The sequence below is a fragment of the Anaerotignum propionicum genome, assembly GCF_024461735.1.
In the GTDB taxonomy this organism is placed as follows: domain Bacteria; phylum Bacillota; class Clostridia; order Lachnospirales; family Anaerotignaceae; genus Chakrabartyella.
This window is the reverse complement of the sequence record NZ_JANGAD010000012.1, coordinates 1-57671: the sequence shown is the minus strand read 5'-3', so window position 1 is coordinate 57671 and position 57671 is coordinate 1. Positions and strand designations below refer to the sequence as shown.

At 38.7% G+C, this 57671-nt stretch carries 61 protein-coding genes (1 of these 61 running past the window's edge); 26 read left to right on the top strand and 35 right to left on the bottom strand.

All coding sequences use genetic code 11. The features are described 5' to 3' along the window. From rnr to NE558_RS13400, 9 genes are all read right to left on the bottom strand, one after another. Nucleotides 1–873, bottom strand: the beginning of a protein-coding gene (rnr, locus tag NE558_RS13440; RefSeq protein WP_256150658.1) for a ribonuclease R. It extends 1272 nt beyond the left edge of the window; only the first 873 of its 2145 coding nucleotides appear in the window; the start codon lies at nucleotides 871–873; its stop codon lies off the left edge, out of view. 70 nt (nucleotides 874–943) lie between these two features. Then, nucleotides 944–1186: a preprotein translocase subunit SecG gene (gene secG, locus NE558_RS13435; protein WP_256150656.1), complete on the bottom strand. Its 243-nt coding sequence runs from the start codon at nucleotides 1184–1186 to the stop codon at nucleotides 944–946. Nucleotides 1187–1493: 307 nt separating this feature from the next. After that, nucleotides 1494–2675: a LysM peptidoglycan-binding domain-containing protein gene (locus tag NE558_RS13430; RefSeq protein WP_256150655.1), complete on the bottom strand. Its 1182-nt coding sequence runs from the start codon at nucleotides 2673–2675 to the stop codon at nucleotides 1494–1496. Between the two features lie 19 nt (nucleotides 2676–2694). Further along, complete coding sequence (locus NE558_RS13425; protein ID WP_256150653.1) at nucleotides 2695–2823, bottom strand: hypothetical protein; 129 nt, start codon at nucleotides 2821–2823, stop codon at nucleotides 2695–2697. A gap of 267 nt (nucleotides 2824–3090) precedes the next feature. Then, complete coding sequence (locus NE558_RS13420; RefSeq protein WP_420314601.1) at nucleotides 3091–3762, bottom strand: GTP pyrophosphokinase; 672 nt, start codon at nucleotides 3760–3762, stop codon at nucleotides 3091–3093. Between the two features lie 562 nt (nucleotides 3763–4324). Beyond that, a complete protein-coding gene (locus tag NE558_RS13415; protein WP_256150651.1) occupies nucleotides 4325–5377 on the bottom strand; it encodes an electron transfer flavoprotein subunit alpha/FixB family protein in 1053 nt (350 codons plus the stop codon). 70 nt (nucleotides 5378–5447) lie between these two features. After that, nucleotides 5448–6239: an electron transfer flavoprotein subunit beta/FixA family protein gene (locus NE558_RS13410; RefSeq protein ID WP_256150650.1), complete on the bottom strand. Its 792-nt coding sequence runs from the start codon at nucleotides 6237–6239 to the stop codon at nucleotides 5448–5450. Between the two features lie 65 nt (nucleotides 6240–6304). Continuing rightward, on the bottom strand, nucleotides 6305–7444 hold the full coding sequence (locus NE558_RS13405) for an acyl-CoA dehydrogenase family protein (protein WP_256150649.1): 1140 nt from the start codon (nucleotides 7442–7444) through the stop codon (nucleotides 6305–6307). 1057 nt (nucleotides 7445–8501) lie between these two features. After that, nucleotides 8502–8951 (bottom strand): hypothetical protein, encoded by a 450-nt coding sequence (locus tag NE558_RS13400; protein ID WP_256150648.1) that lies wholly within the window; start codon nucleotides 8949–8951, stop codon nucleotides 8502–8504. A gap of 165 nt (nucleotides 8952–9116) precedes the next feature. Between NE558_RS13400 and NE558_RS13395 the strand changes: the two genes are divergently transcribed. From NE558_RS13395 to NE558_RS14640, 4 genes are all read left to right on the top strand, one after another. Continuing rightward, nucleotides 9117–9644 (top strand): biotin transporter BioY, encoded by a 528-nt coding sequence (locus NE558_RS13395; RefSeq protein WP_256150647.1) that lies wholly within the window; start codon nucleotides 9117–9119, stop codon nucleotides 9642–9644. 182 nt (nucleotides 9645–9826) lie between these two features. Then, on the top strand, nucleotides 9827–10078 hold the full coding sequence (locus NE558_RS13390) for a spore coat associated protein CotJA (RefSeq protein WP_256150646.1): 252 nt from the start codon (nucleotides 9827–9829) through the stop codon (nucleotides 10076–10078). Between the two features lie 3 nt (nucleotides 10079–10081). After that, nucleotides 10082–10366: a spore coat protein CotJB gene (locus tag NE558_RS13385; protein ID WP_256150645.1), complete on the top strand. Its 285-nt coding sequence runs from the start codon at nucleotides 10082–10084 to the stop codon at nucleotides 10364–10366. After that, nucleotides 10367–10573 (top strand): manganese catalase family protein, encoded by a 207-nt coding sequence (locus NE558_RS14640; protein ID WP_330643493.1) that lies wholly within the window; start codon nucleotides 10367–10369, stop codon nucleotides 10571–10573. A 16-nt stretch (nucleotides 10574–10589) separates the two neighbouring features. On the opposite strand, the gene NE558_RS13375 is transcribed toward NE558_RS14640, so the two are convergent. Then, a complete protein-coding gene (locus tag NE558_RS13375) occupies nucleotides 10590–11282 on the bottom strand; it encodes a cysteine hydrolase family protein (RefSeq protein WP_256150644.1) in 693 nt (230 codons plus the stop codon). Between the two features lie 138 nt (nucleotides 11283–11420). Next, a complete protein-coding gene (locus NE558_RS13370; RefSeq protein WP_256150643.1) occupies nucleotides 11421–11675 on the bottom strand; it encodes a hypothetical protein in 255 nt (84 codons plus the stop codon). A 303-nt stretch (nucleotides 11676–11978) separates the two neighbouring features. Here NE558_RS13370 and NE558_RS13365 point away from each other — a divergent pair, with 303 nt between their 5' ends. From NE558_RS13365 to NE558_RS13355, 3 genes are all read left to right on the top strand, one after another. Continuing rightward, complete coding sequence (locus tag NE558_RS13365) at nucleotides 11979–12140, top strand: DUF6774 domain-containing protein (RefSeq protein WP_256150642.1); 162 nt, start codon at nucleotides 11979–11981, stop codon at nucleotides 12138–12140. Between the two features lie 141 nt (nucleotides 12141–12281). Then, complete coding sequence (locus NE558_RS13360; protein ID WP_256150641.1) at nucleotides 12282–12422, top strand: hypothetical protein; 141 nt, start codon at nucleotides 12282–12284, stop codon at nucleotides 12420–12422. Nucleotides 12423–12443: 21 nt separating this feature from the next. Next, on the top strand, nucleotides 12444–12617 hold the full coding sequence (locus tag NE558_RS13355; RefSeq protein WP_256150640.1) for a hypothetical protein: 174 nt from the start codon (nucleotides 12444–12446) through the stop codon (nucleotides 12615–12617). 151 nt (nucleotides 12618–12768) lie between these two features. Here the strand turns inward: NE558_RS13355 and NE558_RS13350 are convergent, their stop codons facing one another. After that, complete coding sequence (locus NE558_RS13350) at nucleotides 12769–12987, bottom strand: hypothetical protein (RefSeq protein WP_256150638.1); 219 nt, start codon at nucleotides 12985–12987, stop codon at nucleotides 12769–12771. 325 nt (nucleotides 12988–13312) lie between these two features. Between NE558_RS13350 and NE558_RS13345 the strand changes: the two genes are divergently transcribed. The 3 genes from NE558_RS13345 to NE558_RS13335 all read left to right on the top strand — a co-directional run bounded on the left by NE558_RS13345 (nucleotide 13313) and on the right by NE558_RS13335 (nucleotide 16048). Then, entirely contained in the window at nucleotides 13313–13912 is a 600-nt protein-coding gene (locus NE558_RS13345; protein ID WP_256150637.1) for a hypothetical protein, read from the top strand. Between the two features lie 140 nt (nucleotides 13913–14052). Further along, on the top strand, nucleotides 14053–15519 hold the full coding sequence (locus tag NE558_RS13340) for a recombinase family protein (protein WP_256150636.1): 1467 nt from the start codon (nucleotides 14053–14055) through the stop codon (nucleotides 15517–15519). Next, nucleotides 15470–16048 carry a manganese catalase family protein gene (locus tag NE558_RS13335; RefSeq protein ID WP_256150635.1) on the top strand — a complete coding sequence of 193 codons (579 nt, stop codon included), beginning with the start codon at nucleotides 15470–15472 and terminating at the stop codon, nucleotides 16046–16048. The genes NE558_RS13340 and NE558_RS13335 overlap by 50 nt, the downstream gene beginning before the upstream one ends. A gap of 121 nt (nucleotides 16049–16169) precedes the next feature. Here NE558_RS13335 and NE558_RS13330 read toward each other — a convergent pair whose 3' ends face one another. The 3 genes from NE558_RS13330 to NE558_RS13320 all read right to left on the bottom strand — a co-directional run bounded on the left by NE558_RS13330 (nucleotide 16170) and on the right by NE558_RS13320 (nucleotide 19027). After that, on the bottom strand, nucleotides 16170–17396 hold the full coding sequence (locus NE558_RS13330) for an aspartate kinase (RefSeq protein WP_256150634.1): 1227 nt from the start codon (nucleotides 17394–17396) through the stop codon (nucleotides 16170–16172). Between the two features lie 15 nt (nucleotides 17397–17411). Then, nucleotides 17412–18314 carry a homoserine kinase gene (thrB, locus tag NE558_RS13325; RefSeq protein ID WP_256150633.1) on the bottom strand — a complete coding sequence of 301 codons (903 nt, stop codon included), beginning with the start codon at nucleotides 18312–18314 and terminating at the stop codon, nucleotides 17412–17414. A 269-nt stretch (nucleotides 18315–18583) separates the two neighbouring features. Next, nucleotides 18584–19027, bottom strand: coding sequence for an ACT domain-containing protein (locus NE558_RS13320; RefSeq protein WP_256150632.1), 444 nt, complete (start codon nucleotides 19025–19027; stop codon nucleotides 18584–18586). A gap of 645 nt (nucleotides 19028–19672) precedes the next feature. Here NE558_RS13320 and NE558_RS13315 point away from each other — a divergent pair. The 5 genes from NE558_RS13315 to NE558_RS13295 all read left to right on the top strand — a co-directional run bounded on the left by NE558_RS13315 (nucleotide 19673) and on the right by NE558_RS13295 (nucleotide 24423). Next, complete coding sequence (locus NE558_RS13315) at nucleotides 19673–21232, top strand: hypothetical protein (protein ID WP_256150631.1); 1560 nt, start codon at nucleotides 19673–19675, stop codon at nucleotides 21230–21232. A gap of 14 nt (nucleotides 21233–21246) precedes the next feature. Further along, nucleotides 21247–22341, top strand: coding sequence for a pyridoxal phosphate-dependent aminotransferase (locus NE558_RS13310; RefSeq protein ID WP_256150630.1), 1095 nt, complete (start codon nucleotides 21247–21249; stop codon nucleotides 22339–22341). Nucleotides 22342–22413: 72 nt separating this feature from the next. Beyond that, the gene (locus NE558_RS13305; RefSeq protein WP_256150629.1) at nucleotides 22414–22809 is read left to right on the top strand and encodes a hypothetical protein; all 396 of its coding nucleotides are present in this window, start codon (nucleotides 22414–22416) and stop codon (nucleotides 22807–22809) included. 23 nt (nucleotides 22810–22832) lie between these two features. Further along, complete coding sequence (locus tag NE558_RS13300) at nucleotides 22833–23747, top strand: TIGR01212 family radical SAM protein (RefSeq protein WP_256150627.1); 915 nt, start codon at nucleotides 22833–22835, stop codon at nucleotides 23745–23747. 70 nt (nucleotides 23748–23817) lie between these two features. Continuing rightward, nucleotides 23818–24423: a DUF4364 family protein gene (locus tag NE558_RS13295; protein WP_256150626.1), complete on the top strand. Its 606-nt coding sequence runs from the start codon at nucleotides 23818–23820 to the stop codon at nucleotides 24421–24423. A 199-nt stretch (nucleotides 24424–24622) separates the two neighbouring features. Here the strand turns inward: NE558_RS13295 and trmB are convergent, their stop codons facing one another. The 3 genes from trmB to NE558_RS13280 all read right to left on the bottom strand — a co-directional run bounded on the left by trmB (nucleotide 24623) and on the right by NE558_RS13280 (nucleotide 27605). Further along, entirely contained in the window at nucleotides 24623–25258 is a 636-nt protein-coding gene (gene trmB, locus NE558_RS13290) for a tRNA (guanosine(46)-N7)-methyltransferase TrmB (protein ID WP_256150624.1), read from the bottom strand. A 68-nt stretch (nucleotides 25259–25326) separates the two neighbouring features. Further along, the gene (locus NE558_RS13285; RefSeq protein WP_256150623.1) at nucleotides 25327–26820 is read right to left on the bottom strand and encodes a hypothetical protein; all 1494 of its coding nucleotides are present in this window, start codon (nucleotides 26818–26820) and stop codon (nucleotides 25327–25329) included. Nucleotides 26821–27140: 320 nt separating this feature from the next. Next, on the bottom strand, nucleotides 27141–27605 hold the full coding sequence (locus tag NE558_RS13280; RefSeq protein WP_256150622.1) for a CYTH domain-containing protein: 465 nt from the start codon (nucleotides 27603–27605) through the stop codon (nucleotides 27141–27143). A 138-nt stretch (nucleotides 27606–27743) separates the two neighbouring features. Between NE558_RS13280 and NE558_RS13275 the strand changes: the two genes are divergently transcribed. Continuing rightward, nucleotides 27744–28295: a DJ-1 family glyoxalase III gene (locus NE558_RS13275; protein WP_256150620.1), complete on the top strand. Its 552-nt coding sequence runs from the start codon at nucleotides 27744–27746 to the stop codon at nucleotides 28293–28295. Here the strand turns inward: NE558_RS13275 and NE558_RS13270 are convergent. Further along, complete coding sequence (locus tag NE558_RS13270) at nucleotides 28267–28686, bottom strand: hypothetical protein (RefSeq protein ID WP_256150619.1); 420 nt, start codon at nucleotides 28684–28686, stop codon at nucleotides 28267–28269. The genes NE558_RS13275 and NE558_RS13270 overlap by 29 nt on opposite strands. Nucleotides 28687–28774: 88 nt before the next feature. Between NE558_RS13270 and NE558_RS13265 the strand changes: the two genes are divergently transcribed. Further along, the gene (locus tag NE558_RS13265) at nucleotides 28775–29296 is read left to right on the top strand and encodes a DUF6648 family protein (protein WP_256150618.1); all 522 of its coding nucleotides are present in this window, start codon (nucleotides 28775–28777) and stop codon (nucleotides 29294–29296) included. A gap of 120 nt (nucleotides 29297–29416) precedes the next feature. On the opposite strand, the gene NE558_RS13260 is transcribed toward NE558_RS13265, so the two are convergent. After that, nucleotides 29417–30280 (bottom strand): MurR/RpiR family transcriptional regulator, encoded by an 864-nt coding sequence (locus NE558_RS13260; RefSeq protein WP_305145074.1) that lies wholly within the window; start codon nucleotides 30278–30280, stop codon nucleotides 29417–29419. Nucleotides 30281–30567: 287 nt separating this feature from the next. Here NE558_RS13260 and NE558_RS13255 point away from each other — a divergent pair, with 287 nt between their 5' ends. From NE558_RS13255 to spo0A, 3 genes are all read left to right on the top strand, one after another. Beyond that, nucleotides 30568–31074, top strand: a complete 507-nt coding sequence (locus NE558_RS13255) for a COG2426 family protein (RefSeq protein WP_256150615.1) — start codon at nucleotides 30568–30570, stop codon at nucleotides 31072–31074. Between the two features lie 11 nt (nucleotides 31075–31085). Further along, complete coding sequence (gene rsmA, locus NE558_RS13250) at nucleotides 31086–31961, top strand: 16S rRNA (adenine(1518)-N(6)/adenine(1519)-N(6))-dimethyltransferase RsmA (RefSeq protein ID WP_256150614.1); 876 nt, start codon at nucleotides 31086–31088, stop codon at nucleotides 31959–31961. A 609-nt stretch (nucleotides 31962–32570) separates the two neighbouring features. After that, nucleotides 32571–33362, top strand: coding sequence for a sporulation transcription factor Spo0A (spo0A, locus tag NE558_RS13245; RefSeq protein ID WP_256150613.1), 792 nt, complete (start codon nucleotides 32571–32573; stop codon nucleotides 33360–33362). A 188-nt stretch (nucleotides 33363–33550) separates the two neighbouring features. Here spo0A and lepA read toward each other — a convergent pair whose 3' ends face one another. From lepA to NE558_RS13200, 9 genes are all read right to left on the bottom strand, one after another. Continuing rightward, complete coding sequence (gene lepA, locus NE558_RS13240; protein ID WP_256150612.1) at nucleotides 33551–35362, bottom strand: translation elongation factor 4; 1812 nt, start codon at nucleotides 35360–35362, stop codon at nucleotides 33551–33553. A 252-nt stretch (nucleotides 35363–35614) separates the two neighbouring features. Beyond that, the gene (locus NE558_RS13235; protein WP_256150610.1) at nucleotides 35615–35833 is read right to left on the bottom strand and encodes a hypothetical protein; all 219 of its coding nucleotides are present in this window, start codon (nucleotides 35831–35833) and stop codon (nucleotides 35615–35617) included. A 484-nt stretch (nucleotides 35834–36317) separates the two neighbouring features. Beyond that, nucleotides 36318–37769 (bottom strand): TrkH family potassium uptake protein, encoded by a 1452-nt coding sequence (locus tag NE558_RS13230; protein ID WP_256150609.1) that lies wholly within the window; start codon nucleotides 37767–37769, stop codon nucleotides 36318–36320. Between the two features lie 14 nt (nucleotides 37770–37783). Next, complete coding sequence (gene trkA / locus NE558_RS13225) at nucleotides 37784–39142, bottom strand: Trk system potassium transporter TrkA (RefSeq protein ID WP_256150608.1); 1359 nt, start codon at nucleotides 39140–39142, stop codon at nucleotides 37784–37786. A 253-nt stretch (nucleotides 39143–39395) separates the two neighbouring features. Continuing rightward, nucleotides 39396–40643 carry a histidine--tRNA ligase gene (hisS, locus tag NE558_RS13220; RefSeq protein ID WP_256150607.1) on the bottom strand — a complete coding sequence of 416 codons (1248 nt, stop codon included), beginning with the start codon at nucleotides 40641–40643 and terminating at the stop codon, nucleotides 39396–39398. Continuing rightward, nucleotides 40640–42088, bottom strand: a complete 1449-nt coding sequence (hemZ, locus tag NE558_RS13215) for a coproporphyrinogen dehydrogenase HemZ (RefSeq protein WP_256150606.1) — start codon at nucleotides 42086–42088, stop codon at nucleotides 40640–40642. Before hemZ ends, hisS begins: the two co-directional genes overlap by 4 nt. 17 nt (nucleotides 42089–42105) lie before the next feature. After that, nucleotides 42106–42558 carry a D-aminoacyl-tRNA deacylase gene (gene dtd, locus NE558_RS13210; RefSeq protein ID WP_256150605.1) on the bottom strand — a complete coding sequence of 151 codons (453 nt, stop codon included), beginning with the start codon at nucleotides 42556–42558 and terminating at the stop codon, nucleotides 42106–42108. Between the two features lie 15 nt (nucleotides 42559–42573). Then, on the bottom strand, nucleotides 42574–44811 hold the full coding sequence (locus tag NE558_RS13205; RefSeq protein ID WP_420314600.1) for a RelA/SpoT family protein: 2238 nt from the start codon (nucleotides 44809–44811) through the stop codon (nucleotides 42574–42576). Nucleotides 44812–44919: 108 nt separating this feature from the next. After that, nucleotides 44920–46068: a glycoside hydrolase family 3 protein gene (locus NE558_RS13200; protein ID WP_256150604.1), complete on the bottom strand. Its 1149-nt coding sequence runs from the start codon at nucleotides 46066–46068 to the stop codon at nucleotides 44920–44922. Nucleotides 46069–46286: 218 nt separating this feature from the next. Between NE558_RS13200 and recJ the strand changes: the two genes are divergently transcribed. Together recJ and NE558_RS13190 are read left to right on the top strand one after the other, a co-directional pair. Then, nucleotides 46287–48062 carry a single-stranded-DNA-specific exonuclease RecJ gene (recJ, locus tag NE558_RS13195; protein ID WP_256150603.1) on the top strand — a complete coding sequence of 592 codons (1776 nt, stop codon included), beginning with the start codon at nucleotides 46287–46289 and terminating at the stop codon, nucleotides 48060–48062. Between the two features lie 13 nt (nucleotides 48063–48075). Beyond that, entirely contained in the window at nucleotides 48076–48588 is a 513-nt protein-coding gene (locus tag NE558_RS13190) for an adenine phosphoribosyltransferase (protein WP_256150602.1), read from the top strand. 200 nt (nucleotides 48589–48788) lie between these two features. Here the strand turns inward: NE558_RS13190 and NE558_RS13185 are convergent, their stop codons facing one another. From NE558_RS13185 to NE558_RS13175, 3 genes are all read right to left on the bottom strand, one after another. Further along, complete coding sequence (locus tag NE558_RS13185; RefSeq protein WP_256150601.1) at nucleotides 48789–50222, bottom strand: radical SAM protein; 1434 nt, start codon at nucleotides 50220–50222, stop codon at nucleotides 48789–48791. A gap of 67 nt (nucleotides 50223–50289) precedes the next feature. Next, on the bottom strand, nucleotides 50290–50844 hold the full coding sequence (locus NE558_RS13180) for a DUF308 domain-containing protein (protein WP_256150659.1): 555 nt from the start codon (nucleotides 50842–50844) through the stop codon (nucleotides 50290–50292). 142 nt (nucleotides 50845–50986) lie between these two features. Further along, nucleotides 50987–51568, bottom strand: a complete 582-nt coding sequence (locus NE558_RS13175) for a TetR-like C-terminal domain-containing protein (protein ID WP_256150599.1) — start codon at nucleotides 51566–51568, stop codon at nucleotides 50987–50989. A gap of 331 nt (nucleotides 51569–51899) precedes the next feature. Between NE558_RS13175 and NE558_RS13170 the strand changes: the two genes are divergently transcribed. From NE558_RS13170 to ylqF, 4 genes are all read left to right on the top strand, one after another. Next, complete coding sequence (locus NE558_RS13170; protein ID WP_256150598.1) at nucleotides 51900–52838, top strand: AEC family transporter; 939 nt, start codon at nucleotides 51900–51902, stop codon at nucleotides 52836–52838. Nucleotides 52839–52994: 156 nt separating this feature from the next. Continuing rightward, complete coding sequence (gene rplS / locus NE558_RS13165; RefSeq protein ID WP_066047339.1) at nucleotides 52995–53339, top strand: 50S ribosomal protein L19; 345 nt, start codon at nucleotides 52995–52997, stop codon at nucleotides 53337–53339. Between the two features lie 157 nt (nucleotides 53340–53496). After that, nucleotides 53497–54096, top strand: a complete 600-nt coding sequence (gene lepB, locus NE558_RS13160) for a signal peptidase I (protein ID WP_256150597.1) — start codon at nucleotides 53497–53499, stop codon at nucleotides 54094–54096. 18 nt (nucleotides 54097–54114) lie between these two features. After that, nucleotides 54115–55062 (top strand): ribosome biogenesis GTPase YlqF, encoded by a 948-nt coding sequence (gene ylqF, locus NE558_RS13155; protein WP_256150595.1) that lies wholly within the window; start codon nucleotides 54115–54117, stop codon nucleotides 55060–55062. A gap of 77 nt (nucleotides 55063–55139) precedes the next feature. On the opposite strand, the gene NE558_RS13150 is transcribed toward ylqF, so the two are convergent. From NE558_RS13150 to NE558_RS13140, 3 genes are read right to left on the bottom strand one after another with little or no spacing between them, the layout of a single operon-like run. Continuing rightward, nucleotides 55140–55769 (bottom strand): NUDIX hydrolase, encoded by a 630-nt coding sequence (locus tag NE558_RS13150; RefSeq protein ID WP_256150594.1) that lies wholly within the window; start codon nucleotides 55767–55769, stop codon nucleotides 55140–55142. Nucleotides 55770–55773: 4 nt separating this feature from the next. Continuing rightward, on the bottom strand, nucleotides 55774–56835 hold the full coding sequence (locus NE558_RS13145) for a tyrosine-type recombinase/integrase (protein WP_256150593.1): 1062 nt from the start codon (nucleotides 56833–56835) through the stop codon (nucleotides 55774–55776). Between the two features lie 3 nt (nucleotides 56836–56838). Then, a complete protein-coding gene (locus tag NE558_RS13140) occupies nucleotides 56839–57561 on the bottom strand; it encodes a tRNA lysidine(34) synthetase (protein ID WP_256150592.1) in 723 nt (240 codons plus the stop codon). Nucleotides 57562–57671 lie beyond the last annotated feature (110 nt).

Below are 57671 nucleotides of genomic sequence, written 5' to 3'. Positions count from 1 at the left end.
GGCAATATGCACCCCTAGCCAATAGTTCCCATTCTCCATTTTTGATAGAGAAACAGCATCGTCTAAGTCCTTGGCATCCTCTCCATCAATGGTAATGGTAAGAAGGTCTCGAAAATCTTCTCTGCCCTCTTTATCTTTTTCCAGAACTTCTGTTGCTTGCTTTTCAATTTCCTGATAAACTTTTTCAGGGAATTCAATTGCCAAATCAAAGCGGCGAATGACAGATAGAATATCAACCCCTGGATCGTTCACGTGACCTAATATTTCTACAATCTTTCCTTCCGGATTTCTTCTTTCCTCTCCATAGCTTAAGATTTCAACAACAACCTTATGACCGCTTACCGCACCCTTGGCATTCTCCTTAGCGATAAAAATATCCTTGGCGAATTTCTTGTCATCTGCAATCACAAAGCCAAAGCCTTTGCTTTGTTCATATAGACCGACAACGCGAACAATGCCCCGTTCCAGAACCTTTATGATTACGCCATCTGCTTTTTTGTCTCCCTCTGCTTGGTTTATTACCTTATATAATACCCTGTCCTTTTGCATAGCACTGCCAGTTTCATTGGCAGGAATAAATATATCTGCTCCGCCTTCATCAGGGGTCACAAATCCAAAGCCCTTGGCATGACCTGTAAAAACCCCTGTGGACATATTTAAGGCTTTAGGCGCCATAAGCTTTCCTTTTTTGGTTTCCACAACCTTGCCCTCAGCGATGAGCTCGCCAAGCAATCCATCAAAAATCTCTCTATCGCTGTCCGGCACAGAAAGCATCTGACGAATTTCTTTGCGCTTTAAGGGAATATACTCTTCACTTGTTATATAACCGAGAATTTTCTCTTTTCTTTCTTCCAATATATGATTCAATTCCATATATACCTCCTATTTTTATCCAAATCATTTGTTTGCAAAAAAAGAGATGCACTTCTGCATCTCCCATCGTTTAGCCAACCAAATTAATCACAAAAGCAATTATCATAAAAAGGGCGCCGCCAATTTTTGTGTACTTCTCCAACGTGCCTTCTACTGAATGACCTTTGTTCTTACTCCAGTAAGTATCACTGCTGCCACCGCCGCTAATCGCGCCCAAGCCTGCAGAACGCTTAGACTGCATCAAAATAATTACGCTCAATACTACTGCCAAAACAGCTAAAATGCCTGTTAACACCATACCAATTGTTGTCATTTCAAATCCTCCTATATATTTTGCTCATTATTCTGAGTCTTATCCACTTTAAACAGCATTAGTATTGTATCACATTATTTTTGATATCGCAACATTTTTTTATAATATCCGATCTTTTCGGTGTATAGTTATTTCTCAATCTGGAGCAGACTAAAATAGGCTTTGCATGTTAATGAAAAGAATCAATAAATCCCTTGGGTATATTATTCGGCTAATACCAAAAGAAAAATCCAATCTAATCTCTTTCAAACCTAGGTAAAAGTAACTCCCCAATACCTTTCATAAAAATCACTATGTAAAGCTTTGATTACGGTATCAATAGAGACTGCCCTGCAAAAATCATATCTGCATTATCCAGATCATTTGCCTTGATGATTTTATTCACACCACTATTATCACCATAGTATTTTCTGCTGATATAGCCTAAGCTGTCGCCGGCTTCTACAGTGTACCAAGTTTCAACCACTTCCTTTTTGGCTTCAGCCTTCGGTTCTGCCTTTGGTTCTTCCTGAACCTTTGGCTCTGCCGCAAATGCCGCCTGCACCTTAACGCCTTCAATGCTCTCCTCCAGCTTTTGGTAGGAGCTTTGCACCATTACAATTTCGCCTTCTAAGCTTCTCAAGCGGGTCATATTACTCATTAAGGCAAAGCCCATACATAAACAAACAACGCAGAGGGCGCCGCTTATTCCTGCCAGCATGGTATACTTTCCTTTTTGTACTTCTTCAGCCTCTTTTGCACGGTTTTGTAAAACTCGTCGTATTTCCTTTGCCGCATCCATTCGTTCTTCCGGTCTTGGCCTGCGCTTTTTACGCTCTAAGCCGTTCTCCATTTCCTCTTCCGGATAATATTCCTCTGCGGCCATGGCAGATAAATCCTCTTTTGGATATACTGTGCTGTTGTCCAGCATATATTCCTGCATTTCTTTATTTTTGTCGTAGTAAACAAAATAACCCCTTGACTGCCTTAATCCTCTTCCTTCCTCGTTGTATATATAAAATGTATCCATTTTATCCAAGCTGTCGATGACAAATAAAACTTGCCAGCTTTCCTTGAAAAATTCCTCATGAAATAGCTCGTCCTTTGCCATCAGAAAAGAACCAAACCCAGGCTGCAAATGGGCCCAACCTACCAAGCTCATTCCTTTAAAATAGGTTTCCATCTGACTGCCAATATATTCCCATGTTTCTTCGCTAAAACCTTCTGCACCATTTTTCTGTGGTGTGCCCTTACCCTGAATTGCGCCTGAAATAATTACGGATTCCTCACCGTTAATCTCCAAGTGACGCCCCACTAAGGCCGCTGTTTTTTCTTTACCCCCGCCGCTTTTGCCATATTGATATAAATATGTATGCACGTAATCTTCAATGTAGATTCGTATTCGATTTTCCAGTGCACCCATCTGCTTTGTTTTTTCTGGCAAAATTGAGGCTCCTTCATCTACGCCATAGTCATACAAATTCATATCTCCGTCATAATACTGCCGCATTGTGTATCCTCCCTTTTATTCAAAATCCGCTGGCATGTTTCTTTGGCTTTCCTCCAAAGACTTTCTGCTTGTCCAAAATATACCACGCTCGCCCTGCACTTTCTGTCAAACGCTGTCGTGCTATTCCATTTTTCTTCCGCAAAAACATCAGCTTCTCCCCAAAATTCGCAAAATAAAAAACAGATATATAAATATATCTGTTTCAATTGTACCTATGTTGTTTTTTTAGAATTAAGCATGCAACACGCTTAGGAAGGAACACTAAATCTATTTTGTAAGTAAAAACATCACTTTTTGAGTTTTTCTTAACATACTTTAGAAATACACGGTCTCTCCCTCATTTAATCTAAAATGTCCATCTGAGAAAGCTTATAAAATTTGACTAAGATGGTTTGATTAAACACTGATTTAAAGATTATGCATTTGTATCCTCTTTTTCTTCAATTCGGTTTCGAATCTCTTGCATTCTTAAATCCATATTACTAATAATATCAGCACACTCCTGCAATTCCTCAAAGATCTCTTTTGCATCAGAAATATCTTTCTTATATTTTAGTTTATGCTCTAAACTCGCCCAAAAATCCATGGCAATGGTGCGAAACTGCACTTCCACTTTCATGGGTTTTTTCTTTTCTGCCAAGAAAACAGGTACCTCTAGAATAAGGTGCAAACTACGATATCCGTTCTCCTTGGGGCTCTTTATATAATCCTTTGCTTCCAATAATGTAATATCGTCTTGTTGCACCAATAATGCGGCGATGGCATAAATATCATCTACAAAAGAGCAAATTACTCGTATTCCAGCAATATCAAATAGGTTTCTCTCCATACTTTCTACAGTAAGGGGATAGCCCTTTCTTTTCAACTTTTCAACAATACTCATGGGGCTTTTGATTCTTGATTTAATGGACTCAAAAGGATTTCTATTGTATTTTAAAGCAAACTCAGCGTTCAGAACATTTAGCTTTGTCTCCACTTCCATCAGAGCACATTTGCACTCCATCATCAATTCCATAAAAGGCTTTGCTTCCCTTATAATTATATCCGGTTGTATGGATAACATTTTCGCATCATAATCAAGCTCCATTAAATTCATTCCCGCTCAATCCTCTCCTTCAGATTATCTTTAGTATAACATAAGTAAAGAAATATGTCTATTTTTGCGGGATTATACCTACGTTAATTAAAAATTTTTAAGATTGCATGACTTTTTTTTCTTTCTTTTAACCATTAAACTTTAAATAATGACTTAAAATATGTGTTATTTTGTACAATATTGTAATTTTATTATTTTGTCTACTTTTCTGTAATCAGATGATGCCTTAAACCACAAATTACAGCAACTAATTTGGATGACAAATAAGAAAACCTACATCTAATCGTATTGTTTCTATAATCTTCATTAGTCTTTTATCAGGACAGGAGTTAATCGATTATTCCCATAAAGCACTTATATTTTGAAACAAATCTTATTAACCTTATTTATTATTGCTTTAAATGCTTTCTTAGGTAAAACCCTTTCAAGATTAAAAAGAGCAACTAACAGGAAATTTCTTCCTGACTACCGGAAATCTGTTTCTATCAAACTGTAACGAAAAAAAGAGCTTCCTTTGGAAACCAAAGGAAGCTCTTGAACATACATTATTAAATTAGTTGTTAGCTTTTGCTACTTTGTACTTTCTGATTGCATCAGCCAATTTAGGCAGGATAACCTTAACGTCACCAACGATACCCAAGTCAGAAACTTCGAAAATGGGAGCTGTGTCGTTTTTGTTGATGGAAATAACCAATTCGGAGTTTTCCATACCTGCAACGTGCTGAATTGCACCGGAAATACCACAAGCCATGTACAGGTCAGGGCGTACTGTCTTACCTGTCTGACCAACCTGACGATCTTTTTCAATCCAACCAGCGTCAACACATGCTCTGGAAGAACCAACTTCTGCGCCCAATGCATCTGCTACGTCTCTGATTAAATCAAAGCCCTGTGCACCGCCAATACCACGGCCACCGGATACGATCAATTTTGCTTCTGTCAAGTCAACAGCCTTCTTGTCAGCCTTAACAACTTCAAGAATTTCAACGTTCATATCAGCGTCTGTAAAATCAACGTTGAATTTGATTAATTCGCCTGTTCTTGTTGTGTCTTTTGCAATTCTCTTCATAACACCAGGACGTACTGTTGCCATCTGAGGTTTTGTTCTAGGGCACATCAATGTTGCCATGATGTTACCGCCGAATGCAGGACGAGTCATAAGAAGTGCTCTTGTAGGATCTTCACAGCCCATAGCTGCTTCCTTAGCATATTCTTCTTCTGTCTTTGCCATTCTCAAGCCTGTTGTATCTGCAACCAAACCTGTTTTTACACGGCTAGCTACACGAGGAGCCACGTCACGGCCGATGGAAGATGCACCAAACAGCATGATTTCGGGATCATATTCCTTAACGATAGCTGTGATAGCTTTTGTATAAGGCTCTGTTACATACTCTTTCAAATAAGGGCTGTCAACAAGGATAACCTTGTCTGCACCATAGTGGAAAAGTTTGTCAACCTGACCTTCAATTTCATGACCCAACAGGACTGCAACTACTTCATCCTTGAGGTCTTCTTTCAATCTGGTGGATTCGCCAACAAGTTCCAGACCTACGTTCTGAACTTTACCGCTTCTCTGTTCAATTACTACAAAAATACCTTTACTCATTGTAGGGTTTCCTCCTTATATTCCAAATTTAGTATATAGTTCTTTCTGCTCGATTAAAGTTGTTTGCAAATTAGATGATAAACTTAGCTTCCAACTTGTCGATAATAGCCTGAACTGCCTCTTCTGCGGACAGATCTTTCAGAATTGTACCAGCGCCCTTAACTTCTTTTGTGAAGGACTGATATACGTTTGTAGGGGAACCCTTTAAACCGATCATGTCAAGTTCAAGTTCAGCTTTCAAATCTTCAAAACCTAAAGTTTTAACTTCTTTTTCGTAAGCTTCAACGATACCCTTTACGGACATGTATCTAGGTGTAGCCAATTCAGCGATTGCTGTCAATAAGCAAGGTGTTTTGATTTTGATGATGTGGTATCCATCTTCAAACTGTCTCTTAACAACAACATATTCTTCTGTAGCTTCCTGAACTTCTTCAACATAAGAAACCTGAGGAACCTGCAATTTTTCACCAATCTGAGGACCAACCTGAGCTGTGTCACCATCGATAGCCTGACGACCTGTGATAATCAAGTCATAGCCAATTTTCTTCAAAGCTGCAGCCAAAATACCGGATGTAGCATATGTATCGGAGCCACCAAATTCTCTAGCGGAAACAAGGTAAGCTTCGTCGCAACCCATAGCCAAAGCTTCTCTCAAAGCAATGTCTGCCTGAGGAGGTCCCATGGATACAACTGTTACAGTGCCACCCAATTGTTCTTTCAACTGAAGAGCAGCCTCGATACCTGTTTTGTCATCATGGTTAATGATAGAAGGTACACCATCACGAATCAGGGTGCCTGTTTTAGGATCGATTTTAACTTCAACTGTGTCTGGTACTTGTTTAATACATACAACGATTTTCATTATAGTTGTTCTCCTTCCAAAATATAGTAGTATCTCGCTTCGTATCTAGATTCAGAAACTATTTATCAAACCTTCATTGCGCCGGAGATGATCATCTTCATTGCTTCGGATGTACCTTCGTAAATTTCTGTAATCTTAGCGTCACGCATAGCTCTTTCTACAGGGTATTCGCGGCAGTAACCGTAGCCACCAAGCAGCTGAACACATACTCTAGTTACTTCGTTAGCTACTTCAGAGCCAAACAGCTTGCACATAGCTGCCAAAGGAGCAAAATTTTCATGATTGTCTTTTGCTGTTGCTGCTCTCCAAACCATCAATCTAGCAGCATCAACCTTTGTCTGGCATTCAGCAAGTTTGAACTGTGTGTTCTGGAACTTGTTGATTGTTTTGCCAAACTGCTTTCTTTCTTTAACGTACTTCATTGCTTCGTCGATAGCGCCCTGAGCGATACCTACAGACTGAGCGCCGATACCGATACGACCGCCAGCAAGTGCCTGCATAGCAATCTTATAGCCCTGTCCTTCTTTACCAAGCAATCTGCTTGCGGGTACTCTTACGTTTTCATAAGCAACTTCACAGTTGGAAGCAGCTCTGATACCCATACGTTCAATATTTTCACCTACTGTAATGCCAGGCATTGTCTTATCCAAAATAAATGCGGACATACCTTTAGGTCCCAAAGTCTTATCTGTCAAAGCAAATACAATGAATGTATCAGCAAAGCCGGAGTTTGTTGTAAAGATCTTTGTACCATTGATGATGTAGTCATCACCATCTTTGATAGCTTCTGTACGAACACCGGAAGCATCTGTACCAGCGCCGGGCTCTGTTAAACCAAAGCAACCAACTTTATGGCCATCAACCAATGGTCTTAAGAATTCCTGCTTCTGAGCTTCGGTGCCGAATTCATTGATACAAGGGCAGCAAAGAGATGTATGAACGGAAAGAGTGATACCTGTGGATGCGTCAACTTTAGATACTTCTTCCATAGCCAATGTATATGTAAGAACATCTGCGCCCTGGCCGCCGTATTCTCTGGAGTAAGGAATACCGAACATACCAGCCTTCTGCAGCTTTGCAACGAGGCCCTGATCATATTCTTCAGACTCGTCCATATCCTTTGCTATGGGTTTGATTTCTGTTTCAGCAAATTTTCTGAACAACTCTTGCTGAAGCACTTGAGTTTTTGTTAATTTGAAATCCATTTAATATTCCTCCTATTTTTAAAAAATTTTAAAATAATCGATGCGGGCCATCAATCATTTTATTTAATAACCTACAACTTCACTTGCTACTTCTTAACGTTGCCGCAGGAACGTTCAATTACATTTCAATATCGCTTGCACAATAAGAAAATGCCTTTCGCACGTCCATCATGAATATAACATTTTTGTTTAAAAATTGTCAACTCATTTGTTAATAAATATTCCATAAAAAACGGCCACGTTTTATGGTAATACCGCCGTATTTTTTAGCGAAATTATCATAAAAAAAACCACAAAAAGCCATTTTGCAAATTGTACTTCTATAAGCACATATACCTTGTTTTCTTCCTTGTTGCCGATATTCTCTCATATTTATTTGCCCAAATAAACATAATAAAATGAAAACTGACTAATATTTAGTATGCAAGATATATACTTTAAAAAAGTACACAATACCCCAAAGGTATGTGCAACTCTAGCTTTTTTGTCCTTCTTTACTTTACACTATTGTCTTTTCTATGTCAATATATTTCGCATGGAAGCAAAATGTTTTCCCTTCTTATTGTCATACAACTCATAGTCAATACTACTAAAAAGATTTGCATCCGAAATAATAGTTTTTTTCCTATAAAACTTATTTTCATTTAGCTATTTCTCTTTTAAAGCATTCATTATTTTTTAACCCTTTTTTACCTTATCTAATTATCCAGTCTCCAATTTATAAAAAAGAAGAGTACATCTTGAGTAAAAATTTAACAGCTTTAAAAATAACTTATCTTTTCCTTTTCGCAGTTTTGATTGTAGGTATATAGAAAAAAAATCGTACCTTTTTTCCTGCCGAAATTCATTCACACTAAAACTTCTATCTTCCTTAACATGCATCTCTCTGTAAAAATAATATAAGTTGTTTTTCCTTCATTATAATAATGTAATAAAAATCATCTGATTCATTTTTTCGTTTTCGTCTCTTCTTTTACACCCGAAGTATCTTTGTCTCATAATTACATAAACACCAAAATTGAATTATTTTTCGGGAAATATGCAAAAAAATTTCCACTTAGGTCTCCTTTGCGTCAAAGGGGAGCTGGGTCCATTCGTCGAAATCAGGGAATTCTCTATCGTATTCATAGTATCTATCATCAGGATAATACTCTTGATCCAACTGCACCGCACGAAACATACCAACCCCCAAAATGGTAAGTAAAACAACGCAGATACCCAAATAAATCAGCCCTGCCTTGGCCAAATTCCTTCGATTCACATTACTATATCTATCAAAAGCCCAAATCAAAAATACAATGATATTAATCACTGGTATCATTAATATGAAACCGATAAACAAATAATCTCCCACTGAAAGGGGGGCATAAATGTCATTCTTCATAATCTTTTGGGTTTGAGGGGTTTCACTTTTATTTTCAGTTCTGTTTAATTTATTTCCGCAGTTTATGCAATAAACATCTTCTTCTCCCACATTTTGACCACAATGTATACATTTTCTGCTCATCAAATCATCCTTTCACAAAAAGCTTATATCAAGTTTATCATAGATTTTTGTATTCGTCATAAACTTTTTCTTAAATTTAAATTGTAAACCTTTTTATTCGTTTGAGTTGACAAACCTTTCTTTTTCAGTTTACAATCCTTTTAAAAAACTGAAAAGGAGTTTACAATGAGAACAAAAGAATTAACAACAATCTCACTCATGACCGCAATCATTTGTATTTTAGCACCCATTAGCATTCCAATCCCTTCTAGCCCAGTGGCGTTAACACTATGCACCTTTGCCCTTTATTTGTCTGCCTATGTTTTAAAACCAAAGCAGGCAATTGCGGCAACTGCCTTGTATTTATTTATTGGATTTGTTGGCATTCCGGTTTTTTCCGGATATACTGCTGGTTTCGCTAAATTTGCAGGTCCTGGCGGCGGCTATTTGGTGGGATATCTTTTTTTAGTCGCCATCAGCGCTTATTTTGTAAGAAAGTTTCCCGATTCCCCAATGTTGCAAATGGCAGGGGCTTTGCTAGGCACACTGGTTACCTATACCATAGGGACTCTTTGGCTAGCTAAAGTTACAAATGCCTCTTTCCTTTCCACCCTACCCATGGGAGCCCTAGTTTTCATCCCTTTAGATATTATAAAAATTTGCCTCTCCTGTGCTTTGGGACGGAAAATTCAAAACTATCTTAATTCATATTAAGGTTTTTTTCCCTACATATCAAAAGCTGCTCCTGATGAGAAACAATTCATCAGGAGTTTTTTCATTTGGAAACCTTCTGATTTTTCCCAGAAGCTAAGGTAATTTCGTCTTTTTAGTCCTTGCACTATATCAATATTCCCCCATATCATAATATTGTAAATTGAAGAAGGAGGCATTTCATTATGAAGGAAATGTGTAAAAATTTCGTTCCCAGCGACTGTACCTCTGTTGGTCAAAAACCCAATAACATGGTTTCCGATTATAGTGTTATCATTGAAGAAGAGATGGAATTGGCACAGGCATATGTACCTTTTCAGCCTTATATGGAGCCCATGGATCAAGCCCAAAGCCTTGTATGCGGAACAGCTTTCTATGATTTAGTAGTACCTTATTGTTCAGGTTGGCATCTATATCGCTTTGCAAAGGAGGTTTAAACAATGACACAAGATGATATGTTGACAAAATTAATGGAGTTAGATTTTATCTCTCTCGACTTAGGTCTATTTTTAAACACCCACCCAGATAATACTGAAGCAATTGATACGTATAATCAGGTCATTACGGCTGCAGATGTCCTTCGCCTAAAATATGAAGAAAATTTCGGCCCGCTTTGTTCCTTCCGCAGCTATGCCGCTGATACAAAAAACTGGCAATGGAAAGATAACCCTTGGCCTTGGCAGAAAGAAGCGAATGTTTCTTTTGCAGGAAAGGAGTGTATGTAAATGTGGATTTATGAAAAGAAATTGGAATTCCCCATTAAAATTAAAAAGCCAGATGGCCGTTTAGCTAAAATCATGTTGGAACAGTATGGTGGCCCATACTCCATTGGGATATATGTCCACCGCAAAAAAATCATTCCACCTTTTTCTTTCCAATCACTTGAATTCATTGTTCCTACATTTCATAAAAACTATCTATTTTCACAGTAATATCGTTTGAAGTATATCACCATAAATCTGTCCATGAATGATTTTCTTTGAAAGGCTCCGGCGCATGATTATCCTGCATCATCTCTGCATGTACCTGTTTTTGTAGATTAGGAGCGTTCCCCGCATCATACTTCTCAAACTCTGTACATCCCATAATCACAGCACCCATTCGCCGAAGATCATCTATATTAGCTCTTTGAATTTCCTCCGTCTGAGATGAACAGCAATCCTCTAAAATAACTACATTGTACTCCAAGGAATCTGCATCAAAGGCAGTGGTTCGAATACAATTTGGCGTGGTTGTGCCTATCAAAATTACAGTCTTTATATCCAAACGCCGCAGAATTAAATCTAGCTCTGTATGAAAAAAAGCACTCCAGCGGGGTTTGATGATGGTATAGTCCCCTGCTCTGGGCTTCAGTCCCTCAGGAGCCTGAGCACTATTCAATCCTTGTGATCCGGGTGTCATTGCACGCCCCCCTTCCTTCCATTTTTCATAACGTGACAATTCCACGTCGCTGCCATCTGCGCGGTAAATTCGTTTTACAAAAAATATTGGAATACCAATGCTTCGAGCAATAGAAATTGCTTTTACACAGTTAGGAATTGTTTCCTGTGCACCATGTATACAGTGGGCACTTTGGGCTTCTATGAAACCATTTTCCATATCTATAACAATAAGTGCAGAGTGTGTTGGATTTTCCTTCAATTCTCTTCCTCCCAATTCTTTTTAAAATATTGTTGTGGTAAAATAAAACCACCATTATGAGTCATTATATACGAGCCTTTTTCATTTTTCCACCTATATATATTTTGCATGAAGCAGTTTCAAGATATCATTCTGGCTCTATTCAATTCCGTAATTGTTGATCAGGGAATCTCCCTCCTTTACCCACTTCTCCGGTAGAATTCCATTTTTGCAATGAGGGCACCTAAGAAGAAAGATTCTAATTCCAATGAAAACAAGGTACAAAATGATAATTGTATATAGGTAATACAGTCTCAAATCTAAATCAGTGGTAAAAATAAATGCTATGGGAAATGCAACTGCAACAATAGGATTTAATATAATACTTATCCCGATAAACATCTTTTTCTTCATGAAATCCCCTCCTATCTGTAATCCAGTATAACATACCATATTTTTACATATAGTGCAATGTAAGTCTAAACGGAGTGATATTGCTTCCATTCTATCTAATGGCTTTCCTCTGAAACCTTAGTGGCTACTCTTTCGGCTTGTACATATAGATGCTTCTCTTTCCAAACAACAACTTGTTGCACCATATTCAGCTTGATTAAAATCTAATAACCTTTTTAATAAATGATACCTTGCATTAAACAGTTTTTCAATTTTTGTTTTAATTCACTCCTCATTCTCATATATTGCATTGAGGTGATAACCATGGAAAACTGTCCTGATATTGTGGCAATTTCATTATTGGCATGCCAAATATCCGAATGCCTTTCCGATGACGAATTGGAAATTCTAAGTGCTGATTTATCTTTATTAAGTGATGCCATCACTGCTATTTTGGTACGCAGAACACAAACTGACGTTGTTTAATACAGCTGTTCAGATAAGGAAATTTTTAAAGTCACTCTTCGGAGTGGTTTTTTATTGAAATGATAAATCCTTAAAGTTTTTCATCATAGAAATCAACATAAAAGTCTCTTTTTTGGTTAACCTAAAGCAGAGGTGAAATACATGGATGAAAAGAAAAGAAAACTTCCCGTAGATGGTGAAGTTGAAACACCCATCTCCAAATCATACCCAATCATTGATACGGATTTAGCTAGAGATAACATCGAAAATAATATGCCTGCTGCAGATTTACAAGATTTATAAAAATAAATATGAGGTGAAAAAATGCAGAAATATAGTGATATGTATGATCTTTTCCAAAATGATAAAAATGCGAAACAATACTTTGATAAGCTCCCTGATTATGTTCGCGAACAAATCAGCACAAGAGCCAATGGTGTTCGTACCATGGAAAACTTAAAGGATTACGCAGAGAATTTACTCCGCGGAGATGACTAAAGAAACTAACCTAGGGGCTTCGGCTCCTTTTTTTTGCAACGATACTTTCTAAATTACCTCGGAAATTTTTCTTGGGGTAAGTCAAAACTTCCACCTATTCTTATCTTCACGTTTTGTAATTGTTTCAATCCCCGCTAACCTAACCATATAACTACCCCAAAATTGTGCCTTCCTTCTTATCAACATCACGCTCCAGCTTTGGTGGATTAAAAAATTCCAATTCATAACCCTCTGCCCTTGCGGCAGCCTGCATTCCCCTTCGGTTTAATTGAATTCCTAATGCTATTTTTTCATCATGGCTTAATGTTTCATAAGGAATCACCTTATCTTTCATTCGGACATATATATCAACTTTCAGTGGTTCTTGCATATCCTACACCTCCTGTTTCAAGGTATGTTCCCCAAGTATTGTCCTATGCTTTGCGTTGAGCAGCCAGATCTTGTTCCTTTTCTTTCTAAATCTTCTATGCGTATTGGGAGGATCATATACGATATATTTCACCATGGAATATTTTGTAATATTATGATACACTATTTAGAATAAGGAGGTATTTTGTCATTGACTTCATAGGAGATTCCTAAAATAAAAGTCATCCAGACTGAATTTTCATATTCAAGAAAAAAGCATAAAAAAGATTTACAGTACTACTATATTTAAAGAGACAAAAATTATTTAACTTATTCGGAGGGAAACTATGTTCAAAAAATCTTTAGCAGTACTTTTTACTTTCATCATGGCTTTTAGCTGTATTAGTTGTGGAGAAAAAATCGATCCACCAGAAAAAGTAGTAGCCAGTTACTTAGATGCCCTTAAAAATGGAGATCTTACATCCGCAAAAGCCTATGTAAATGAAGAAAATGATGAAATTCTTTCAGAGACAGAGGATGAGTCAACCAATACTCTGATCAATTCCATTTTAAAAAACCTTACCTATAAAGTAGTCTCTACAGAGGTAAAAGATTCAACAGCGACTGTGAAAACTACCATTAAAAATATTGATATGAAAACTGTTATGGGAGAAGTGTTCAGCGAATTGCTTTCTTTGGCATTCTCCGGATTAGATGCAGAAGCATTAGAGACAAAACAAAATGAAGCTTTTGCAAAAGCCCTTGAAGCAAATAAAGACACATTAAAAGAAACTGAAGTGACTATCCAATTAGAAAAAAAGGAAACAGGCTGGATAATCATTCCTACGGAGGATCTTGCTGATGGCATTACCGGAGGACTTCTATCCTATGCTGATGATCTGAACAGTTCCTTTGGTGGGGCTCCCGAAGAAGAAAGTGCAAACTAATTAGTAGAATCAATACATCCCATTGAGCCATCCAAAAGTGTAGTGTTTCATATTACATAGCATTTTCATGTATTTAGGTAACTCAATTTAAGCATAAGACCCTCTTTCTTACCATACAAAAAAAGAAAGGGGGTCTTTTTATGATTCTTGCTGCTGCTTACATACGTGTTTCCACAGATGAACAATTGGATTATTCACCTGCTGTACAGCTGGATGAAATCCTTTCTTATGCTGAAAAAAATGGTTTATATATACCAAAGGAGTTTATTTTTAAAGACGAAGGCATTTCAGGAAGAAGTGCAGAAAAAAGACCCGGTTTTCAAGAAATGATTCGCCATGCACGAAAGAAACAAAATAAAATTAAGTATATTATTGTTCATAAATACGACCGTTTTGCCCGAAATAAAGAGGATGCAGTTCTATATAAAGCATTGCTAAAAAAAGACGGTATAAAAGTAATTTCTGTAAAAGAACCCATCCCCCAGGATGATAAATTTGCAGTTATTTATGAATCGATGCTAGAGGCTATGGCTGAATATTATTCACTGAATTTGTCGGAAGAGGTCAAAAAAACTATGGTAAAAAAAGCACATCAGGGAGAATATCAAGCACCTCCACCCTTCGGATATACCATGGAGAATAAAGTCCTAACCCCAATTCCAGAAGAGGCGGCTATGATTCGTTTTCTATTTGAAACTTACGCTTTGGGAAAAGAAAGTATGTATTCTCTCAGCCGTCATCTGAACCAAATGGGCTTTCGCACCCACCGTGGCGGCCTTTTTGAAAATAGAACAGTGCAATATATTTTAAACAATCCTGTTTATAAAGGGTATTCCCGTTGGACACCAACAGGGCGAATCTGCAGAGATTTTAGTAATCCCCATAGCGTAATTGCAAAAGGGTCTTGGCAACCATTGGTTTCAGAAGAACTTTGGGAGGCCGCCGCAATGCGTATAGCAAAAGAAAAAAGAACCCATTATTCTCATAAGCGTCCGGAAACAGAAGGAAAGCATTGGATTAGTAGTATGGTCAAATGTTCTGCCTGCGGCCGTAGTTTAGCAATATCGGGAAATTATAAAAAAAAAGACGCATTCCATTTGCAATGTGGTGGTTATAACCATGGTCAATGCCATATTTCCCACTCCTTATCTTCAAATCGTCTTTTACCGGCACTTTTTGAATCAATAGAAAAAGTAATTATGGGAAACGAAGGTAGAGAGCTTTATCATGTCTCTAGACATAATATAGCAATTGATGAAACAAAAGCAATCGATCACTTGGTTTGTAAAGCAAAAAAAAGAATGATAAAAGCAAAAGAGGCATACTTGGCAGGCATCGATACCTTAGAAGAATACAAAAAAACTAAGCTGGAGACTGACACTGAGCTAGAACAACTAATAGAGAAAAGAAAGTCTTTCATGGAAAAACAACAACAATCCTTTGGAAACACTTCTCCATATGATAAACCTCAAGATATACTCACCTTGCTACAGAATGAAGGGGTGAGTATGGAAGCAAAAAGAGCGGCGTTTAAAGAGATTGTAGAAAAAATGGTCTATGATAAAACCAACAATAGCTTATCCCTGTTTCTCATTGGTGAAGAATGATACCCTATTGGAGTATGGTGGACCCGATGGTGAACTAGGGGCTTCCTTACGTTATCTTAGCCAGAAATTCACCATGGTCACTCCCGAAGCAAAAGCTACTTTAAACGACATTGCTACGGAAGAATTCGCTCATGCAGAAATGATGGCAACCATCTTCCATCAATTAACCCAAGGCTTAACTAAGGAACAAATTATCGATTCCGGGCTTGATGCTTACTATGTAAATCATGGTTTAGGCGTTTACCCTGCATCCGCAGCTGGTATTCCCTTTAGTGCCTGCGCATTGCAATCAAAAGGAGATCCTATCACAGATTTGTATGAAGATATGGCTGCTGAACAAAAAGCCCGCAGCACCTATGAATATCTTATTGATTTAACCGATGACCCTGACGTACTGGCACCCCTTCGCTTCCTTCGTGAACGTGAAGTTGTTCACTTCCAGCGTTTTGGTGAAGCTTTGGATATTGCCCGTGATTATCTCAATCAGCAACACTATTTCTTTATGAATAAATATGGCTGTGATGATTAATCTTCCTTAAATTTGGATGAACTTAGAACAAAAATTTTGTATCCCTGAAAAAACCTCATATTAAAAAGTCAGATAAAAAGGTACCCTTAATCATACTTAAGGATACCTTTTTATAATGGAATCAGTTCTTTCTCATATTTACAGAAGCATTCTTAAACTTATCATGAACTGCTATCATTGCAGTATCAATGTCTTTTTCAGAAATTAATACAGTTATTTTGATTTCTGAAGTAGAAATCATCTGTATGTTTACGCCTGCGTCATACATTGCTTCAAAGAACATTGCCGCTACGCCGGGGTTAGTCGCCATACCTGCACCAACAATGGATAACTTTGCAACACTATCATCATGAAGAATCGTTTCAGCTGTTAATCTTTCTTTGTTTTCTTCCAATGCTTTTAAAGCAATATCTAAATCATCCTTGCCTATTGTAAAGGATATATCCTGCTTTCCGTCATGACCTGTTGACTGCAAAATAATATCAACACTCACCTTTTCTCTCGCCATCAAAGCAAAAATCTCAAACGCCTTGCCCGGCTCATCTTTGATACCCATAATCGAAATTCGGGATACGTTTTTATCAGCCGCCACACCACTAACCAGCATTCTTTCCATCTTACATTCCTCCTTCACTTCTGTACCTTCTGCATCAGTCATACTGGAAAGCACCGATAACTTTACATTGTATTTCTTTGCCACTTCAACCGAACGGCAATGCAGAACTTTTGCTCCTAAAGATGCCAATTCCAGCATCTCGTCATAGCTGATTTCATCAAGCTTCTGCGCATCCTTCACCACTCTGGGATCCGCAGTATATACACCATCAACATCTGTATAAATCTCGCAAACATCTGCATGCAACGCCGCTGCTAGGGCAACAGCAGAAGTGTCAGAGCCGCCTCTACCTAAAGTTGTCATATCACCCTGGGTACTTACACCCTGAAAGCCCGTAACAAGAACAATATTTCCTCTTTCCAGCTCGTTTTCAATACGCTCTGTTTGAATCTTACGAATTCTTGCGTTGCTGTATGTATTGGTTGTTTCAATCCCAACCTGAACACCATTTAAAGATACTGCTCTTCCACCCAAAGCACTGATTGCCATTGCCATTAAAGCTACAGATTGCTGCTCACCTGTAACCAAAAGCATATCCATTTCTCTTCTGCTTGCTTTGGGATTGATTTCCTTTGCTTTAGCAATCAACCCATCTGTAGTTTTTCCCTGTGCAGACAAAACAACAACTATATCGTTTCCTGCTTCCTTGGCCTTTAAAATTCTTTTGGCAACATTAAAGACTCTCTCTGCATTGGCAACAGAACTGCCGCCATACTTTTGCACAATTAACATCGTTCTTTCCTCCTGTTATTCTGTCTCAACCTTTGCACCCTCTAAATCCGCCTTTAAAAGCGTCAATTGCCAATGGTCGGGAAGGGTATTTAAATAGGCAGACATATGTTTTTGGAACTGCTCTGACTGCTCTTTTTTCACCATAGCCATAAGCGTAGAACCTGCACCACTTAAATAGGATGCCAGCGCGCCAAACGTCTTTGCCTTTTGAAAAATTTCATCCATGTTTGGAATCAGTTGACTTCTATAGGGTTGATGGATTTTATCCTCCATAGCCATAGACAAGTTTTCAAGCTTACCACTCATAATAGATGCTACCAATAAAGCACCTCTTGATACATTAAAAACAACTTCACCACGAGTATACCCGTCAGGCAAAACCCCTCTGGCTTTCGCTGTAGAAACAGGGAAAGAAGGAACCATGGTGGCAAAAACCAAATCCTCCGGCAAAGCCAGACGTACATGCATCATTTTTTCTTCATCCAACGCCCCCACCACCATACTGCCAAAAATTGCAGGGTTGGAATTGTCAGGGTGTCCCTCAAGCTTTGCAGCCATCTGCGCAAGCTCTTCTTTATCGCAAGGTCTGCCTGCCAATTCGTTGGCTGCAATCAAGCCACCTACGATACAAGCCGCACTGCTGCCCAATCCTCTCACCATGGGGATATAATCCTCCTGAATCAAGTGTACACCAGGCATTTCAAGACCCTTTTGATCATAAAAGTACTTCATGGTCTGGTAAATTAAGTTGCTTTCGTCCACAGGAATTTCGATTTCCTGCTTACGCTTTACTTCAATTTTCAGCCCTTGGGGAATCGCTTCCACCCAAAGGTGGTTATACAATTCCAGCGCAACACCGATTGAGTCAAAACCAGGGCCCATATTTGCCGATGTAGCAGGAATCTTAATATGTATCATAATACTATCCTCCACTTCTTACAACATGAAAATATATGTTTTTTCAATAAATTACTTTTTCACAGGAGTAATTTGGACAAAACAAAGCTCCTACAAGAGGAGCCAGTCATATCATGAATGTTGACACAAAACTACAGTTGTAACACCAATCCTGAAAGCCTGTTTATAAACCCAGTTATCTTCCTTAATCCCATTAAGACCAAGGCCTCTTTAAATGATTCTTCACAGCCTGCTAAAAATGTCCCCTCTAAAAACAAGCTTTTAGAAGTTTATTCTCTGCCGATAATCCGCAAAGACTGCACCCCCTGCAGCCCCTCTATACGATTAATCAGACGACTGAAATCTCCTTGCATCACATTGGTTTCAATGGTTATGGTGACATTAGCAATTCCGTTAATGGGAATTGTTTGGTTAATGGTCAAAATATTTGCCCCCTCTGTTGCAATACTGTTTAACACTGCCGATAAAAGACCGGGTGTATTATCTAAGTTTGCAGAAAGGGTAACTGTTTTTCCCCTTGTGTTCTCGTAAAGAGGATGCACTGCATCCCGATATTTATAAAAAGCACTGCGGCTGATACCCACCTTACTCACCGCATCCTGAACCGTTTTTTCTTTCTTGCTTTCTAAAAGATTCTTCACTTCCATTACTTTTAAAAATATTTCAGGCAGCACACTTTTATCCACAATAAAAAAATTTTTATCTTCCTTCACTTTTTCTCCTCCTGTTTTTTTACCGAAAACATTTGTTTTCAATACAAGGAATATACCATATTTTATATCCCGTTTCAACATCTTCAATTACATTTCTTCATAACTTTCTGGAAATCTGTCTTTTGCACAAAAACAAAACCTTCTCTGTATCCATACAGTGCAAATTGCTTAAGTATTTTACCCTTTTTCGTATTTCAATTTGCTCTTTTTTCTGTTACAATGAAAATCTAAAGATTCGCTAATTTCATATCAGTGGGCAAATAATCAAAGAACTTTTTCCATTCTTTCGTTATATACCGGCTAAAAACCGGAAATTTCCCTTTGCATTTGCACACGGTTTGAAGTAGCATTATAGATGTCTTTCTTGATTATATTTACAGTGAAACGGAAAAACAATACTAAAAAGAAAGATTTTTCAGGTAATTGTTGTTGATTCCCAAATTTAATAGGGAATTTATTTTTTGTCAATAGTCAATGTAGTCTCAGTTATTGGGTGTTTTGCAAATTTTAGTATAAAAAGAAGAGATTTCTTCTATGATTTGAATTCAAACTTTCCCTAGCAGACTCATCCCCGTGGATGAAAACGACGCAGAAGCAAAACCTGCAGTCTTTGCATTAAAACATATCCCCAAAAGGAGCTTTTTCATGAAATATGAACAAACCACCCAGACTCGGCACAAGCAAATGCTGAACCTGTTTTTAAACGGCTACACCGATATGGTTGCCCATATGGATGCTTACTGCCAAAAAGGTTTAAAAGAAGCAGCCCCTTTGGCTTTCACGAAATGGTATTATACCGCCGTTGCAGCGGATACCCTTTTATCCCCCGCTAACATTGTGGGACAAGATTTAAATAGCCAAGATGAGGGCAAGGAATATATATATACCCTTCGTTTAACCCCAGAGGGACAAGAACTAAAAGAATCTGAATTTACCCTTCTTACCTATTCTTTAGCGGAGCACCCTTTCGTGGAAGATTTGCGTAGAATTACAGATTTTTGTATTCCTGATTGTAAGATGGATGAAAATCTATTTTTTTTGGAAGAAGATAGGCCCATCATTTTAAAAGAGCTTGCCCATGAAAGCGAGTTTTATCTGGAATATTTAACACGCCTTGCGTGGAGATTAGGGCTTTTTGTTTATATGCCCGCAATTCATACAAAAAAGGTACAGCGTGCACCCTATTGTGATACCTTTTTTGACCAAACCAACGAAGAAATTTTAAAAATAGCGGCGGAAGCAGCTTGCGAACTGGCATCCGAACGTTTTTCCATTTCAATGGACTTGGATCATGGCATCGCTACACCTTCTTTTTTTAAGGATTGCCTGAGTTCACCCACTGAAACAGATCAAATTTTTATACAATTTTATAAACAGGTGGATATTGATATTGAGGAAATTTGGAAAGCCCAGCCCGCTGATTTAACGGAAGATGACAAAGCAATTATTTCTTCTTTCCTTTTCACGGGTATCATGATAGATAAGTGGTTTATTTTTCCTATGAGCGCCTTTTTTGGCATGCTTCGCCCAATCTCTTTTACCCCTATTCATTATTTTAATTTGGTTAATAATTTGTCTGCTTTGCTGATAATGGAGCATAATATTGGTGCAGAACTATTCACACCACCCAGCTATTATTCTCTGACTCCTCTAGGAAAAGCCATTTGGGGCGATCCTGGTGACGAAGACGAGAAATATAATATGCCCGAAAAGCTTCCTTATGAAGAAATTCTGGAAGCTTTAGAGCGGGAGACAGAAATCAATCATTTTGAACAGGTTTTTTACATGGGTCCTGATAAGGATATTCTTACAATACAGGTTTCTATGAGAGAGGATCCTGATTTTTGGAAAACCATAGAAATTGCCACAACGACCCCTTTGGATGAATTCTGCCACGACCTAGCAGCTGCTTTTGCCGTGGATGAGGTTACGGATTTTATTCTTTCCGTCCCTGATGAAAATCAATTTCCTCTGGATTACTCCCCTCATGGTTCAAAACGAAGCGTAAATAAAACCACAGAGAAAACCCTTGAGGATTTATATTTGGATAAAGGGACGGTTTTTTCATTAACCTTTGAAAAAACAAACCAAATTATACTGGAAGTAACAGATATCTTCCCAGGAGACCCTTTTATTCTCTATCCTCGCATTAAGAGACAAAGTTCTAAAGTAACTGAAATAGAAAAAATAGATGAGATTTTTTAACAAAGGAGCGTAGGATGATGCAACTGATTCATCAGCATGGCGGGGATTTAGACGCCATTGAAAGAAAATACGGTATTTCGAAAAGTGAAATTATTGACTTTAGCGGGAATATTAATCCTCTTGGTTTTCCTAAAACTGCGGAAAAAGCTTTAGCGGAAAACTTAAGTATTATCTCTACTTATCCCGATAAAAAATATACAACTTTAAGGCAAGCCATTGCGAAATATACAGGGGCAAGCACAGAGCATATTGTTGTTGGAAATGGCTCTACCGAGCTGATTTCTACTTTTATACAAACTGTTCATGCAAAAAAAAGCATCATCATTGGTCCCTCCTATTCCGAATATGAAAGAGAAGTAACCCTTTGTGGGGGCTCTTTCACCTATTTTCCTTTGGAGGAAAGAAATAATTTTTTTATCGATTTGCCCCCATTGCTGCGAGCATTAACACCGGAAATCGGTATGCTGGTTATTTGTAATCCAAATAATCCAACCGGTTCTGCCTTCACCACCAATCAGCTTGAAGAGGTACTAAAGCACTGTAAACAAATTGGTGCATCCGTTATGATAGACGAAACTTATATAGAGTTTTCCGATAATTTAGATGAAATTTGTGCCATTCCCTTGGTAGAAAAATTTGATAATCTATTTGTGGTTCGTGGTACATCAAAATTCTTTGCCGCTCCCGGCATTCGCTTGGGCTATGGTGTTTCTTCCAGCCAAAGCTTTTTGGATCGGTTAAAAACGAACCAAGACCCATGGAGTGTGAATAGTCTGGCGGCATTTGCAGGGGAAAAAATATTCCAAGATACCTTGTTCCATGAGACCACACAAAAATTAATTTCCGATGAAAGAAAAAAGGCATTTGCAGAACTTGCCACTTGGAAAAATGTGAAAGCATTCCCTTCTGCGGCAAACTTCATTTTGGTGAAGCTTCTAACAAATAAAATCACTGTTGCTGAGCTTTTTGAAAAATTAATTCAAAAGAAAATGCTTATCCGTGATGCTTCTTCATTCACTTTCTTGGACGAGTCTTATCTGCGCTTTTGTATACTCTCTCCAGAAAACAACGCTGCATTATTACAAGAATTAAAGCTTTGGATAGAGTAAAAAACTGACATCATTATTTTTCTCAATCAAGCACATATTACTTTAAAACCCAAAGGTTTTGAGGTGATTATTTTGAAGCAATCAATCAGCCATAAAGAACTCCATGGCTATTTAGATCTACTACGTGATACTATGACAGACGGGAGAAACTTCCCGCCTGCCCATGTACTTTTTTTTGATAGCCGCAGCTTTTATTACTATTTTGCCAAGTGTCCCTGCGGCAATAAAACAGTTGAGGAAATCCTTTTGCAAATGGAAAGTTGTATTCCTTTGGCAATTACCGAGGAAAGTCTTCAGCTTTTTTTATCTGCCTATAAGGAGAAGGATACTAATTATTTTACCCATTCCTTTTTAGAAAGCAGTAAGGCAGATTTTCTTCTTTTAATTCGCCATACTGCAGAGGATGAGGGCAAATGGCATGCCGTCATCAACCTATGTGACGGATTGCGGCAAAAAAATCTTTGCTAGACCCATGAGAGGAGCACTCCCAAATGGCTCAATACCCATATCGAAGCCTGAATGAATATTACAGAAACCTGTTTGGGAAAAAAACGGCTAAAATCTCTTTGGATGGCGGCTTTACCTGCCCCAATCGGGATGGTACCCTATCCACAGGAGGATGCATTTTTTGCAGTGAGGGCGGCTCAGGGGATTTTGCGGAGGATTCCACCCTTTCCATTTCACTACAAATTGAAAAAGGCAAAGCCCAGACCCAGAAAAAGTGGCCTGATGCATGTTATATTGCCTATTTTCAAGCCTTCACAAATACCTATGCCCCCATTGATGTTTTGCGGGCAAAATATGAAGAAGCACTAGCTCAGCCAGGTATTTCTGGCATTTCCATTGCAACTCGTCCTGATTGCTTGGATGATGATGTATTGGCATTATTGAAAGAGCTTACAAGCAAAACAAAGCTTTGGATTGAATTGGGATTGCAAACGGCAAATGAGGATTGTGCAAGATTTATTCGCCGTGGTTATACCAATGATGTGTTTGTGGAAGCTGTGAAAAGATTGCACCAACTGCATATCCCTGTCATAGCCCATGTTATTCTGGGTCTTCCTGGGGAAACTTCGGAGGATATGCTATCCACCATTTACTTTCTAAACCATCTGCCCATTCACGGCATAAAATTACAGCTCATGCATGTGCTTGCTAACACAGACATGGCAGTTCTTTACGAAACAGGGGCTTATACTCCCTTAAAAAAGGATGCCTACGTGGAAATTGTTGGAAAATGTATCGCCCATTTGCGCCCTGATATTATCATTTACCGCTTAACTGGTGATGGTGATAAAAGCATTCTTTTGGCACCCTTATGGAGCTTACACAAGCGTGATGTTTTAAATCGACTGCATCAATTCTTAAAGGAAAAGCAAATTCATCAGGGTGATACTTATAATTGATAAAATTTACTCTATCCTTTTTTGAAATTGTATGCTAAAATATATAATATTTTGAAAGGAGACCTGAACAGTGGCTGATCCCATTCGACAATTAGCGGAACATAAATTGATTATACTGCATCTGGTGCAAAAGATGGGAATCTCCCTTTCAAACAGCGAAATATGTCAGTTTTTGTTAAATAAAGAATATATGAATTATTTTTCCGTACAGCAGTATCTGGCTGAATTGGTAGATGCAGGTTGGCTGGAAAAATCAAAAGAACATAACAACACTCGATATACCCTTACTGATGATGGTGAAGATGTTATTAACTACTTTCAAAATCATGTGAGTGAAAGTGTAAAGGAAGACATCAGCGTTTATGTGAAGGAAAACAGCAAGCGTATTCGTGCTGAATATGCAGTCACCGCCAACTACTTTCCGGAGTTTAACGGTGATTTTCTTGTGAAATGTGGGTTATGCGATGATGATGGAGCGCCTTTAATGGAAATCAGTGTTTCAGTCGTTTCCAAGCAACAAGCACAGCAAATTTGCAGAAATTGGCGTAAAAACGTAAGTCATTTCTATGGTTCCTTTCTAACGTCCTTAGTTGTGAGTGATGACCCAATTCCCACTGAGTTTAAAGCTAGGTTAGAAAATTTTCCGGAACCTAATCCTGAGGAACAAAATAATTGAATTACATAAGATATGGAATTTTTTGCGGCTTATTTTTACCTGAATGAAAATAGCCGCTTTTTGTTTGGAAAAATGCAATATTATAATGTGTAAAATCTATTTAAAAGCAGTTATACTATTCTTTCACACTCTCTATTTCTCAAAAGTTTTCACTGCATGGAAAAAGGAGCCGCTTGCAACGACTCCTAAAAACACATTTCTATTTATCATACCTTGCTTCTAAACGGTATATAGGCATTCCTTGAGAGGAAAATTTCTCCTCATATTCCGTCATGATGTTTCCCTCATAATCGCTATTGTGCAAATCTAAAGAAATGTTTGAAAGCTTCCAGTTGTCAGCGCAAAATTCGTTTAATGAAAACTCAAACAAATTCCGATTATCCGTTTTGAAGAATACTTCGGCATGCTCCCCCATAATCTGACGATAACTCTGTAAAAATCCACGATAGGTTAATCTACGTTTATACATTCTCTTTTTCGGCCATGGATCGGAAAAATTCAGATATAACCTCTGAAATTCCCCCACCTCAAACAAATCTGAAAGGTTTGCGGCATTTTCCCAAATCAAAGCTAAATTAGGCAGCTCCGTATCTGTCCTCCTTGCCGCAAGGGCAACCACCGACTGTTGTCTTTCAATACCAATATAATTATTTTCAGGATATGCTTGGGCGTTCTTTGTTATGAAGCCCCCTTTCCCACATCCTATTTCTACATAAATTGGATTATCATTTCCAAAAAACTCTGCCCACTTTCCCTTTCTTGTGGGTGCATCCTGAATAACTCTGCTGTTATTCTCAAGCTCTGTTTCTGCCCAAGGCTTCTTTCTGATTCTCATAGCGTTCTCCTTTAATCCTATAAAATCTCATAAAGGTATCTTACTATTGAACGCTTGGAAAGGCAAGTCTATTTCTTTGTAAAAATCCAATAACCTAAAGCTCCATCATCCATTTTTCTGAATTCCCCAAAACCTAGCTTTGTAGCTTTTGTACGGTCCGGTAATTCCTCGGTACCTGGTACACCAATAGAATACCCATCATTTTGAGGCTTCCAAATAAGATGATGATACTTTTTCATTGCTTTGATAACAAAAAAATCTTTCATCCACGCTAAAGGAATCCCTTCCAAAAGTACCATCTCCTCGATGGAAATACATTTCCACGGCGTATCATCCTCCCCAAAGGGATAAATATTGGTATTGTCTTGCAACAGCTTATATCTATCCAAAAACTCTTGTACAGTTGCATTCCTATCCTCTACTACTTCCTCAAATGAATTCTGAGGCAAATCTTCTACAGATAGTTCTACCTTTGCAGGTTCTTGCAGTGTTGAGCTGGTAACAACACTTTTCGCCACTTCTTTTTCAGCAGAATCCGTTTCCAAGGTTTGTGCAATCTCCACATTTTCACTCTTATGAAGGTTTCTCCGTCCTGCCCGTTCAATTCGCTCCATTTCTTTAGAAGTAAAAATCCCCTCTTCCTGCAATTCCTCAAGCTCATTTCGGAATTTCTCCAAAAGTCCACGGAAACTACCGTGATAACTTTCTTTTTTGGTTTCTTTGGCTAAAGCAGGCTCGTCTTTTTGGCTTACAGTCTCGTTTTCTACCCCATCGTTTTTAATCCCATCTCTTTTCCAGTTCACTTTTGGGAGTCCAAAGGATAGTCCACTCATTGCCATTGCCTCTGCCGCCGCTAAGGTTGGTCCTTGAGGCACTTCTTTCATTCTTTCTGCTTCTTTTGCTTTTTCCACTTCTTTCATTCTTTCTGCTTCTTTTGTTTTTTCAGCTTCCGCAATTATTCTCTCAGCTTCTTTTGCTTTTTCAGTCTTTCTTATTCTTTCAGCTTCTCTTGCTTTTTCAGCCTCTCTTATTCTTTCAGCTTCTCTTGCTTTTTCGACTTCTCTTATTTTGTCTATACTCTTTACATTTGCCCCTTCTTTTCTATTTTTCAATTCTTGGTGCCCTTCATTTTTTTGTTTTGCAGGCTCTTTAAAATATGTACGCCAATCTGTCTTGCTCACAAAATACGCAGTCAATGGCGCAGAAAACCCTCCATCGGTCTCTGCCAGAACTGCAACTGTGTTAAAATCCTCCACGGTAGCATTTCTCTCCCCAAGACGATCCGGATTGAAGTCCCACTTCAATTCACAATGACCCGCTGCATCTGGCACCAAAACACCGCAGAAAAGGTTTGTTTGCTTCTCTTTTTCACCGGCTATGGCATACACAGCATATCTTCCTCTTTGAATCGGGCGTAAGCCTTGTACCGTCAGGCTGATTCTTCCCGTTCCATTTTTAATCTCCATTACACAGCTTCCCCAAGGTGCTCTTTGACCCAAGCCATAGCCTGCCGTTTCCTGTCTGAGCATCAAAAACACCTTGTCATATCTTCTATTATACATACTCGGCCTCTCCCCTTCGTTTGTCACTTGTCCATCGCTATAATTTATGCATATCAAAAATAAAAAAGACCATGAAATGAAAAAAAGCATCCCCAAAGGATGCCGTAAACACAACATAAATGATAATTGATATTATTTAGTTAAACGAAAGTAAAAGAAAAAAGCAAATCTTGAAGATAAAGAGATACTAGATTCCCCCTTTATTCGTACACAGAGATAAAATTACTAAATGCATCTAAAATGATAACCATAAAAATTTCATCAAAACGTTCACCTTTAATATAAAGAGAATCCATAAGCAGATACGGCTTTAACTCTATCTAGGCTTCCTCTCTTGGCTTTCCATAAAGGGCAAGTGCTGTATTTTTGTATCCCATCTCAAAAGAAATATCCTTTCCAAACCAACTTGGGGCAACAAATGCCTCCGCTTCCTCTAGTGTTGGAAACTCCACCTCCGTTGTCATTAACCCTTCTAATTCCCCCTCATAAAGGTCTAGCTCAGCCATATAACCACTCTCAACGGGAATATAATACCGCTTTTTTCTAACACAATTTCCCTCGGTTTTTTTGAGAAGACCATCAAATTCCTGCTGATTTATCTCAATCTCAAATTCTTCCCTTGCCACATGACCCTTTCCTTTAACTGTTAAAAAATACTGCTCTTGGCTCTTACGAATGCGTATTGTTGGTTGAAAGGAAATATAAGCTTGTATCATTTGTTTGCACAAAAAATTGTCCAAGGAAAAGGGAATTTCCTTAGTTAAATATTTTTTTTCAATTTCCAAATAACCACCCCATATTGTTTTTTTACAGCATAATTCCTACCCTACTAATGTGTCAAGGGCATTCTTGATAATTTTTGGCTTTTCGAATATAATAAGTTTAATATGCTTTTTTCAATTCAATAAATGGAGGTTAAGCCCATGAAAACTGTTTATATTTTTCTTGCAGAAGGGTTTGAGGAAATGGAAGCGGTAACGCCCTTAGATTTACTGCGCCGTGTTGGAGTAAATGCAAAATTTGTTTCCATCGGTTCATCCTTGCAAGTAAATGGTGCCCACAATATTTGTTACACTGCGGATATTTTTTTTGATGAGGCAGCAGCCAATAAAGCCCATGGCATCGTTTTGCCCGGAGGCATGCCAGGCACTCTAAATCTTCTGGCTCATCAAGGTCTGTGCAGCTTAATTCAAAGCTACTATGAGGAGCAAAAACCTGTTTGTGGAATTTGTGCAGCCCCCTTAATTTTAGGCGAATTAAACCTTTTGAAAGGCAAAGTTGCAACTATATATCCAGGCATGGAAAATAAGCTGCTTGGTGCGGTTCCATCCAAAAATCAAGTATGTGTTGATGGAAATATCATTACTTCCCGCGGACCAGGTACAGCAATTCCTTTTGCTTTAAAACTTGTTGAAATTTTTGCAGGCAAAGAAGCGGCCGAAAAGCTTACAGCCGATATTGTTTATCAGATATAACAATTTCTCCAAAAATAAGTGGCAGCTCTGCTGGTAAAAAACAGTTTTTACCCAGTTTTTCTGCGGCGGCTTCAACATCTTTCAGTTCCAAGTCATATATGTATGAAATCTCTTGTGGTGTATAGGAAGCCGACATTCCTCGGGAAAGCTCTCTGCCAAACATTTTGCAGATGAGAGATGGCCCTGTTTGCATTAAGTGTAAAAAAGTGCCTTTTGTTATAATTGCAAGTTTTTCTTGTTCCAATATATTTGAAAGCTCTGTTGCGGACAGACATAACAGCTCTGAAACCTGCTCTTGTGCATATGGTTGCGTCTCTGTTTTTAAAAAAATATCTATCGCTGCAATTTTGGGCTGAATTACCCTTTGATAAAAATCTAAAAAAGTCTGCATATGTATCCTCTCCCTAATTGTTCTCCCCTCATTGTAACAGGATGAATCAGGAGAAAGCCACAGGGAATGGATGGAAGCGAGGCAAAGCATGAATGCAATCCAAAAATATTTCAAATACCGGCAAAGTCTGATTGACCAATACATCAAAGGGGATATGACAAAAAAGGAATATCTCCAAAAAAACTATGAGGCTGTAGTCTATGGAAACATTGGGCCTTTCACAAATATGGATACTGTGGAAAAGGCATTATTTAACTACCAATACTACAACGCCTTAGCAAAAGAGCAAAAAACAATCAGCACTACAAAAGATATGGATTATGAACTGAAACAAGATTCCTTGGAACAAAGCAGCTATTACTACCATAAAAAGGACAAAGCAACCCTCGCGGTCTTACGGATGCTTGACTATAGAGGAACAGAGGCCTACTTTGTAAAGGTGCACAGTAAATATCTTAAGGGAAAGCTTTTTGAAATTGTAATCGAGGAAGAGGATATCATTCTTCATTCCACCAGTACATTCATTTTAAAATGCCTTCGGGAAGAAGGTGTTTTCAGCGAAGGCAGCCGAAAATCCTTAATTGATGACTATGTAAACCACCGATATTAAGGTTTTTTCTATAAAAATATAAAAAAGGGGCTCTAAGATATTAGGCCCCTTCTTTTTATATTTAATAAATATGTACTTCTTTTCATTAGACAATAGTATTAAAACAATCCCAGATCTTCTCTAAAAGAGACCAACTTTGGAAATATATTTATCAATAAGCTGTAATTTCGCCTCTGTTGAATAGCCCATCTTTCTGCTGATAAAAGAGCATAACAACTCCATGGTGAATAAAACTCCGACATAGGAATTGAAGAATGTATTGCTGTCCACACTCACCGTCAACAACTGGGTTGCATACTGAGCCAAGGGAGAGCTTGCCTTATCAGTAATCAAAATAATCTTCGCCCCTGCATCATAAGCCATTTGTGCCGCCAATAAATCCATTTCGGAATATCTGGGGAAGCTGACTGCAATAATGCAATCGTTCTCTGTAATATCGCAGATATGGTCAATGACATTCAAGGCTGGGTGGTTAGTTTCGTAAACATCAGTCAATAAATGTTTTAGCAACAACAGCATCATATCCCCAATACAGGTGTTTGCTCTGGAAGTAACTATAAATTTCCGCTTACTTCCGGCAATAAGCCCTGCGGCTCGTTCAAATGCCAGTGTATCGTTATGATTAATGGAATATTTTAAGTTTTGCAGCACATTGGAAAAATAGCTTTCTACAATATCGCTTTGCCCTAACTTGCTAATGGACAGCTTAAGCCTTTCCGAAGGCACTGTAATATTATCTGAAACACTATTGATTCTTTCAGTATAAGTCTTTCTAATACTTTTTTGAAAATCCATAAATCCTGAATAACCCAGTGTCCTTGTGAATCGGATTACCGATGAATCGCTGACATGAAGCCTTTTTGCAATATCGGTAGAAGTAATAAAACAAGATTCCGCAAAATTGTCCAAAATAAATTCGGCAATAAGCTTTTCTTTTTTTGTCAGTTTAACGCCCATCAGTTGCGCTCTTAATTCCTCTGTCAAACCCTTCACCCCTTCAATATATATAAAAAATGATATATCTATCTTAATAAAACACCATTTTATTTCACAAAATACTATCGAAAGTAAATATATTCCTATTGATATATTATAACCTTATCAATACCATAATTTCAATACAAAACTGCAAAAGAACTTGAAAGAAAAGATTAATATTTTTTTCATAACTATCTGTTGTTTCAACTATCATATTAGTATATAATATAGATTCAAAGTATGGTAAAAATCAGCATGGGTCTCTCCCATGCTCTTTTTCAGGAGGAATTCAATTGGCTGAAACTATCGCAAACTGGTTTGTTACAAATTTACAAGGTTCCATCGCAAGGGAATTTATTGTTTTCATCGTATCCATGCTGCCGATTCTGGAGCTTAGAGGCGGTATTATTGCAGGTTTTGCAATGCAAATGGATTGGCTGCCAACTTTCATCATCGCGTTGATTGGTAATCTACTGCCCATTCCGTTTATCTTGCTTTTTATCCGCTATATTTTCAGAGTATTGGAAAAAACACCCTTACGCAACTTTGTTGCATGGTGTGAAAATAAAGCGAATGCCAAAAGTGAGCAAATTCGTAAATACGAGTATTTGGGCATATTTCTTTTTGTTGCAGTTCCCCTACCAGGCACAGGGGCATGGATGGGCGCTTTAATCAGCGCACTACTTAACCTGGATCCCAAAAAATCTTTCTTTTTCATTGTATTGGGCGTATTTACTGCAGGAATTATCGTATCCATTTTATCCTTCGGCTTATTAGGCCGCTTAGGCTTTGGCGCATAAAGGAGGCAAGCATGACAGAACGAATATCCACCCCTTCAAAAACAAAACAGATTATTGAGGAGAATCATTTTACGTTCAAGAAGAATTTCGGGCAAAATTTTCTCATTGACTCGAATATTTTAGATAATATTTCCCAATGTGCAGACATTACCAAAGAGGACTGTGTGTTGGAAATAGGCCCAGGCATTGGCTCTCTCACTCAAGTTTTGGCAGAAAATGCTAGAGAAGTGGTTGCGGTGGAAATTGACAAAACGCTGATTCCCATTTTAAAGCAAACATTAACGGGTTATGAAAATGTAGCAATTTTAAATCAGGATATTTTAAAAACAGATATAGATGCAATTATTGCTGAAAAGAATAACGGCAGGCCTATTAAGGTAGTTGCTAACCTTCCCTATTACATCACCACCCCAATTATAATGGACTTGCTGGAAAAAGAACGGCATATTGATTCCATTACAGTCATGGTGCAAAAAGAAGTGGCAGAACGCATGCAAGCGGGCCCCAAGGAAAAGGAATATGGAGCCTTATCCATTGCAGTGCAATATTATTGCGATGCGAATTTAGATATGATTGTTCAGCCCTCTTGCTTCATGCCTCGTCCAAAGGTGGCCTCTGCGGTAATTACCCTTAAGGTTCTTCCAGAACGCAAGGTTATCACCAAAGATGAAGATTTGTTTTTCCACTTGGTGAAATGTGCCTTTGGTCAGCGTAGGAAAACATTGCTGAATAGCTTATACAATCAAGGTGATTTAAATCTATCCAAAGAAGAACTTACCGCAATCATTACTTCTTTGGGCTGGGACGAGCGTATTCGTGGAGAGGCTCTGCCTATTCAAGACTTTGCAATTTTAACTGACGCAATCTTTGATAAACTCCATCATTAATTTCGTTGAAGCGGCTAGGGAAACGACTTTTGTCTTTTCACTAGTCCTTTTCTTTATTTGAAAGGATACTTTTTTCATTCAAAACCAGCAAGGTCAAAGCTATAAGTACATTATTTTTCAATTTATGTTCTTATGCATAAACATTCCTCAGGATTCATCAAGTTTCATAATATTTCGACTTATTGTATCTTTTTCTATTATGAAAGAGTTTTAATATATTACAATTCAGTTAATTATTTATCAGCATGAATATGGACCGTGCAATATTCTTTTTAACATTATGTCACACTTTTTATAGAAAAATTAATCATTGGGCACATTTTATTAAAGAAAATGAAAAACTCGACAAGAAAAATATACCATTTTCAACCGCAAAACCTGTCTTTTTTCTTCATTTCCTCTATTTCCCAATGCCACGAATCCCCAGAAATCAGCACGGGCAATATTCCCCAGTGCAAACAGTGGGATTTTTTACAATATTGTTAAATTTTCGGTCTGAATTTGTCTGGCGAAAACACCTTGTCACCAGAAAATTCCTGTACTATAATCATTCCAAAAGCAAGTAATATTTGCATATTCATTCATCAAACAACAATCGGAGGGATCATTTTGAATCAAAATAAAATAAAAGTGCTGTTAGCCGATGATAATAAGGATTTTTGTGATTTAATCGCAAATCATCTGAGTAAACAGGATGACATGACTGTTGTCGCAGTTGCCGTAGATGGCATAGACGCCATGAACAAAATTAGAGATACAGAACCGGACGTTGCAATTATTGATGGTATCATGCCTCGTCTGGACGGAATCGGCGTTTTGGAAAGACTGCAAAAAAACAGTGATATCCATCAGCCTGTAACAATCATTCTTTCAGCTTTGTCTCAGGACAAGGTGGTTCAAAAAGCTATGGATTTGGGTGTTTCTTACTATATGGTAAAGCCCTTTGATATGGATGCACTAACACAGCGAATCAGACAGCTGTTGCAAGAAAGACCCATGATTAAAAGTGGAATCCCCTCCTTTAGTCAAACACAACCTAATGTAGCTTATGATTTGGAAACAAAGGTAACGAACATTCTACATGAAATTGGTGTTCCTGCTCATATTCGTGGCTATCATTATATGAGAGAAGCTATTATTATGAGCGTAAACGATATGGATGTATTAAATTACATCACAAAAGAGCTGTATCCTTCTATTGCAAAGAAGTGTAACACTACACCCTCTCGTGTAGAGCGTGCAATTCGCCATGCTATAGAAGTGGCTTGGAACCGAGGCAAAGTTGATGCCATTGATGCCCTTTTCGGTTATACTGTAAATAACCACAAAGGCAAGCCTACCAACAGCGAATTTATTGCGTTGATTGCCGACAGATTGCGTCTAGAGCAAAAAGCCGGTTAAATCATAAAAAACTCCTTTTATCATTTTATCCCCAAATATATTGAAATTTATAGACCCGGATTTGATTCGGGTCTATAAATTTGCCCAAAAATTTTGAGGCCATTACCCATAATAAATAAGGAAACAGGAAAATCAGAAAAAAAAGGCGCCAATGCAATTTGCAATGACACCTCTATGTGTAAGCAATGTTATTCTTCTTCTAGCTTTAATACACTCATAAACGCCTGCTGAGGCACCTCTACGCTGCCAATCTGACGCATACGCTTCTTGCCCTCTTTCTGCTTCTCAAGCAGCTTTTTCTTACGGCTGATATCACCGCCATAGCATTTCGCCAAAACGTCCTTACGCAGGGCACTAATGGTTTCTCTGGCAATAATTTTACTGCCGATTGCCGCCTGAATGGGAATTTCAAACTGATGTCTGGGAATTTCCTTTTTCAGCTTTTCACACATTCTTCTGCCTCGATCCACAGCAGAATCTTTATGCACAATGAAAGAAAGGGCATCCACCGCTTCTCTGTTTACCATAATATCCAGCTTTACCAATTCACTTTCTCGATATCCTATTAAAGAATAATCAAAAGAAGCATAGCCTCGGCTTCTGGATTTCAAAACATCAAAGAAATCATAAATAATCTCATTCAAAGGCATTTCATAAGTCAGTGTAGCTCTGGTATCATCCAGGTATTCCATACTGATGTACTCGCCACGTCTTTGTTGACAAAGCTCCATAATGGCCCCTATATAATCCTTAGGCAGCATAATTTCTGCTTTTACAATGGGTTCCTCCATTTTCTCAATACGAGCCGGATCTGGCATATTGCTGGGGTTTGAGAGGTCAAAGCTCGTCCCATCTGTCAGATACACCTTATAAATAACACTAGGCGCTGTTGTCACTAAGTCAAGATTATATTCTCTTTCCAATCTTTCCTGAACAATTTCCAAATGCAACAATCCTAAGAAACCACAACGATAACCAAAACCTAAAGCAATAGATGTTTCAGGCTCAAAAAATAACGCTGCATCATTTAGTTGTAATTTTTCCAAAGCATCTCTCAAATCAGGGTATTTCGCGCCATCCACAGGGAATAAACCGCAATATACCATTGGGTTTACCTTTTTATAGCCATGCAACGCTTCAGCCGTAGGTCGATGTGATTCCGTTACCGTATCACCAACCCGTGTATCCGCAACGTTTTTTATACTGGCAGTAAAATAACCTACCATACCGGCTTTCAATTCTTCTGTAGGAATATATCGTCCTGGGCCAAAAATACCAACCTCAATTACGTCAAACTCCTTGCCTGTGGCCATCATGCGAACCTTGCTTCCCTTGCGCACAGTCCCATCAAACACACGCATTAAAACAATAACACCTCTGTATTGATCGTAAACCGAGTCAAAAATCAATGCCTTTAAGGGTGCTTCTGGGTCTCCATTTGGCGCAGGAATGTCAGTAATTACACGTTCCAAAACAGTCTCAATGTTTATTCCGTTTTTTGCAGAAATTTCAGGGGCATCCAGAGCGGGTATGCCAATGATGTCCTCAATTTCTTGCTTTGCCCAAGCAGGGTTTGCACTAGGCAGATCTATCTTATTGATAACAGGTAATATCTCCAAATTGTTATCCAGTGCCAGATATACATTTGCCAATGTTTGGGCTTCAATGCCCTGTGCAGCATCAACAATTAAAATGGCACCCTCGCAAGCTGCCAAACTTCTGGAAACCTCATAGTTAAAGTCTACGTGTCCCGGCGTATCAATTAAATTAAATTCATACTCTTCACCATCACTTGCACGATAGACAAGACGCACCGCCTGAGATTTAATGGTAATGCCTCTTTCTCTCTCCAAATCCATATTATCCAAAACCTGCTCCTGCATTTCTCTGTCAGTAAGCAGGCCTGTTTTTTGAATCAGTCTGTCCGCCAAAGTGGATTTGCCATGGTCAATATGTGCCACGATACAAAAATTTCGGATATTCTTTTGTCTGTCGGACATGAATTTCCCTCCTAAATTGTAAATTTACATGTAGAAAAAATAATAATCGTTGGCTGTAAACCCATGAAAACAGTCCTGTTCCACAGGCATCTTGCTTATTGCTTGAAAACATTCCACAAGACCCCATAATCCTGATTTACTAAAAATCTCTCGCCAACAAATTTATATTACAAAAATTCCACTTATTTTTCCGTTAAAATCCTACCGATTATATCATATAAAAGACTGCTAAGTCAAAGAAATTCGAGGAATTCAAGGTGCTTCTTTCTCATCCTTTTTTTCTTTCTCTTCCTTGGCTTTTTCCTTTTGCACAAAAACTACCCAGCACAAAGCACAAATGCACGCCATTATCCAAAAAACCCATGATATCTGTTTTATAAACGCCCCTAGCAGTACAAATACAAGGAAACCAATCTGAAAAAAGAACTCCGTTTTTAATGTAGTTTTTTGATTTTCCTCAGAATCTTTCATTTCATCTTTCCTTTCTTCTAAAATTCTCACTTGCTCATCAGTATATCATAATCTGTGAAAAACAACCATATAAACATCTTTTAAGAATACAAGCCGTATTCCTTTTAGAATTTCCTTATTCTTAAAGGCAAAACTTTCTTTCATTTATTGAAAAAATCTTATCTTATGAAATAAAACTTCTATAATTCAATATAATATTATTTTTTCTATAGATATTTTTAAAATTCCTTAAGCGTAGCTTAAGGTTCCATTCATAGATTATACATATTTATATTGTAAACTTTAGGAGAAGTGAAAAGGACGCCCCCTTTTACTTCTGCCCACGGTTGCTTCCCCGAGTAACCGCGGGCCCCTTCCAAATGATTGGAAAAATTCAGCAATGAATTTCCAAAAGGTTAGCTACCCTTAATCGGTTTATATAGATAACACACACACCCCTTAAAAAGAAAAGCAGCCTAATGGCTGCTTTTCTTTTTACACACATTTACATATAACTTCTTCGCCAAACCGATGGCGCAAATAACATAATAATCGGGAAAATTTCCAATCTGCCAAGCAACATGTCAAGGCAAAGCACAAGCTTGGAAAAATCCGAAAAAAAACTGTAATTTTCAACGGGACCTACCATTCCCAGCCCCGGCCCAACATTGCCCACGCAGGTCAACACTGAAGTCATGGAAGTTGTAAAGTCAAAATTATTTAGAGAAATTAATAAAAATGACCCAAAAGTGATAAACAAATACACAATAATAAATCCTGTTACACCACGCACAATTTCCTCATCCACCTTATGATCATCCAATTTGATAATATTGATTGACCTAGGATGCACAATATGGCGTATTTCCCGACCTGCCATCTTAAGCAGGATAATTAAACGAGAAACCTTAATTCCACCGCCGGTAGAACCCCCACATGCACCAACAATAATTAAAATCATAAGTAGAGATTTGGAAAGCTCCGGCCATAAATCATAATTTGCCGTTGCAAAGCCGGAAGTACTAATTATGGATAGAACTTGAAAAGCCGCATGTCGAAAAGCACTTTCTACGGTTGGATATAAACTCAGAATATTTACTGTTATAATTCCTATGGAACCTAAAATAATGAAAAGATAATATTTTAGCTCCTCGTTTTTAAAGACATTTTTGGTATCCTTAATCAAAAGAAAGTGATATAAATTGAAATTTAAGCTGAACAAAAACATAAATATCGTTATGATATACTCAAAATAAGGCCTGTTATATGCTGCAATGCTGGCATTTCTAATGGAAAAGCCACCAGTCCCCGCTGTTGAGAATGAATTCACAATACTGTCAAACAAAGGCATGCCTCCTACAAACAATAATACAATCTGCAAAAGAGTCAGCACAATATAAATGCCATATAACAGCTTTGCTGTAGCCTTCACCTTAGGCACCAGCTTACTCACTACCGGCCCCGGTGCTTCCGCACGCATTAAGTGCATGGACCGCTCGTCCACTGCTGGCATTATGGCCAGCATGAAAACCAGAATTCCCATACCCCCAATCCAGTGGGTAAAGCTTCTCCAGAATAAAATACTCATAGGCAAGCTTTCAATATCCTTTAAAATGGATGCTCCTGTTGTTGTAAACCCTGATACTGTTTCGAAAAAGCAATTAACAACACCATCAATGGCACCGCTAAAATAAAAGGGCATTGCACCAAAAATAGACATTATAATCCATGCAAGGGCAACGATTACAAAGCCCTCCCGCCCATAAATCTTCTTGTCTTTGGGCTCGGCTTTTACAAAAATTGTACCAACGAGCAATGCAATGCCAATGGTAAGAAGAAAGGCTATCAGTGCTTTCCTTTCACCATAAAATATGGCAATCAATGCAGGGGCACATAAAAATAACCCCTCAACCCTCAAGATATTGCCTAATATATAGGCCATCATATGATAATTCATATCTATTCTCCGTTTTATTTTTTAATTTCATTTAAATCAGAGAGGTGTTTTTTTGTCGTAACCACAACAACATTATCACCTTTCTCAATCTTGTCATTTCCGTTGGGGATGATTATTTGTGGCCCTCTAATAATTGCAGCCACAATAAGCCCATCTCTTCTTTGGAAATTTTTCAAAGGAATTCCAACAATGGAAGAATCCTCTCTAACCTTAAATTCAACCGCTTCAACCTGATCATTTATCATGGTATGCAAGGTTACAACGTTATTGTCACTCATAGAATTCTTCATTGCACGCACATATCGAACGATATTTTGTGCAGCAATTGTTTTAGGTGAAATAAAACTGTCAATATTTAAGCTATCCATAATTTCATAGAAAGAAATTTTATTTACTTTTGCAATGACCTTTGAAACCTTCTTTTCCTTGGCATATAAAGCAACAATAATATTCTCTTCATCCATTCCAGTTAAAGTTACAAATGCATCGGTTTTTTCTAAGCCTTCTTCATGCAAAAGCTCTTTTTCCGTTCCATCACCATGAATGATAACAGATTCCGGCAAAACCTCGCAAAGATACTCACAGCGTTTCAAATCTTTTTCAATAATCTTTACCTTTACATGGATTGAGCTTAACTCCTTTGCCAGATAATACGCAATTCTTCCCCCACCAACGATCATAACAGATTTCACACCAGTACGGAAAACGCCAATGGCACGGAAGAAGTTGGCGATTTCTAAATGAGAAGCGGTAATATTAATTTTATCTCCCGCCTTTAGCACAAACTCGCCCCCGGGGATAATAATCTGCTCATCACGCTGCACAGCACAAATCAGTATCTTTACCTGAAACTCTTTGTAGATTGCCCAAAGGGGCATACCATCTAATGGACTATGCACAGGTATTTTTAACTCAACCATCTCTACTTTCCCACGGGCAAAAGGTTCTATTTTGATTGCCGAAGGGAATCTGAGCAGTCTGGAAATTTCTGTTGCTGCCGCTAATTCAGGGTTTACCGCCATACTTAAACCCAATTCCTCTTTAATTAGATTCATCTGCTGAAAATACTCAGGATTACGAACACGAGCAATAGTATTTTTTGCGCCAAGCTTTTTGCCCAATAAGCAACAAAGCATGTTCACCTCGTCCGCCGAAGTAGCCGCAATTAACACATCTGTTTGCTGAATACCTGCCTCTTTTAAAACCGATGCTGTTGCACCATTTCCTTCAATACAGAAAATATCCATGGTGTTACCGGAATTCGTCAATACCGCCGCATTATTATCTATCACTATTACATCATGTCCTTCTAGAGAAAGCTGATTGGCAATGGTACTACCAACCTTGCCATCCCCTACAATAACAATCTTCAATTTACTTCCTCCTTGAATCTATCAATTCTAAAATTCCATGCATTTAATTAGATACATGTCCCGCCATTTATCATATTATGCTATCACTTTCCTATCAGAAATACAAGGCATTTCAAATAAATATAACCAACCATACAATTATTGCATAGAAAAGCGCCTCCAAGAAATTAAGAGACGCTTTTTTATCTATATATTTGTGTTTATTACTCTATTTTTATGCATAATACAGAATCATTTTATAACCTGATTCACATTATTTGCACTTCTCTGCTAAAACTTGAGACAATTCTGACAGAGTGACCGTTGTCTTTTCACCGGTTTCCATTTCTTTCAATTCCACTGTATCATTTTCCAATTCACTGTCACCAATAACTAAGGAGTATCTTGCACCAATTTTATTGGCATATTTCATCTGCGCTTTTACGCTTCTCTCAACAGTATCGCAATCTGCAGAAATACCGGCTTTTCTCAGAGCCAAAGCAATTCCTTGGGCCTTCACAAAACCCTTATCTCCCATGGAACCAATAAATACATCTCTTTTGGGTACTTCCGTAATTTCACCCTTTTGCTTTTCTAAAATCATAACCAACCGCTCAATACCCAATCCAAACCCAACAGCACCCGTCGGCTTTCCGCCGCATTCTTCAATCAGTTTATCATAACGACCACCACCGCAAACAGTAAGCCCATCAGAAACAAATTCAAACACTGTTCTGGTGTAGTAGTCTAAACCACGGACAATTTTGGGGTCAATGGTAAAAGCAATGCCCATCTCAGTCAAAATATCTTGTACCTTTTGGAAATGTTCGGTGCATTCCTCATCCAGACATTCTAGAACAGAGGGTGCATTTGCAATAATTTCTTTACATCTTTCTTCCTTACAATCCAAAACCCGCAAAGGGTTCTTTTCAAAACGCTCCTTGCAAGTAGGACAAAGCTTATCCAAATTCTGTCCAATAAAATCCCGTAGGGTTTTGTTGTAGCGGCTTCGGCAATCCGGGCAACCCAAGCTGTTTATCCGCAGCTCAACACCTTCAATGCCCATCTCCTCCAATAAAGCAGCAGCTACCGAAATGGATTCTGCATCCTGAGCAGGACTGTAGGAACCCAGCATTTCTACGCCAAATTGGTGAAACTGACGCTGACGACCCGCCTGGGTATTTTCGCAGCGGAAGGTAGGGGAAATATAATACAGTTTTGTTGGCTGTGCCTGATTGTGCATCCCGTGCTCAATATACGCACGAGCAACACCTGCTGTACCCTCAGGACGCAACGTTAAGGAGCGATCTCCATCATCTGTAAAGGTATACATCTCCTTTTGCACAATATCTGTAGTTTCACCAACGCCACGCACAAAAAGCTCTGTAAATTCAATAATGGGTGTTCTGATTTCGCCAATTCCAAAGGTATGGCAAAGCCGTCTCATTTTATTTTCGATTTCCTGCCAAGCAGTTACCTCTGCGGCATAAATATCCTTTGTGCCTTTCACCAACTGAATCATTTCCATCCTCCTTTAGGTAATCCCTGTTCCTTTCTTGCAATCATTTCGTCAATCCTTGCGATATAATCCTCAACACTCTTGACGTTAAAAACTCGCTCAATTTTATCCGTAACAGGGTCCACAGTTTTTGTGCTTGCTCCTGCCCCCGCCGCCAAAACCGTTTGTTTTTCCTCCATAATTTGAACGTTGTATACACCCTCTTTACCGGGATGGCAGTAACCAACGTTTTCAAAATTCCCAACCATATTTTTCTGACGATACATATAATAAGGCTCCATGCCCATTTTTTCTGCATATTCCGCAGCTATGGCAAGCATTTTTTCCAGAGACTCTGCCGTTGATAAGGTATGCTTGTCAAATTCCTCCTTCAAACGAGATGCCCGTTTTACCGCCAACGTATGCACCGTAATATTATCTGGAGCCAATGCTAAAATTTCCTTCATGGTTTGTTCCACATCTAGGGGTTCCTCCCCTGGTAAGCCTAAAATCAAATCCATATTGATATTTTCATGTCCCAACTCTCGGGCTTCATGAAAAACCCGGCGAATATCTTCTACAGAATGCTTTCTTCCAATTCGCTTTAAGGTTTCCTCATTCATGGTTTGAGGATTAATGGAGATACGGTTTACACCATATTCCTTCATCAACCGCAGTTTTTCCTTAGTGATGGTATCGGGACGTCCCGCTTCCACGGTATATTCCATATCCTCTGTATGAAATAGCTCTGCCACCTTTCTCAAAAGCCGCTCCAATTGCAGTTCCGATAAAGAAGTGGGTGTACCTCCACCGATGTAAATATTCTTCAGTTCAAAGTCCTTACCATACTCAGCCAAGAATTCCAATTCTCGAAACATAGCATCCAAATATTCATCTACCCTATCTTTATACTGCGCCAAGGGATATGCAGTAAAGGAGCAATATAAGCATCTGGTTGGGCAAAAAGGAATACCAATATACAGACTGATATCGTTGGGCTTGTTTCTACCCAAAAGCTTTTGCTCTGCCTTGGCAACGGTTAGGGCAAGTCTTGCCTTGTGCTCCATTACCAGGTAATCCTTTGTCAAGTATTCTAAGGCAAATTCATCGCTTTTCCCTTCTGCCAAAAGCCCGCTGATAATTTTTGCGGGGCGCACCCCTGTAAGTAAGCCCCATTGGGGACGCAAACCTGTTTCTCTCTTTAGAAGCTCATAAATTGTAAGCTTTACTAGTCGCTTTTCTTCCTTTTCTGATGTGTCTTCCCCATATGGTAAAGACCATTCATGCACCTTTTCCCCATCACGATAAAGCATTGCCGAAGCAATGCCATTTTCCATACAACTGAGAACGGATAAGCCTAAAGAGGCAGCTTCCTCCGTTCGGATATAATGAAGGTTTGGATAAAAAACCTGAATCATTGTCTGTACATCATTTTGCAGTTCATGTCCCTGAAGAATATAGTGTATCATTCGTAATTCCCTTTGCTTTAAAATAATTTTTCGCTATCCAAAAGTAGTGTAACAGGGCCATCATTTACCAAGGCTACCTTCATATCTGCCTGAAACTGACCTGTTGCAACTTTTTTGATAGGCATTGCCTTGGCTTTTTCACACAATCTTTCAAACAGCCCTGCAGCTACATCCGGCGCCGCTCCGCTGGAATAACCGGGTCTTCTGCCCTTTCTGGAATCACCATAAAGGGTAAAATTCGGAACAATTAACAGCTCACCATCAATATCCAAAAGAGAAAGGTTCATTTTCCCGTTATCATCTTCAAAAATTCGAAGGTTTACCACCTTATCCAGCATATATTCCATGGTCTTTTCATCATCAGTTCCCAGCATACCGAAAAGCACCATAATGCCCTTTCCAATTTCACCGATTACCTGGCCATCCACCGTAACACTGGCACTTGTCACTCTTTGCAATACACCACGCATAAGCTCCTCCTATTTTTATCCTGTCACACGTTCAATATCTATAACATCTTTTACGCCTTTAATCCGTTTTGTAATTCGTATCAACTGATCCTTTGTTCTAATCTCCAGCGTAATGTTGAAGATCGCCAGCATATCTTTGGTGGTGCGGATATTAAAGCCCTTCACCGCAACATCCTCATCCGCCAGCAGCCTGCTAATTTCAAACAAAAGCCCCGTTCTGTCGTTGGCAATCACTCGAATTTCAGCCCAATAAGCTGCACTCAAAACATCCCCGTGGGTATAGTGAGCATCCCACTCCGCATTGATTAAACGGCCTCTTTCATCATCGCTTAAATTCATAATATTGACACAGTCTGTTCGATGAATGGTAACGCCACGGCCTCTTGTAACAAAACCGATGATCTCATCTCCGGGTACTGGGCTGCAACATTTTGAAAAACGCACTGCAACATCCCCAATTCCCTCAACCACAATACCGCTTTTGCTTTTTTTCTTCTTGGGTATGGGCTTTTGGTCAACGGTTTTTTCAAAATCCTGCAAGATTTCCTCTGCCGTTTGTTTTTTTCGTTTCTCTTTTAAATACTCATCAATCAGGCGGTTGACTACCTGCCCTTCCTTAATACCACCATAACCGATAGCAGCCATAATGGAATCCCAGTTTTTGAAGTCGTATTTATCCATAATCAGCTCCATCCACTCGGGACGCAGAAGGTCATTGGACAAATAGCCCTTTTTCTTCATATCGCTGATAAGCATTTCTTTTCCACGAAGAATGTTATCTTCCTTTTCTTCCTTTTTAAACCATTGCTTGATTTTCGATCTAGCTTGAGAGCTTTTTACCAATGTAAGCCAATCTCGGCTAGGCCCCCTTGAATTTTGGGAGGTCATAATCTCTACAATATCGCCATTTTGAATATTATAATCGATGGTAACCATACGGTTATTTACCCGAGCCCCTACCATTTTGTTCCCAACGGCAGAATGAATCATATAAGCAAAGTCAATGGGTGTAGAATCTTTTGGCAGCTGCACCACACGGCCTTGTGGTGTAAACGCATATACCTGAGTGGTAAATACATTTAGATCCAGCTTTATGGTATCCAGGTATTCCTTATTATCGGACATATCCCTTTGCCACTCCAAAATTTGGCGTAGCCAAACAAGCTTTTCTTCCTCTGTCTTTTCGCTGGCGTCTCCCGTTTTACCCTCTTTATATTTCCAATGGGCAGCAATACCGTATTCACTGGTACGATGCATGTCCCAAGTACGAATCTGAATCTCAAAAGGCTGTCCGTTAGGGCCAATTAGGGTGTTATGCAAGGACTGATACATATTGGGCTTAGGCATGGCAATGTAATCTTTAAACCGCCCCAGCATGGGGGTATACATGGTATGCACAATTCCCAAAACAGCATAACAATCCTTAATACTGTCTACAATGGCACGCACAGCAAACAAATCATATATTTGATCCAGCGTCTTATTCTGGTTCACCATCTTTTTATAGATACTGAAAAAATGCTTGCTTCTGCCTTCTATTTTACCGGAAATTCCGGCTTCGTCCATTTTTGTTTTAACCTCAGTGACAATGTTTTGTACAAAGGCTTCCCGCTCCACCCGTTTTTTCTCAATCTTTGCCGCTAAATCAAAATAAGCTTCCGGGTTCAAATATTTAAAGCAAAGATCCTCCATTTCCGTACGGATTTTGGAAATACCCAGTCTATGGGCTAAAGGTGCATAAATATCCAAGGTCTCTTGGGCTTTTTCATGCTGCTTTTCCGGTGTCATATAATTCAGCGTACGCATATTATGAAGTCTGTCTGCCAGCTTAATCAAAATAACACGGATATCCTTGGCCATAGCAAGGAACATTTTGCGGTAATTTTCCGCTTGAATTTCTTCCTTGGTTGTATAAGAAAGCTTACCCAGCTTGGTAACACCATCAACCAAAGAAGCAACTTCTTCACTAAATAACTTGGCGATATCATCATGGCTGTAATTGGTATCTTCAATCACATCGTGGAGAATTCCCGCCACGATGGATTCCATGTCCAATTCAAGCTCCGCTAAGATATATGCCACTTTTAAGGGATGGATGACATATGGCTCGCCTGATTTTCTTTTTTGTTCCTTGTGGGCATCTGCTGCCAGCGCATACGCCCTTTCGAGCATACTGAAATCCTTAGACGGATGATACTGTTTAATCCGCTCCAGTAGCTCTTGGAATAATTGGTCTGCTGTTGCCATGTCCATCACCTCCTTATTTTTAATGACACTGTCATTTTTTTACATAAATGTCGAAAAAACCTGTAAAATTGATTATAACTTCTCATGCCTATATTTTCAAGGAATTTCTCTAAATTACAGTAAGCCCTTGTCATACTTCAAGCTTAAAATTCTCTTCAGGCTTTCATCCACTTGTGCTTCCTGAATGCGCCCATCCTGAACTCCGTTCAGTAAAGCTTTATATGCTTCACCTAAGTCCGCCGGCATTAACACAATATCGATGCCAGCAGAAATTACCATCAACGCCGATTCCCCAACACCATAATAATCGGAAATCGCCTGCATATTCATGGCATCAGTTATGGCAACACCATTGTAACCCAAGTCTTTTCTCAAAAATCCCACAGCTTGGGATGAAAGGGTTGCAGGAAGATTATCTGAAGTTGCATTCGGTGTTTTAATATGCCCTACCATGACAAAATCAACCCCCGATGCAATGGCCTTTTCAAAAGGAACAAACTCAACTTCTTTCAGTCTTTCCAAATCATGGGAAACAAATACCTCCCCTTTATGACTATCTGTGGCAGTATCGCCATGGCCCGGAAAATGTTTGACTGCACCACTGACCCCTGTACCCTGTAAGCCTTTGAGAAATGCGCAAACCATTTCTCCTGCCTGATTAGGCTCATTTGAATAAGCCCGCGTTCCAATAACAGGATTATCAGGGTTTGTGTTCACATCTGCAACAGGGGCAAAATCCACATTCACACCTATTTTTGCTAAGACCTCCCCAATTGATTTTCCTGCCGCCTCCGCCTGTGCCGGTTCTGTCATCTCTCCTGCGGAAGGAATGGTTTCATGGGGAATATTACTCTTATTCAAACGAGAGACCCTGCCGCCCTCTTCATCAATGCCAATGAATAAGGGAATTTCTGCGGCATCTTGCATATCCTTAGTCAGCTTCTGCGTCTGCTCTAGGGTATCAAGATTTTCCGCAAATAAAATTACGCCACCCACATGATATTGTTTTATTTGTTCTGCGGCTGATTGGCTCAATACCGTCATTCCGCTTCCGTCCTCATTATTTCTAAAATCGACCATGAATAGCTGACCAAGCTTTTCTTCTAAGGTCATTTCTTCCATCTTTTCCTGAATGGCTTCATCCTTGATTTCCTCAGCAGTTTTAACGGCTTGCGCTGGTGGTGTCTCTTGCTGTGTCTTATTCCCACACCCCGTCCCAAGGCACATCACTGCTATCAATATTCCTGCTATCCATCGTTTCATATGCATTCTCCCCTTCTTTGTATGCTAACATTATAGTCTTTTTTATTAAAAAAAAATAGTATTCATTTCATTTTTCTTTTGATTTCAATAAAAAATTAAATGTATTATTGGTTTCCCATCCTGGAATATTGTCTATTATATAGAGCAAGTCTTTCTTCTGCCCTATTCACCTTTTCTCCTCTTTTATGATATACTAACAAAATTGGAGGAATAATAGGATGAAACGTTGGCTACTGAAAAGATCAAAAATAGACACATCAATAATGGCAAAAGAATTAGGCATAAAGGAAGCTGTTGCCTGTGTATTGGCAAACCGAGGTCTGGCAGAGCGGCAGCAGTCTAAAAGCTTTATATATGGAACCATAGAAGATCTTCGAAATCCTATTCTCATGAAGGATTTCAGTTTAGGCATAGAATTAATTGCAAAGAGCATTCGGGAGAATAAAAAAATCGCTGTTTACGGAGACTATGACGTAGATGGCGTTATGAGCACCACAATTCTTTATCGTGCAATTTTAAGATGTGGCGGTACCGCCGTTTATTATGTTCCCCACAGACAAAAAGAAGGCTATGGATTAAATCTAGCCGCCATAGAAACCTTGGCACAAGAAGGGATCAGTGTTCTTTTTACTTGCGATAATGGCATCGCCGCCTTGGCTGAGGTGAAAAGAGCAAAGGAACTGGGGATGACCATTGTTATTTTGGACCATCATGAACCGGGCTTTACAACTGAAGATGGCATAGAAAAAGACATTCTCCCCATTGCAGATGCAATCATCGACCCAAAACAAAGGGACTGCAACTATCCCTTCCCTATGCTTTGTGCCGGAGGAATTTCTTATAAATTCGCATTGCATTTATTACAGGCTTTTGATATCAAAGATGAACTGCTGGAAAAGGAATTTCTGAGCTTTGCCGCCATTGCTACCGTTTGTGATATTGTTGATTTACTGGATGAAAACAGAATTTTAGTCCGCTGTGGTCTTGCAGAAATCCCTAAAACTCAAAATATAGGCTTGCAATCTTTAATTGAAGAAACAGGAATTTCTGATAAAACAATCAACGAGTACCATCTTGGTTTTATGATTGGTCCATGCATCAACGCCACAGGCCGATTGGAAAGCGGTAGAAAGGCGGTAGAATTATTCTGCGAAGATGATGCCGAAAAAGCAAAGGAAATAGCCAAAACCTTAATTTCCTTAAATGAAGAGCGAAAATCTCTAACCGCGCAAGCAACAGAACGGGCAATGGAGCGAATTGTCAAAGATAGTCTATTTAAAGAAAAGGTTCTTATTTTATTTGACGAAGAAACCCACGAAAGCATAGCGGGCATTGTGGCAGGTAGGCTAAAGGAATGCTATTATCGTCCGGTAGTTTTAATCACCGCTGCCGAAGATGGTGCAAAGGGTTCGGGAAGAAGCATTGAGGGGTATCACCTATTCCAATCCCTCTATCAATGCAAAGAATTGTTCACCCGTTTTGGTGGCCATGCCATGGCTGCGGGATTATCCCTACCCAAAGAAAATATCCCATTGCTTAAAGATAGGCTGAATACTACATGTGAATTAACAGAGGAACAAATGACCCCTGCATTGCGTTTGGAAAAACAACTGAAATTCTCTGAAATCGATATGGAATTGGCAAAACAAATAAGAGCCTTAGCACCCTTTGGAAAGGAAAACCCTTCTCCCTTGTTTGCTTCTAAAAATATCTTTGTGGAAAGGCTGGATCTTATTGGGAAGAATAAAGATATTCTGCGTATGACATTATCTGAAAAGACCAGCGGAGTGCGCCTGCAAGCCTTATCTTTTGATGGTTATTCCCAAATGCTGTGTTTATTAAAAGAATTGTATCCTGACGAAAAATGTGATAAAATACTGAGTTGTGGGAAAATAGGCCATACACTTGATTTTGCATATAGCATAGAAATCAATACATATAACGGCAGAAATTCCGTGCAGTTAATGATAAAAGACTTTAGGCTTTCAAAATGAGGAGGAGCATCAAATGGAATTGAAGGATAAAATCAGATCTATTCCCGATTACCCTGAACAAGGTGTTATGTTTCGGGATATCACCACTCTGCTAAAGGATGCAGAGGGTTTGGTAGATGCAGTAGATCAGATGCAGAAAAAGCTGGAAGGATTGGAATTTGATTTGGTTTTAGGGCCAGAATCCAGAGGCTTTATTTTCGGTATGCCAATTGCTTATAATTTAAAAAAGGGATTTATCCCCATCCGAAAAAAAGGCAAGCTTCCCGCAGAGGTTGTCAGCAAAGACTATTCTCTGGAATACGGAACAGCTACCATTGAAATGCATAAGGATGCTGTGAAACCCGGACAAAAGGTAGTGATTGTAGATGACCTTTTGGCAACAGGAGGCACGGCCAAAGCCATTGTGGATATGGTTGAAGGTGTAGGTGCCGAAGTGGTTTCTTTGAACTTCCTCATCGAATTGGGCTTTTTAAAGGGTCGTAATGTGTTGGAAGGCTATAAAGTGGAAACGGTTATTCATTATTAAAAATAAAAGGAGGTCGATGCTGTCGACCCCCTTTCTTTTTTACCCTTATTCTATTCAATGCATTAAATGACAAAAAAATGGGAAGTACCGCCTTTTTAAGAGACGGTACTTCCAAAAACCTATGAAATGCAGTAAAAAGTTTTTCAACCGTTTATAATCGGGGGATTATGCAGTAGATTTTTTAGCTGCACTTCTAGGGGTTAGGAAACAAACTGATTCTTTTCTGATTGTTCAGGGTTCTCTGTTTTATAGTTATCATAACTTGGAGCAACATGAGGATTTTCCTCCCAAAGCTGCTCCGCACAAGGTGTCCAGTTTTTTGCATATTCATGACATTTTGCGCAAAGATGCTCGGGAGATTCCGGAGATTGCAGGTCCGTAGATTTGGCACCCGTTTCCCGAACGATTCTTTCCAAAAACTCTGGATTCTCAAGCATAGGACAAGGCTTTAAATGATTTTTATTAAAGGGTTGATTCTCCCTGTAAGCCATAAATAAAGGCTGTTTTAATATTTCCAGCAAGGTATGGGTGCGAATGTTGGCGTTGGAATAATGGATAAATACGCAAGGCTCCGCATCGCCATTGGCATTGATATGAAAATAGTTCCTCCCACCGGCAATACAGCCACCAACATACTCTCCATCGTTTTGAAAATCCATGGCAAAGATCCCTTTTCCATGGCGCATATTTCTAATTTCTCGCACACGGTGATACATATATTCACGCTGCTGTGGGCTAGGTAGTAGCTCTACTGCGGCATCATTACCTACAGGCATATAGTGGAAATAAAATGCATATCTATTTCCCTTTTGAACCAATAAATCCACAAACTCCTCACTCACAACAGTCTCTACGTTCTTGGATGTGTAGCAGATGGAAGTGCCAAAAATTAACCCATGCTTCTTAAGTAAATCCATAGCATGCATAACTTTTTCATAAACACCGGCACCCCTGCGTAAGTCATTTACTTCTCCAAATCCTTCTAAACTAAGGGCAAGATAGAAATTACCCACCTTTTGCATATCCTTACAAAGTGCCTCGTCAACCAATGTTCCGTTGGTATATGCTAGAAAGACACAGTCGTGATGCTTTTTGCATAGACGAATAATATCAGCCTTTCTAACCAGCGGCTCGCCTCCCGTCAGCATATAAAAATAAATTCCCAAAGCCTTTCCTTGCTCAATCACGCCATCCATTTCCTCAAAAGAAAGGTTTAGCTTGTTTCCATACTCAGCGGCCCAGCATCCGGTGCAGTGCAAATTACAAGCACTGGTTGGATCCATAAGAATTACCCAAGGCACATTACACTGATGTTTTTCCCGCATTTTTCGGGTAGTTTTGGTGCTGTAAAAAAACGATTCAAAAACCAAATTCATTGCCGTTGTTTTAAGCACATTCGGGTGAACCTCATCAAACAGTCTATTTATGTATCCATACAGTGCTGCGTTCTTATCACAAACCAGTTCTCTAAAATCATCAAAATTTACATCAAATTTCTCCCCAGACATATAATTCTCAGCAAGGTTAAGGAGTTTAAGAATCATTTTTTCCCGTTCCTCCTCTGGACAATTCAATACCTTATGAATGGCAGTACTGAACGCCATCTTGCCCGCTTTGTGTGAAAATGTTCCCATGGTAATTCCTCCCCTTTATGATTTTATTACCAAACTGACAATTTTTTGATGAAAAAACCCCATCCCCTTAGGGTACTTCTTTCACTGTATAAAGCACAACCCAGAGGTTTAAGCAGCCCTCTAAAAAAAAGATTAAACCCATAGCATGCATAAAATTAAAAATATATATTAAACCATATTTTTGTAGCCTTTCCATAGGAGGAACAACAAAAAGCAGTGCCGCCAATGCGGTTAATCCCGCCAGTATGAGAATTGCCCACCATTTATCCATCCCAAACCTTTTTGCTTCCAGGGAGGTCTGAATTTTTAGAACAGCATCTATGAAAACAGTAAAGCCTATAATACTCAAGAAATTATTCTGCACTTCTCGTTTAAAACAATAAAATAGGATACCTATCACAAGATAAAAAATCCCCATAGCAAAATCAAACTGAAACGCCAGCTGATACATATCCTTACTAAAAAAACAAAAAAATTTAATAACTCCATATACAATAAAAACTGCACCTAAAAAGGTATATAAGAAATTCAACGGTATTCTTTGTCCAAAAAAGAAAAGGCAGACTCCAAACAAAAGGTATAAAAGAGCCGGTATACAAGATATGATTTTTATTTTGCTCATTGAATTCAAGACTACACCCCCCAGTATCCGCTCATTTCAGTTTACCGTTGTACCATGGGGATTAGTATGGATAAAAAAAGAGAAGTGCACAGTTTTTAGGCACTTCTCCAACTTTGTCTATACATAATTTTCCTTTTTGTTATTATGTAATGCTTTTCAATGCAGTCTCCACGGTATTTTCAAAAATATCAGACATTTTTTTAATAAAAATCTGAGAGTCTTCCTCCATGCCGCTTTTGATCCAATTGATAATCATGCCCACCACCGAAAAACGATAGTAGTCACATACAAATTTTTTATTCTCCGGTGTTATTTCCTCATCCACCCGTAACTGCTCAATATAGTTTTGCAAAATAATTTCTGAAACCGTATCCAAATGCCCTATAAAAACCTCTCGGCTCTTGGAATGGTAAATATGAATAATGGATGCCCTATAACTTGTAATAAAGGCAGCTATGCGTTGAAACTCTTCATAACAACTGCCGCCTCTCTCTTGCTCCTCTAAAACCTTATTTGTTTCCGTACGAAAAATATCTCCCATTAAATCATAAATATCCTTATAGTAATAGTAAAAAGTATTGCGGTTAATTTCACATGCCTCAACAATATCTTTCACCGTAATTTTATCAAAGGATTTTTTCAAAAGAAGATTTAAAAAATTCTCTCGAATTGCCTTTTTTGTAAACTGGGACAAGGTAATCACCTCTATATCATTATTACGCAAACTATGCGCCCTCTCATACAAGCATACGAAAACATCTCCACTCTAATACATATAAAATACCATTAATTTGAATCAATTGGAAGGTTTTTTCAAAAATTTGTATTTTTTTTAACAAATTTATATTATATTTAATAATATTTTATATACCTAAATCGTTCTGATAAAATTACTAGATTGCTATCTGAATTTTTGTATTCCTTGATATTTGGTAGGATTTTTGTTATCATAAAAATGAATGTAAAATAATGAATAAAGCATTTAAAAACTTAGGCAAGCTACTTAAAACATATGGGGTGTTATATTCACACCATCAAGTACAAAGGAGAAAATTATGTTTGGTCAATTTTTTGTGTTATTTGGTTTAATGGCCGTGGGTTATATCTGCAGCAGCAAAAAGTTTTTAAATGGAGAGATGACCATCGGCATAGGAAACATCGTGCTCTTTTTTACCATTCCGGCGATGTTGTTCACCACCTTAGCCAATACGAAAGTAGAAAATAATATGCTTTCAAATTTTGCACTCATGGTGGCACTGCAATTTATCAGTATGCTCCTTTTTGGGCGAATTCTTCGGCAATACTACCGCTTACGAGGATTTCAGGAAGAACTTCTGAATATGCTTGAGGTTACCGGTGCTTCAGTAAATAATGCCTTTATCGGCTTTCCCATTGCCTTGATGTTTTTTGGAGAAGAAGCCGTTGTGTATATGTCTGCCAGCGTTTTAGGGTTAAATCTTTATGTTTGGAGTATAGGGTTATATATTATTAAAGGAATTAAGGGAGAAGGTTTGGGAACAATGCTTCGCACCTTACTCAAGGGTGCAATCAACCCAAATATATCCTCCATTTTGCTGGGTCTTTTTGCCTCCGTTATCGGACTGATGACGTATATCCCGGATTTCGTTCAAGAATTTATCAAATCTTTGGGGGTCATTTCCACCCCCCTATCGCTAATTTACATAGGTGCATTAACAGGGAATAGTGGACTTAAATTACTGTTGAAGGATAAAAAATCTCTAGAGGCCAGCCTTTCCAAAATGATTATCATGCCCATTTTGGCTTTTATTTTTATTTATTTCATTCCCCTTCAACCTTTGTTGAAGGCTGTTTATTTCCTTTCCTTGGCTTTGCCCTCTGCCGCCATCGTCCCTATGGTTGTGGGTCGTTATGGCGTTGGCGTTGAAACTTCCTCGAAAATGGTTATGCTCACAACTGCCTTTTCCATGGCAACACTACCTCCTTGTATTGCTATCTGCAGTATTTGGGTATAATACATATGAAAAATTTTCAAATATGGGATAAAAAGCTTGAAAATGCTTGCACACCCTTTTGGATTATGTTATAATTCTGAATTGTGATTACGGATGGTCCAATGATGCATCAAAGGGATGGCATCAAGAACATCTTTGTAGGAAGGAGGAAATGAAATGGATATTATTAGAGAACTGGAAAAAGAACAGCTGAAAAGCGAAGTAACTCCTTTTAATGTTGGTGATACAATTCGTGTTTTTGCGAAGGTTGTAGAAGGCACCAGAGAAAGACTTCAGATGTTTGAAGGCGTTGTAATTAAAAGACAGGGCGGCGGCATCAGAGAAACTTTTACAGTAAGACGTATTGCTTCCGGCATTGGCGTAGAAAGAACATGGCCTTTGCACTCCCCTAGAATTGACCATATCGAGGTTGTAAGACGCGGTATCGTTAGACGTGCTAAACTTTTCTACTTGAGAGACAAAGTTGGCAAAGCAGCAAAAGTAAAAGAAGTACTCAGATAAAAAATTTACCTCGGTGGAACTGTTTCATCGAGGTTTTTTTCGTAGGCGACAAAGCTATTTGTCGCCTACGAAAAAAACACGGATGAATACTGCTCAAACACAGTTTCAAGGTTTGATTTTTACGCTTAAATGCACACATGTCAGGAGGAGACAACAGATGGATCAAGAGGAACAAAGCACCTTAGGAGAGCAAAAACAAATAACAGAAAAAAAGAAAAAAGAGTATCCCTTTTGGATGCAATTGCTTTTTTTACTGGCTTTGGTCTTTGTGCTTCGCACCTTTGTACTGGGTACGGTTTATGTAAAGGGTTCCTCCATGGAACCAAACTTTCATCATGGAGATTTGGTATTTGTCAATAAACTAGCTACTTCTATAACATCCCCCAAAAAGGGAGAAATTGTGATTTGTCAGCTAAACTCCGATGGTCAAAAGGAAAAAATAATCAAGCGTGTGATTGGTTTGCCCGGAGATGTTATCAATCTTGTTTGGAATGGAGATAGCGAAAATGTAGAATACTATCTTTATATCAATGATGAACTGATAGAAGAGCCCTATATCAATGAACCAATTATGACGCAAGGCGATATTGATTATCCCTTCACCGTGCCTGAGGGAAGCTATTTTGTAATGGGTGATAACCGAAACGCCAGCTCGGACAGTCGACGGGAATCCATCGGGCCAATTGCAAAAAAGAATTTATACGGAAAGGTCATCTTCCGTTTATATCCCTTTGACGGATTCGGACCGATTTCTTAAAGGAAGGAACAAATAATTATGAATATTCAATGGTACCCTGGACATATGACCAAAACACGTCGTATGATGGAAGAAACCATTTCACTGGTAGATATCGTGATTGAGCTGGTGGATGCCCGCATCCCCTATAGCAGCAAAAACCCCGATTTGGACACATTGGCAAAAAATAAGCATCGTATTATTCTTTTAAATAAATGTGACTTAGCTGACGACAGAGCCACTGCAATTTGGACTGATTATTTTGAAAAGCAAGGCTTTCGTGTGATTCAAATGAATTCCCTGAAAGGAACAGGAATGAATCAAGTTACCGATGCAGCAAGAAGCCTGATGCAAGAAAAAATAGAAAAATTGAAGGCAAGAGGTCGTATTAATGTGCCCATTCGCAGTATGATTGCAGGTATTCCCAATGTTGGAAAATCTACATTCATAAATAAATATGTGGGAAAAGCAATGACGAAAACGGGAGATAAACCCGGTGTAACACGAGGAAAGCAGTGGATTAAACTGAAAAAAGATTTTGAGCTATTAGATACACCCGGTATTTTATGGCCAAAATTTGAGGATCAAGAAGTAGGCTTAAAGCTTGCCTTTACCGGTGCAATTAATGATGATATCTTGGATGCAGAAACCTTAGCCATATCCTTTATTGACCATCTCCTTTTGCGCAATGCAGATGCCATCAGAAAACGCTATCAAATTGCCTTTGATACAGCTACGGAACCTCATGAGATACTCAGGCAAATTGCAGAAGCAAGAAGCTTTAAACTGAAAGGTGGCGAACCTGATTTGGCGCGTACCGCAAAAATTCTGTTAGATGAATTTAGAGGTGGCAAGCTTGGACGCATTACCCTAGAACTGCCAGAGGACATCACTGAAATGTTGGAATCAAAAGCAGAAAGAGAAGCATCTAAAGCAGTGGAAGATAAAGTGCGTAAGCAAAAATTCAAGGGAAAAGAAACAAAATAAAAAAGCTCCTATTGTAAGGCTTATTTTGCCAAACAATAGGGCTTATTTTTTTGCTTAAACTTGTTTTTACGAAGCTTTTATTTTTCATTTAAAAGAACAACAATATTCTGAATCACTTGAGCGGTAAAACCCCAAATGGTATGCCCCTTATATTCATAAAAAAGCTCAGGAATGTAGCATTTACTAAAAGGATACTCCTGCCCACCTTGAATGCGGTGATACGGAAAGTTATCCAGCTTTACCGATTCCCAAACCATATCATGGATTTCTGGTGGTGTCTCCATGAAAAAGGAAATAGGTACAGTGAAAATTTCAGCCACTTCATCTGGATTTGGTTGAGAGTTGCGCAACACATCATAGCATACATAACCCAGAAAAGGCTGAATGACACCACGATACATGGTAAGCATATAATCGCTTTTTCCCAAAATAGAAATCTCACTTTGAGGGATGCCCAGCTCCTCCTCTGTTTCTCTCAATGCTGTTTGTTCCAATCTTTCATCCACTTCATGGTGCCCACCGGGAAAGCAGATATCTCCGGGTTGGCGTACACCGGGCGCACGTTTATTCAAAACAAAACATAATTCACCGTTTTTTTCAGTAATCAAAGCTAAAATTGCATAACGCTGAAGCTTAAATATGGGTTCTGCTTTATGCTCTTTAAAAATATGTGAAATTTTTTGAATATCCAATTTCTGTTCCGACATAGAGTCAATCCTTTCTTAGCTTTATAAATGACGCAGCTTTCCGCCGCCTTTCATCTTCAATTTCCGCATAATGCTTTCTGGTCGTATTTACATCAGCATGCCCTAAGGTGTCAGCCACCAAATAGATATCCCCTGTTTCCTGATAAAGATTGGTACCAAAGGTACTGCGCAATTTATGGGGAGAAATTTTTTTCATTGTAACACCCAGCGCATATTTTTTCACTAAATTTTGTACTGCTCGCACAGTAATCCGCTTCCCTTGTGAAGATAGAAACAATGCATCCTCATTTTCTTCTTTTGTTATTGCATTCTTTCTCTCTTCCAGATATTCTTGCAGTGCCATTTGTACCTCATCTCCGAAATAGAGGAAAACTTCATTTCCACCTTTGCGAATAATTTTAATGGCATTGTTGTTAAAATCTATATCTTTTATATTTATGCCGACACATTCAGAAACGCGCATCCCTGTTCCTAAAAGTAGTGTTGTTATGGCTAAATCTCTTTTTTTTGAGCGCTCATGATAAGCCTTTTGATGATCGGATAGTTTCCCCCCCGATTCCACAGCATCCAAAAAATCCGCCATTTCATTCACATCCAGACGAACAATTTGTTTGTCATGAATTTTAGGGGTCTCTACAATTGTGGCAGGATTTGCTGCTACCTTTTTCTTCTTATAAAAATATTTGAACATGGAACGAATGGCCGCCAATTTCCGAGACTTTCCCTTTTCATCGTTGTGCAGCTCCGCCCCATTTTCAGGATTTTCATAATCAGGCCTGATATAATAAGATAGATACTCCATAAAGCAATCAATATCATCCGAGGTAATTTCATTCAAACTTTCCACTGTAAGCTTTCCTTGCTCTATTCCCCCCAAGGTGCCATGCTCCTCAAAAAGATAGCGAAAGAAGATACGTAAATCATAGGCATATCCTAAGCGTGTTTTTGTTGATGTGGTTTGAGCAATTCCACGGAAAAATTCCGCCAGAAAAGGTGGCAGCTCTTTTTGAATCTCCCGTAAGCGTATGGTTTCAATATTTTTTAAATTCTCATGATATGTCGACATGGATTATATCTCCCCATTCCATCCCTTTAAATTGGAACGCTTGATGGCACCAAATACTTTTTCCTGAAGATTATCATAGTTTTTAGAAAGCTCCACCAAAAGTTCCTTTGTTTCCTGTCGCTTTGTATTTCCATCTGCAAGGCAAGGATTTTTCACAATGTTAATCTGATTCTTCACAACAAAGCTCTTTGCCTCCCCTTCCGGAACATACATCAAAGGACGAATGGAATATAGCTTCTTTCTGTCCAAATAGCTTACAGGAGCAAAGCAGTTTATTCTGCCTTCATAAAATAAAGACATAAAAAAAGTTTCCACCACATCATCCTTATTATGCCCTAATGCCACCTTATTACAGCCCAGTTTCTCCGCTGCATCATTTAATGCACCTTTGCGCATTTTGGCACATAGAGAGCATGGATTGGGCTCTTTTCTTTCATGGAAAACAATTTGACCAATATCCGTTTTTACAACGGTATAGTGCACACCTATTTTGTCACACAATTCCTGAATATCATCATACACTGCTCCAGGAAGCCCTAGGGAAACGGTAATCGCCTCTATCTCAAAATGCTTGGGATAAAACCGTTGTAAGTGCTTTAAGGCTAGCAACAAGCAGATACTATCTTTCCCACCGGAAACCCCAATGGCAATCTTGTCACCCTCATCAATCATATTGTAATCATCTACGGCACGACGCACGTAGCTAAGTAATTTTTGCAGTTTCATAAAGAAATTCTCCTCTTTCGATTTATGCTTGTTCATAATTATATCATAAAAGCGTAGAAAATTGGCAATAAACAGAGAAAACTCTAACAAGTATTAGCGGGCTTCTCTGT

What these genes read in the sequence shown, in the direction of transcription:
- secG (WP_256150656.1), bottom strand. Translation starts at nt 1,186, where the DNA reads ATGACAACAATTGGTATGGTGTTAACAGGCATTTTAGCTGTTTTGGCA.
- NE558_RS13430 (WP_256150655.1), bottom strand. Translation starts at nt 2,675, where the DNA reads ATGCGGCAGTATTATGACGGAGATATGAATTTGTATGACTATGGCGTA.
- NE558_RS13425 (WP_256150653.1), bottom strand. Translation starts at nt 2,823, where the DNA reads ATGTTTTTGCGGAAGAAAAATGGAATAGCACGACAGCGTTTGACAGAA.
- NE558_RS13420 (WP_420314601.1), bottom strand. Translation starts at nt 3,762, where the DNA reads ATGGAGCTTGATTATGATGCGAAAATGTTATCCATACAACCGGATATA.
- NE558_RS13415 (WP_256150651.1), bottom strand. Translation starts at nt 5,377, where the DNA reads ATGAGTAAAGGTATTTTTGTAGTAATTGAACAGAGAAGCGGTAAAGTT.
- NE558_RS13410 (WP_256150650.1), bottom strand. Translation starts at nt 6,239, where the DNA reads ATGAAAATCGTTGTATGTATTAAACAAGTACCAGACACAGTTGAAGTT.
- NE558_RS13405 (WP_256150649.1), bottom strand. Translation starts at nt 7,444, where the DNA reads ATGGATTTCAAATTAACAAAAACTCAAGTGCTTCAGCAAGAGTTGTTC.
- NE558_RS13400 (WP_256150648.1), bottom strand. Translation starts at nt 8,951, where the DNA reads ATGAGCAGAAAATGTATACATTGTGGTCAAAATGTGGGAGAAGAAGAT.
- NE558_RS13395 (WP_256150647.1), top strand. Translation starts at nt 9,117, where the DNA reads ATGAGAACAAAAGAATTAACAACAATCTCACTCATGACCGCAATCATT.
- NE558_RS13390 (WP_256150646.1), top strand. Translation starts at nt 9,827, where the DNA reads ATGAAGGAAATGTGTAAAAATTTCGTTCCCAGCGACTGTACCTCTGTT.
- NE558_RS13385 (WP_256150645.1), top strand. Translation starts at nt 10,082, where the DNA reads ATGACACAAGATGATATGTTGACAAAATTAATGGAGTTAGATTTTATC.
- NE558_RS14640 (WP_330643493.1), top strand. Translation starts at nt 10,367, where the DNA reads ATGTGGATTTATGAAAAGAAATTGGAATTCCCCATTAAAATTAAAAAG.
- NE558_RS13370 (WP_256150643.1), bottom strand. Translation starts at nt 11,675, where the DNA reads ATGAAGAAAAAGATGTTTATCGGGATAAGTATTATATTAAATCCTATT.
- NE558_RS13365 (WP_256150642.1), top strand. Translation starts at nt 11,979, where the DNA reads ATGGAAAACTGTCCTGATATTGTGGCAATTTCATTATTGGCATGCCAA.
- NE558_RS13360 (WP_256150641.1), top strand. Translation starts at nt 12,282, where the DNA reads ATGGATGAAAAGAAAAGAAAACTTCCCGTAGATGGTGAAGTTGAAACA.
- NE558_RS13355 (WP_256150640.1), top strand. Translation starts at nt 12,444, where the DNA reads ATGCAGAAATATAGTGATATGTATGATCTTTTCCAAAATGATAAAAAT.
- NE558_RS13350 (WP_256150638.1), bottom strand. Translation starts at nt 12,987, where the DNA reads ATGCAAGAACCACTGAAAGTTGATATATATGTCCGAATGAAAGATAAG.
- NE558_RS13345 (WP_256150637.1), top strand. Translation starts at nt 13,313, where the DNA reads ATGTTCAAAAAATCTTTAGCAGTACTTTTTACTTTCATCATGGCTTTT.
- NE558_RS13340 (WP_256150636.1), top strand. Translation starts at nt 14,053, where the DNA reads ATGATTCTTGCTGCTGCTTACATACGTGTTTCCACAGATGAACAATTG.
- NE558_RS13335 (WP_256150635.1), top strand. Translation starts at nt 15,470, where the DNA reads ATGATAAAACCAACAATAGCTTATCCCTGTTTCTCATTGGTGAAGAAT.
- NE558_RS13330 (WP_256150634.1), bottom strand. Translation starts at nt 17,396, where the DNA reads ATGTTAATTGTGCAAAAGTATGGCGGCAGTTCTGTTGCCAATGCAGAG.
- thrB (WP_256150633.1), bottom strand. Translation starts at nt 18,314, where the DNA reads ATGATACATATTAAGATTCCTGCTACATCGGCAAATATGGGCCCTGGT.
- NE558_RS13315 (WP_256150631.1), top strand. Translation starts at nt 19,673, where the DNA reads ATGAAATATGAACAAACCACCCAGACTCGGCACAAGCAAATGCTGAAC.
- NE558_RS13310 (WP_256150630.1), top strand. Translation starts at nt 21,247, where the DNA reads ATGATGCAACTGATTCATCAGCATGGCGGGGATTTAGACGCCATTGAA.
- NE558_RS13300 (WP_256150627.1), top strand. Translation starts at nt 22,833, where the DNA reads ATGGCTCAATACCCATATCGAAGCCTGAATGAATATTACAGAAACCTG.
- trmB (WP_256150624.1), bottom strand. Translation starts at nt 25,258, where the DNA reads ATGAGAATCAGAAAGAAGCCTTGGGCAGAAACAGAGCTTGAGAATAAC.
- NE558_RS13285 (WP_256150623.1), bottom strand. Translation starts at nt 26,820, where the DNA reads ATGTATAATAGAAGATATGACAAGGTGTTTTTGATGCTCAGACAGGAA.
- NE558_RS13275 (WP_256150620.1), top strand. Translation starts at nt 27,744, where the DNA reads ATGAAAACTGTTTATATTTTTCTTGCAGAAGGGTTTGAGGAAATGGAA.
- NE558_RS13270 (WP_256150619.1), bottom strand. Translation starts at nt 28,686, where the DNA reads ATGCAGACTTTTTTAGATTTTTATCAAAGGGTAATTCAGCCCAAAATT.
- NE558_RS13265 (WP_256150618.1), top strand. Translation starts at nt 28,775, where the DNA reads ATGAATGCAATCCAAAAATATTTCAAATACCGGCAAAGTCTGATTGAC.
- rsmA (WP_256150614.1), top strand. Translation starts at nt 31,086, where the DNA reads ATGACAGAACGAATATCCACCCCTTCAAAAACAAAACAGATTATTGAG.
- lepA (WP_256150612.1), bottom strand. Translation starts at nt 35,362, where the DNA reads ATGTCCGACAGACAAAAGAATATCCGAAATTTTTGTATCGTGGCACAT.
- NE558_RS13235 (WP_256150610.1), bottom strand. Translation starts at nt 35,833, where the DNA reads ATGAAAGATTCTGAGGAAAATCAAAAAACTACATTAAAAACGGAGTTC.
- NE558_RS13230 (WP_256150609.1), bottom strand. Translation starts at nt 37,769, where the DNA reads ATGAATTATCATATGATGGCCTATATATTAGGCAATATCTTGAGGGTT.
- hisS (WP_256150607.1), bottom strand. Translation starts at nt 40,643, where the DNA reads ATGATTCAGTTGGTGAAAGGCACAAAGGATATTTATGCCGCAGAGGTA.
- hemZ (WP_256150606.1), bottom strand. Translation starts at nt 42,088, where the DNA reads ATGATACACTATATTCTTCAGGGACATGAACTGCAAAATGATGTACAG.
- dtd (WP_256150605.1), bottom strand. Translation starts at nt 42,558, where the DNA reads ATGCGTGGTGTATTGCAAAGAGTGACAAGTGCCAGTGTTACGGTGGAT.
- NE558_RS13205 (WP_420314600.1), bottom strand. Translation starts at nt 44,811, where the DNA reads ATGGACATGGCAACAGCAGACCAATTATTCCAAGAGCTACTGGAGCGG.
- NE558_RS13200 (WP_256150604.1), bottom strand. Translation starts at nt 46,068, where the DNA reads ATGAAACGATGGATAGCAGGAATATTGATAGCAGTGATGTGCCTTGGG.
- recJ (WP_256150603.1), top strand. Translation starts at nt 46,287, where the DNA reads ATGAAACGTTGGCTACTGAAAAGATCAAAAATAGACACATCAATAATG.
- NE558_RS13190 (WP_256150602.1), top strand. Translation starts at nt 48,076, where the DNA reads ATGGAATTGAAGGATAAAATCAGATCTATTCCCGATTACCCTGAACAA.
- NE558_RS13185 (WP_256150601.1), bottom strand. Translation starts at nt 50,222, where the DNA reads ATGGGAACATTTTCACACAAAGCGGGCAAGATGGCGTTCAGTACTGCC.
- NE558_RS13180 (WP_256150659.1), bottom strand. Translation starts at nt 50,844, where the DNA reads ATGAGCAAAATAAAAATCATATCTTGTATACCGGCTCTTTTATACCTT.
- NE558_RS13170 (WP_256150598.1), top strand. Translation starts at nt 51,900, where the DNA reads ATGTTTGGTCAATTTTTTGTGTTATTTGGTTTAATGGCCGTGGGTTAT.
- rplS (WP_066047339.1), top strand. Translation starts at nt 52,995, where the DNA reads ATGGATATTATTAGAGAACTGGAAAAAGAACAGCTGAAAAGCGAAGTA.
- lepB (WP_256150597.1), top strand. Translation starts at nt 53,497, where the DNA reads ATGGATCAAGAGGAACAAAGCACCTTAGGAGAGCAAAAACAAATAACA.
- ylqF (WP_256150595.1), top strand. Translation starts at nt 54,115, where the DNA reads ATGAATATTCAATGGTACCCTGGACATATGACCAAAACACGTCGTATG.
- NE558_RS13150 (WP_256150594.1), bottom strand. Translation starts at nt 55,769, where the DNA reads ATGTCGGAACAGAAATTGGATATTCAAAAAATTTCACATATTTTTAAA.
- NE558_RS13145 (WP_256150593.1), bottom strand. Translation starts at nt 56,835, where the DNA reads ATGTCGACATATCATGAGAATTTAAAAAATATTGAAACCATACGCTTA.
- NE558_RS13140 (WP_256150592.1), bottom strand. Translation starts at nt 57,561, where the DNA reads ATGAAACTGCAAAAATTACTTAGCTACGTGCGTCGTGCCGTAGATGAT.